Source organism: Tyzzerella sp. An114 (assembly GCF_002161055.1).
Classification (GTDB): Bacteria; Bacillota; Clostridia; order Lachnospirales; family Anaerotignaceae; genus Fimicola; species Fimicola cottocaccae.
In genome coordinates, this window is sequence record NZ_NFLT01000003.1 from 57,672 (window position 1) to 115,342 (window position 57,671).

The window sequence follows — 57,671 nt, forward strand, 5'->3', positions numbered from 1 at the left end:
AGAGTTTTCTGTGGCGATAAAGAAATATCAATAGCTGACCTTGCTGTCAAATCTCAGTGTGGAACAAGAACTGCCCTTGAGGTTACTGTGAGCCATAGTTCTCCTATATCTCCTCCACCATTTATGGTTGGTATGGTAGAGATAGAACTCGACAAAGAAACAGGTCATATTGAAATAATTGATTATGTTGCTGTTGTTGACTGTGGTACTCCTATAAACACAAACCTTGCAAGAGTACAGGTTGAAGGTGGTCTTGGACAGGGTATAGGTATGGCTCTCTTTGAAGATATACAGTACAGCGAAAAGGGAAGAATGTACAATAACTCATTTATGCAGTATAAACTCCCTGCAAGAAATGATGTTGGTACTTTAAGAGTTGAGTTTGAAAGTAGTTATGAGGAAACAGGTCCTTATGGTGCAAAATCAATAGGTGAGATTGTTATAAATACACCTTCTCCAGCTCTTGCCCATGCTGTTTATAATGCAACAGGTGTCTATATCCATGAATTACCTATAACACCAGAGAAAATTGTTATGGGTATGATTAATAATGAAAATTGATATTATACTTATGGCGGCAGGTAATAGCACTCGTTTTGGAGAAAATAAACTTTTGTATAATTTTAAGGGTAAAACTCTTTTTGAAATTGCTCTTGATAATATAATTGAAGGATTTTCAAATTCAGAACATTTGTGGAGTGTTATTGTTGTAACTCAGTATAATGAGATTATTGACATTGTAAGTAAGTATAAAAATAAAAAAAATAATAATATATATGCTGTGTATAGTCCTGAAAGTGTCAATGGAGTGTCATTTACAGTTAAAAATGGTCTTAAAAATGCCTGTGGTGATTTTTATATGTTTGCTGTGTGTGACCAACCTTTTATGAAAAGTAAAAGCTATTTAAGGCTTTTTAATGAGACTTTAAAATCAAAAAAATCAATAGGTACTATGATTTTTGAAGGTCAAGAGGGAAATCCTGTGGTTTTCAAAAATATTTATAGAGATGAACTTTTAAGCCTATCAGGAGATAGAGGAGGAAGAAATGTTTTGAAAAAACATAGAGATGAAGTTTATTTCTGTGAAGCTGAAAACATAGAGGAACTTTTGGACGCTGATACAGTTGAATTTTTTAAGTAAAATAAAAATCCGAAAAGATATTCTTTTCGGATTTTTTTATTTACATATTATTCACTGTTTTTATAAAATTTTCTATTGTGTCAACAGAACCTTTTATTCCTATAATACTACTGTCAATACAAAGGTGATAGTGTTGTGATTTTCCCTATGTTCCACCTGTATATCTCTTATAGTGTTTTGCACGTTCTGTATCAACTTTTTTCATTGTTTCAATAGCTTCTTTTCCTTCTATTTTATATACTTCTTTAACTCTTTTTTCTTTAAACTCTTGTGATGAACCATGAATGAATATATGTATTGCATTTGGAAAGTCTTTTAAAATATAATCTCCACATCTTCCCGCTATAACACAGTTTCCTTTTTTTGCAAGCTCAAGTATTACTTTTGATTCTGCATCAAAAACTCTGTCAAGAGGTGACTCATCTTTTGAAGAATATTCATAAAATTGTGAAAGTATATTGTTTAAAAATTCATTTGGAACAGCCTGTTCATGTTTTTTGACAAATTCCTTTGAGAAACCACTTTCTTCAGAAACCATTGTTATTATGCTGTTGTCATAAAATTTTAATCCAAGTCTTTGGGCAAGTAATTTTCCTATTTCGTGTCCACCACTGCCGTATTCACGACCAATTGTTACTATTATAGAGTTGTCTTTGTTGTTGTTTGAAATATCAGCTGTTTTGACTGTACTGTCAGGTATTAATACAGGTTTTAAAAATTCAAGACGTTTTCCAAAAAATCTAGCTGTAAGTCCAACTATAAGAGCTGATATTACAGTTCCTTCTCTTACTCCTTTGAGAGTGCCGAAAAGTACAAATGATATTATTGCTGCTGAAATTGTCATTGTTCCGTCAAAACAAACCTTTGTTATACCAAAATCAGAATGTATTGTTGATGATAAAGCTTTAACAAAACCTTCTCCCGGAAGCATAACAACATCTGCTAAAACTTCTGTATATACACCAAATCCAAGTATTACACAACCAAAAAGAAGTGATATTAATTTTAATACGTATATTTGAGGATTGAGGAAATAGAGTAAATTCATTGTAAGGTCTATGAAATATCCAAAAAGTATTGATACAGGAATTTGTAAAAGCTGTTCTTTTTGAAATCTTTTTCTTAATATTAATATCTGTAATACTATAAGAAATACACTGAAAAATATTGTGAATTGACCTAATGTGAATTTAAAACCTAAACTTAATGTGTAGGGTATACTTGATATAGGTGATGTTCCAAGATTTGCTTTTGTTATAAAACTTACTCCCAGTGAGTTTATAAAAAGTCCTATTAAAAATATTATGTATCTTCTTAATTTATTCATTTGTTTCACTCCCCTTAAAATTGAGATTTTTATTTATCTTATAAAGTATTGACATAAACTTATCAAAATCTTCTTTTGAGATATCTTTAAAACAGAGTTCTTCATATTTTGTAAACATATATTTAACTTTATCTGCTGTCTCAAAGCCTTTTGGTGTAAGTGAAACATAGTTTGTTTTTTTGTTGCCGTTTCTGTATTCTCTAACTAAAAGTCCGGCTGTTTCCATACGCTGTATTATACCTGTTATTGTGGCAGGCTCAACAAAAAATGCCTTTGCCAACTCTTTTTGTTCACAACCATTGTGATAATATAAATAATCAAGAATTTTCCCTTGTCCCGGTAAAAGACCTAGTTTTGTTGTTTCATTTACTATCTTTTTATGGAAAACATTTTCTGTCACCAATAAAAGATGATGAAAGGAATTATCCATAAATAAAATACATCTCCTTTCTTAAAAAATATTTAGCTTCCTAATAAAATATTTAGCTTCCTAACTATTTTATTACTTGAAAAATAAATTGTCAATAAAAAAAGACATATCATTTTGATATGTCTTTTTAATATTTTTACTGTTTTGTGGTTTTTGTATCTAAGCTGTGGGAAGAACAGGAAGGGCAGGAGGAGCAAGAACTACAACCGCAGCCACAACCACTTTTTCCTGAAGCTTTCATTTTAATGTATTTCTTTATGGAGAAAGAGACAATGACAATCAATATAAGTATAACTATTATATCTGCTATCATATTATCACTCCTTTTTTATACTTACAGAGAAGTTTTCATTTTTAATTATGCCTTTTTCTTTTAAAAATGTATCTATTATACAGTAAAGTTCATCTGAATTTTTTTCAGACAGAGGCATTTCTTCAAGCATAACCTTTCTGAATTGACAGTCTTGCATACAACAATTTTTTACACTGAAACGGTCTTTTGTATCAATTACACCTGTATCTTCAAGCATTGATATGAAACGATAAACTGTTGCAAGACCTATTGTAGGGTCTGTTTTTGATGCCTCATAAAATATCTCTTTACAGCAGGAATATTTTCCAGCCAGTATAATATCAATAAGTATTTCTCTTTGTTTTGTTATGCGAAAGTTTTTTTCTTTAAGTTTTTGAATAATGCTTTTTCTGTTTGAGGTTATGCTGAAACTCATTTATACACCTACTTTTATAACTTTAGAATATAATATTTCCTACAACATTTATTATAAGTGCCACAACATAAGCTGTCACCATTTGGAATGCTACGGCTTTAAGTGTCCATTTCATAGAACCAAACTCACGTCTCATAGCTCCTACTGCTGCGAAACAAGGCATACAGAGAAGGTTAAAAGCCATGTATGAGAAAGCTGAAACTTTTGTGAATACATCACCTATTTCAGGGAGAGACTGTTCTCCTGCCATTATTGCTTCAATAGCTGTTTCATCTGTAACACCGGCGAAAAGCTGTCCGAATGTTGCAACAATGTTTTCTTTTGCAATCCAACCTGTAACTACACCAACAGAAGCTCTCCAATCATTAAATCCTAATGGTGTGAATATCCATGCAATAGCATTTCCTATTGTAGCAAGGAAACTTTCTTCCATATCACACATACCACTCATATTGAAGTTTGATAAGAACCATATAAGTATTGTTGAGAAAAGTATAATTGTACCAGCTTTTATTGCGAAACCTTTTACTTTATCCCATGCGTGTATAGCTACACTCTTTAATGAAGGTATTCTGTATTTTGGAAGTTCCATTATAAATCCTGAGTTTTCACTTTTAAACATAAATTTGTTTAAAATAAGTGATGAAATTATTGCAATAGCCATACCAAGGAAATATATTGAGAATATTATAAGTGTACGGTTACTGTCTGCAAAAAGTGTCGCCACAAACATAAGATATATTGGAAGTTTTGCACCACATGACATAAATGGTGTTACCATCATTGTTATTTTTCTGTCTTTTTCACTTTCAAGAGTTCTTGAAGCTGTGAGGGCAGGCACTGAACAACCAAAGCCCATTAAAAGTGGTATAAATGATTTTCCAGAAAGTCCGAATTTTCTGAAAATTCTGTCCATAACGAAAGCTACACGAGCCATATATCCACTGTCCTCTAAAAATGACATGAGAACGAAAAGCACAAGCACAAGTGGTATAAATCCAAATACTGCACCTATACCGCCCATTATACCGTCAATTACAAGTTGATTTAACCATTCTGAAACGCCTGCTGATGCAAGAACACCTGCAACAGCTTCTGTTGCAGCTCCCCAAGCTGTCTCAACAACTCCTGCAAGCCATACTCCCGGACTTGGAAGACCTTCAATGAAAAGGAAGTTTTCACTGAATGTACAAGCAAAAAGAAGATACATTATTACAGCAAATATAGGAAGGGCAAGAACTCTATTTGTAACTATTTTGTCAATTTTATCTGACTTTGTCAGGTTCTTTTTGTCAGGTTTAAATACTGATTTGTCAACTACTTTATCTATATATTCATAACGCATATCGGCAGCCATAATATCGGCTTCCTCATCATTTTTGCTTTCCTCAATTTTTTTTATTTTGTCATATATTTCATGTTTTATTGGTGCTAAAGATTTTTCTGCTGTATCTCTTGTAACTTCCATAAGTCTGTCAATACCTTTTCCAGAACGAGCTACAATAGGAACAACAGGAACTCCAAGCATTTCTGAAAGTTTTGATGTATTTATGTCAATGCCCATTGTCTCAACTTCGTCCATCATGTTTAAGGCAACAACCATAGGTGTTCCTGTCTGGGCAATCTGCATTGTTAAATAGAGATTTCTCTCAATGCTTGTAGCGTCAACAATGTTTATTACTATATCCGGCTTTGAATTTACTATGTAGTCACGGGCTATGGTTTCTTCGGCAGAGTAGGGTGAAAGTGAATATGTTCCTGGAAGGTCAAGTATATTTATATTATCATTTTTTTTGTATCTTCCTTCCTTTTTCTCAACTGTAACACCAGGCCAGTTTCCTACATGCTGTTTTGCTCCTGTAAGTTCATTGAAAAGTGTTGTTTTTCCGCAGTTTGGATTACCTGCTAATGCTGCTGTAATCAAATTTAATACCTCCCTTTTTGTTAGTTTATACTAACTTAAAAACAAAAAAATAATATTTTTATTCCATAACAATTTTTGCGGCCTCATCTTTTCTTAAGGTAAGGTCATAGCCTCTAAGTTTTATCTCGATAGGGTCTCCTAAAGGTGCTGTCTTTACTTTTGTAAGTACAGTTCCTCTTGTTATGCCCATATCTATGAGTCTTTTTTTCATAGCATATTCTGCATTAATAGAAACAACTTTTTTGCTTTCGCCGTCTTTTAAATCCAATAAATACATAAATCTAACCCCTTTTTTATTCAACAATAATACCCATAGCTAAACCACGGTTTAATGCTATTTTTACACCTTTTATATTAACTATAAGTCCACTTGAAGTGTTTTTTATTACTTCCGCTTTTTCACCGGTGGAGAAGCCGATTTCCATAAGATGTTTTTTTGTTTCTTCATTACATCTTAAATTTTTGATAATCAATGTTTCACCTGTTCTTGCCATAGAAAGTGGCATCATAAATTCTCCCCTTTCGAATATTTCACTAGCTAATGATTTTTACAGCTATATGTTAGCTCAATATAACATATATGTCAATAAAGTTATTGATAAACTTTATCAATAGGAGAAAATTTTGGTAAAAGTATAATAAAAAATACAATAATATTTTTATATTTAAAACATACTTTGATTATCTTTATTAAATTTTTGAAAATCTATATTTTAAAAATTTAATAAAAAACAGCCCTTATAAAAAGGGCTGAGTTAATTTTATTTATGTTATTTATTCTGTTTTAAATTCTTCTGAGCGGTATTTGCCAATGAAATTTTTTGTACCTGGTACTATATGTGCATCATAAAATTCAAGAGTTCCTGAAAATTCATCATTGTTTATTTCTAATTTATCATTTTCAACAACAACAGCTTGTAAAGTATTAAAGTCTTCATATATTTTAAAGTAATAATATCTATTTTCACCTTTTACAAATTTTTCGGTTTCATTGTCAAAAAATTCGTAAATGCTTTCTTGGGTGTCTTTTATTAATTCATCACCCATTACTATAATATTTTCATCATAGTAATGAAGTTCTTCTTCATCAGACTGCTGTGTTTGATTGTCAATATTGGTGTTGTCTTTTTGACAGCCATAAATTGAAAATCCGGATATTATAATAATTAGAAATAGAATTAAATGATATTTTTTAGTTTTCATAAACACCACTCCATAAATATACAATATTTAAAAATCATTCACATATCCAGTAAGAACACCTTTATATATAGCATCCCATCTACCATCAGCAAGTGGTTCTGGATTATCTAAATATAGTGTACCTCTCATAGTGACATCTCTATAATCTGGATGAGTTTCAGTATGGTATATTTCTTTTAAAATATCCTCAAATGCTGCATAATATTTATGTACTGTAACCTCATAGCTTACAACATATCTTGGTGAAATTGTTTGGATTTTTTCCATTGTTGTAGTTTCATTTGACACAGAAGCAAAGACACTTACTGGTGTTAATAATGTTGAACCAATAATAATTAAACTTAATAATTTTTTAAATTTCATAAATATAACCTCCTTATTATATAAATATTTAGAGTCATATTATGTAAAAAATATTATGTTGTAATTATTATATAATAAATATTTGGGAATGTAAATATAAAAATAGAAAAAAATAGTAAAAATGATAAAATTTGATTTTTATGGCTATAATATATTTTATTTTTATATTCTATTGACTTTATTTTTTTATGTGATAAAATTGTTAATGTTAATTTATATTGTAAAGGCTTTGAAGACGTAAAGTAGAGTGTAAATAACCATTAGAGAGTGTATGCCACCGGCTGAAAGCATATGCGGCAATTTTTACGTTTGAAATTTCCCGTCCCAGCTGTTTCTCTGAATTTTTTAATAAAATAGTAGGGGAAAACGTGTTATGTACGTTACACATACAAAAGTGCCTGTGTTTTTACAGGAATTTGGGTGGTACCACGGATATTTTACCTTCGTCCCTTATTTTGGGAACGAAGGTTTTTTTGTTTATTGGGGTACAATTTTTAAAATGAAAGGAGAAGTTTTTTATGAAAGACCAGCTTAAGGCTATTCAGGAGAAAGCTCTTTCTGCTCTTGAGGAAGTAAAAGAGCTTAAAGAACTTGATGATTTAAAAGTAAAATTTTTAGGTAAGAAAGGCGAACTTACTGCTATTTTAAAAGGTATGGGAAAACTTACAGCAGAGGAAAGACCTGTTATAGGTCAGCTTGCCAATGAAGTAAGAGGACTTATTGAAGAAAAAATTGATGAGGCTAAAAAGACTCTCTCTGAGAAAGCTCAGGAGGCTAAACTTAAAGCTGAGACTATTGACGTTACAATGCCTGGAAAACAGTGTTCTTGTGGTCATAAACACCCTATGAGTATTGTTATTGATGAGATAACAGATATATTTATGGGTATGGGTTATGAGATTGCAGAAGGTCCTGAAGTTGAAAAAGATTACTATAACTTTGAGGCTTTAAATATTCCTGCAAATCACCCTGCTAAAGACGAACAGGACACATTCTATGTAAATGGTGATATACTTCTTAGAACTCAGACTTCACCTGTTCAGGTTCGTGTTATGGAAAAAGGAAAACTTCCTGTAAGAGTTGTTTGTCCTGGTGCTGTTTATCGTGCTGACGAGGTTGACGCTACTCACTCACCAATATTCCACCAGTTAGAAGGTCTTGTTATTGATAAAGGAATAACAATGGGTGACCTTAAAGGTGCTTTGGCTGTATTTGCAAAAGAGCTTTTTGGTGAAGATACAAAAGTTAGATTTAGACCACACCATTTCCCATTCACAGAGCCAAGTGCTGAAATGGATGTAACTTGCTTTGCTTGTGGAGGAAAAGGCTGTCGTGTATGTAAGGGAGAAGGATATATTGAGCTTTTAGGCTGTGGTATGGTTCACCCTAAAGTACTTAAAATGTCTGGAATTGACCCTGAAGAATATAGTGGATTTGCTTTCGGTATGGGTCTTGAGCGTGTTGCTATGCAGAGATACGGAATTACAGACTTAAGACTTCTTTTTGAAAATGATGTAAAATTCCTTAAACAGTTCTAATAAACGAAACACAGGAAAGGAGAGATTAAAAAATGGACGTACCTATGTCTTGGTTAAGAGACTACGTTGATGTAGATTGTAGTACAAAAGAATTTATGGATAGAATAACACTTTCAGGCTCAAAAGTTGAGGGTCTTGAAGTGTTGGGAAATATAGAAAAAGTTGTTGTGGGACAGGTTAAAGAGATTGAAAAACACCCTGACGCTGATAAACTTGTTGTTACACAGATTGATATTGGAAAAGATGAACTTTTACAGATTGTAACAGGTGCAAAAAATCTTACAGTTGGTGATTATGTTCCTGTTGCTCTTGACGGTTCACTTCTTGCTGACGGTACAAAAATTAAAAAAGGCAAATTAAGAGGTGTTGCATCAAATGGTATGCTCTGTTCTGTTGAGGAACTTGGCTGTGATGAACACGATTTCCCAGAAGCTCCTGAAAACGGTATTTATGTTTTCCCAGAGCCACAGGCTGAAAATCTTGGAAAAGAAGTTAAAGAGATTATGGATTTAGAAGATGAAGTTGTAGAGTTTGAAATAACATCAAACAGACCAGATTGTTTCAGCGTTCTTGGTATAGCTAGAGAAACTGCTGCAACTTTAGGAAAAGAATTCAAATATCCTGAAATTAAAGTTGAGGCTAAAGCTGGCGGAAATGTTTCTGATATGATTTCTGTTGATATTGAAAATCCAGAGCTTTGTCCTCGTTACGTTGCAAGAGCTATCAAAAATGTAAAAATAGGACCTTCTCCACGTTGGATGAGAAAGAGACTTCGTTCTGCTGGGATTAGACCTATAAACAATATCGTTGACATCACAAACTATGTTATGGTTGAAATGGGTCAGCCAATGCACGCTTTTGATATTGATACAATAAGCGATAGAAAAATTATTGTAAGAAATGCAAAAGAGGGAGAGAAAATAACTACTCTTGACGGTGTTGAAAGAAATCTTGACCCTTCAATGCTTGTTATATCAGACCCTAAAAAAGCTGTTGCCATTGCCGGTGTTATGGGTGGCGAAAACTCAATGATTACAGGTGAGGCTGAGGCTGTTTTATTTGAGTCAGCTTGTTTTGACGGTCCTAATGTAAGAATTACAGCTAAAAAAGTAGGTCTTAGAACTGATGCATCAAGTAAATTTGAAAAAGGTATTGACCCTAATCTTGCCCTTGAAGCTGTAAATAGAGCTGTTCAGCTTGTTGAAATGCTTGGAGCTGGTGAAGTTATTGAAGGCGTTGTTGATTGTTATCCAAATAAGAGAGAAACTTGGAAACTTAACTATTCTCCAGAATGGATTAATGGTCTTTTAGGAACTGATGTATCTGCTGATGAAATGGCTGATATATTTGAAAAAATAGAAATTAAAGTTGACAGAGAAAATTGTGTGGCTGAAATTCCTACATTCCGTCCTGACCTTGAAGCACAGGCTGACCTTGCTGAGGAAGTTGCTCGTTTCTATGGATATGACAAAATCGTTCCAACACTTGCAGCAGGTACTCCAACAGTAGGAAAGAAAACATATGCTCAGACTATAACATCAATGGTTAAAGATGTTATGGTTGCTAATGGTATGTGCGAGTCAATGAACTTTACATTTGAAAGCCCTAAAGTTTTTGATAAATTAAGCATACCTGCTGACAGTGAACTTAGAAAAGCTGTTGTAATTTCAAATCCTCTCGGTGAGGACTTTAGTATAATGAGAACAGTTACTTTAAATGGTATACTTAACTCTCTTTCTACAAACTACAACAGAAGAAATGAAGAAGCTGCTCTCTTTGAGATTGGAAAAGTTTATATTCCACACAGCGTGCCTGTTACAGAACTTCCAGATGAACCTTCTAAACTTACAATCGGTATGTATGGAAAAACTGATTTCTATGCTCTTAAAGGTATAATTGAACATCTTTTTGAGGTTCTTGGAATGAAAGACATTGTTGAATATTCACCTGTAAGTGATATTCCTTTCATGCATCCGGGAAGAACTGCTGATGTAAGTATAAATGGTGTAAGTTTTGGATACTTTGGTGAACTTCATCCAAAAACAGCTTCAAACTATAATATAGGAGCAAGAACATATATTGCTGTTATTGATATGTGGACACTTATTGACAATTCAAACCTTGTAAATATTTATAAACCACTTCCAAAATTCCCAGCAGTAACTCGTGATATTGCTATGCTTGTTAAAGATGAAGTTATTGTTAAGGATATTGAAAGTGTAATCAAGAAAAAAGGCGGAAAACTTCTTGAGAGTATGAACCTTTTCGATGTTTATAAAGGAAGTCAGATTGCTGACGGATATAAATCTGTTGCTTACTCAATAACATTCAGAGCAGCTGATAGAACTCTTGTTGATGATGATGTAAATGCTGTTATGAATAAAATACTTGATGGACTTAAAAATGAGCTTGGAGCAGAGCTTAGAGATAAATAATTAATTTTAATACCATAAAAAGGGCAGATATTTTTTATCTGCCTTTTATTTTTGTCAAAAAAGTAGTATTATATTTTTATTATAGAAAAAGAGGTGGTTTTTTGAAAAAATTATTTAAAGGTATTACATCATTGATACTGTCTTTTATTCTTATAACTCCTGTGAATGTTTCTGCTTATAATGTTCCTGATACAGTGAGAATTGGACTTGAATACAAATATAAAAATGTATCCACAGTTCCTATATCAGAAACAAGTATATCTGTTGGATTAAATAACAATATGGAAGCTGACTTTTCGAGTTCAAATGGAGGTTTTAGTGTAAGTGTTTCATCTGACTATTTTGTAAATGTAGATGAAAGTTTTAAATATTATGAAGATGCTTTAGATGAAGCTTCAGAATATATACGAAAAGGATATACTGCTTTTCCTACATATAAAGGCGAAAAACAATGGGAAATTTATATAGGTGGTTTTTCACAGTATGACACAGCAAATACAATTGCTGAGAAAGTAGGGGGAACTGTTTCATCTCCTGACAGTGATAAAATGGTTTTAAAAGATGGAAGTGCAACTGTGCTTGTTTTTGATGATATTAAACCACAGATAAAATCAAAAACAAGAGACTTTACTCTGTTGAGTGATAGAAGTTATAGAGGTGTAATAGAGCTTGGAAGATATTTAGGTGGAAATATTACAGCTGTCAATGTTGTTCCTCTTGAAGAATATCTTTATAGTGTTGTTGCATCTGAAATGCCTTCAAGTTATAATGAGGAGGCTTTAAAAGCTCAGGCTGTGGCTGCAAGAAGTTATACAATGACAAGAATGACAGCCCATTCATCAACAGGCTATGAACTTTGTGATAGTACCCATTGTCAGGTTTATAAAGGATATGGAGGAGAGTCTGCTAGAACAAATAAAGCTGTTGACGACACAAAGGGAATTATGGCATACTATGGCGGAAGCCCTATAAATGCTGTTTTCCATGCTAGCAGTGGCGGACATACTGATAATTCTGAAAATGTATGGGTTAATTATGTTCCTTATCTTAGAGGTGTTCCGGAGTTAAATGAAATTGATATGAATACATGGAAAAGAACATACACCACATCAGAAATACAGTCCATAGTTTCGGCTAATGGTGACTATGTTGGTGAAGTTACTGATATTGTTATAAGTAATATTTCTGATACAGGTCATATTCTTGAAATTCAGATTGTAGGAACAGCTGGAGTTAAGACTATATCAAAAGAGGCAATACGTTCATATTTTTCATCTAATGGAGGAAGTCTTGAAAGCCGTGTGTTTACTATAAATGGAAAAGGAAGCCACCCTTCAGGTGAAAATGGAAGTTATGTTCCTCCAACTGATGTAAATCCACCTGTTACAGAAACAAGTGTTGATAAATTTGCTGTTCTTGGTAGAGATAATAAATCATCAATTACTTATATTGAAGATGTGTATATATCAGCAGCTAGCGGAAATACTGATAAAGAAAAAAATATGATTATTGTTCAGGGTGAAGGCGGAAACTCAAAAATGTACTATACAAAAGATAGCGGTTATACTGGTGCTGAAAATAGTACATATACAGCTTCATCTCCTTCAGGCGTAGGAAGTACAATGGTTATAACAAATAGTACACCTATAAGTACTGCTGACGGCAGTGGAAAGTTTGTTTTTGAAGGCTGGGGCTGGGGACATGGTGCCGGCATGAGCCAGAAAGGTGCTAATGGTATGGGTCAAATGGGTTATACCTATGACCAGATACTTAAATATTATTATACAGGAATAGAAGTTAAATAAAGATTGGAGAAAAAATGAAGACAAGCGATTTTTATTACGATTTACCAGAGGAGCTTATAGCTCAGGAACCTTTAAAAGATAGGTCATCATCAAGATTATTGGTTCTTGATAATGAAACTGGTGAAATTGAACACAGAATATTTAAAGATATTACAGAGTATCTTCAAGAGGGAGATTGTCTTGTAATAAATGACACAAAGGTTTTACCTGCTCGTCTTATTGGTGAGAGAGTGGGAACAGGAGCAAGAATTGAAATATTACTTCTTGTCAGAAAAAATATTGATACTTGGGAAGTCCTTGTAAAACCAGGTAAAAAAGCTAGACCAGGAGACAAAGTTTCTTTTGGTGGTGGAAAACTTGTAGCTGAAATACTTGAAACAATAGAGGGCGGAAATAGGATTATAAAATTCCATTATGATGGAGTTTTTGAAAATATACTTGAGGAGCTTGGGGAAATGCCTTTACCTCCTTATATAACTCATAAACTTGAGGACAAAAACCGTTACCAGACTGTATACGCAGAACATGACGGCTCAGCTGCTGCTCCAACAGCCGGACTTCACTTTACACCGGAATTGTTGGAAAAAATAAAAAATATGGGTGTTAAAATTGCCCATGTTACATTACACGTTGGTCTTGGAACATTTAGACCTGTTAAAGTTGATGATGTTACAAACCATGAAATGCACTCTGAGTATTATGTAGTTGAAAAATCACAGGCAGATATAATAAATGACACAAAGAAAAATGGTGGACGTGTTATAGCTGTTGGAACAACGAGTACAAGAACTCTTGAGTCTGTTACAGATGAAAACGGTGTTGTCCATGAGGGAAACGGTTGGACAAAGATATTTATATATCCAGGATACAAATTTAAGGCTATTGACTGTCTTATAACAAACTTCCATCTTCCAGAGTCCACTCTCGTTATGCTTGTTTCTGCTTTAGCTGGAAAAGAAAATATATTTAAGGCTTATGAAATTGCTGTTAAAGAAAAATATAGATTTTTTAGTTTTGGTGACGCTATGTTTATAAAGGTCGGGAAAAAATAATTTTTATAATTTTCATTAAAGGTGCAGATTTTTTCTGCACCTTTAAATAACCCCTTAAAAAGGAGTGATTTTATGTATAAAATGGCTGTTATTGATATAGACGGTACGCTTGCAGGAAATTTTGGTACTATATCAAAAGAAAATATAATGGCTATAAAGGAAGCTAGAAAAAAAGGGTATATTGTAACTTTATGTACAGGAAGAAACATAACAAAAACAATACCTGTTGCAAAAAAGACAGACACACAAGTTCCTTTTGCCTGTATAGATGGTACATTACTTTATAATTTGAAACAAAAAAAGATAACAAATGACCTTGCTATAACTCTTGATGAAAAAAATTTTATAATAGAAGCGGCTAAAGATGAACCTCTTATGATAGAAATTTCTGACGGTTATATGTATCATAAATATTTTAAAAGTAAAGAGTATTACAAATATGATGTTTTTAATGAACACAATTTAAAAGGTTTTATAAAAAGCTACATTGGAGGAATACGTTTTTATCATGATTTCAATAAAATATTAAATCTCAAAGAACCTCTTTATCAGGTTGTATTGGGAGGGGAAAAAGAAACTGTTCAGAAAGTTTGTGATAAAATACGTAAAAATGGTATGGAAGACATTGAAATACGTGATAATCTTTGGGATAACTATGCTTTTATACATAGAAAAGGCATAAGAAAAGAGAGAGGTGTTTTGGAGCTTTGCAATTATTTTAATGTATCAATAGATGAGGTTATAGCCATAGGTGATGACATGAATGACATTGATATGTTAAAATCAGCCGGTTTAGGTGTAGCTATGGGAAATGCAAAGGATATTGTAAAAGAAAATGCTGATGAGATTGCTCCTACAAATGTTGAAAATGGTGTTGCCTATATATTAAATAAATATTTTGTCTGATTGGAGGGATTTGTATTGGATTTATTTGAATACAACAGACAAAAAAGTATGGAGAAGGAGTCTCCTTTAGCTTCAAGATTGAGACCTAGAACTCTTGAGGAATTTTGTGGTCAAGAGCATATTGTGGGAAAAGGTTGTCTTTTGTATAGAGCTATAAAAGCTGACAGAATAAGTTCTGTAATATTTTATGGTCCACCAGGGACAGGAAAAACTACTTTGGCAAAAATAATTGCAAACACAACAAAAAGTATATTTACACAGCTTAATGCTACAACGTCAGGAACAAAAGACATTAAAGATGTTGTTGACAGGGCTAAATATGACATGGGAGCAACAGGACAAAGGACAATACTTTTTATTGATGAGATACACCGTTTCAATAAATCTCAACAGGACTCATTGCTTCCTCATGTAGAAGATGGAACAATTATACTTATAGGTGCAACAACTGAAAATCCATATTTTGAAGTTAATAAAGCTTTAGTATCTCGTTCCATTATATTTGAGCTTAAACCTCTTACAAAAAATGATATAAAGACAATAATAAAAAGGGCGTTGTATGACAAAGAAAGAGGAATGGGGATTTATAACTGTGATATAACAGAGGAAGCCTTGGATTTTATGGCTGATGTATCAAATGGAGATGCAAGAACAGCTTTAAATGCCCTTGAATTGGCTGTACTTACAACAGAAAAAAATGATGATGATAAAATTCATATAGATATTAATATTGCACAGGAGTGCATACAGAAAAGGGCATTAAATTATGACAAAGACGGTGACAATCACTATGATACAGTATCAGCTTTTATTAAAAGTATGAGAGGTTCTGACCCTGACGCAGCTATATATTATTTGGCTAAAATGATATATGCAGGAGAAGACCCTAAATTTATTGCAAGACGTATTGTTATATGTGCCTCGGAAGATGTGGGAAATGCTGACCCTCATGCTTTACAGGTGGCTGTATCGGCGGCACAGGCTGTAAATTTTATAGGTATGCCGGAAAGTCGTATAATACTTGCTCAAGCTGTAACTTATATTGCCTGTGCACCAAAAAGCAATGCTTCATATTTGGCAATAGATAAGGCTTTGGAAGATGTTAAAAATGTAAGTATAAAAACTGTTCCACCTCATTTAAAAGATTGTCATTACAGCGGTTCTTCTGAATTAGGTCATATAGGATATAAATATGCCCATGATTATCCGGGACACTATGTAAAACAGCAGTATTTACCTGATGAGCTTTTAGACAAAGTGTATTATGAGCCAACTGAAAATGGTATTGAAAGAAAGATAAAAGAGTCTTTAAAAAGACTTAGAGGAATTTGAAATACATAAACGGATTTATCCGTTTATGTATTTTTTTGAGTAAAAATATAATGTAGGTCGTATATTGTATTGAATATAAAAAATATATCTGTTAAAATATATCGGAATAGATATAGGAGGTGTTTTTTTGAAGTTTCCTTTTATAAAAATGAATATATTACAATATATGTGTTCATATGGAGAGTTGACAGGATACAGTTTTATGAGATATTGCCGTGAGAAGGGTATAAAGGTTTCCAGTGGTACAATATATCCTCATTTAAAGGAGTTGGAGGAGCTTGGTATAATATCTTTTAGACAGGACGGAAAAAGAAAGGTTTATACTATAACTGAAAAAGGTCAAGAATTTATAGAAAAACTATCTACTAATGATACTCCTCAAATGCTTTATAGTTCTGTTACAAGATTTTATAATGTATTGACTATGACTATATGGAATGATATTGAAAGTTTAAAGGAATTAAAAAAATCTGTAAAGATTTTTGAAAATACTCTTGATGAGTATATAGATATAATTGAAAACAAGGAGGAATAAAAATGGATAAACAATCCGTTGATTTGGGAAAGGACAGTGTTGGTAAACTTTTATTAAAACTGTCTGTTCCTGCAATTACAGCACAGATTATAAATGCGCTGTATAATATAGTTGACCGTATGTATATAGGGCATATACCTGAAAATGGTGACCTTGCTCTTACAGGTTTGGGGCTTTGTTTCCCTGTAATAATTATCATTATGGCTTTTGCCTCTCTTATGGCACAGGGAGCTGCTCCAATAGCTGCCATACATATGGGTAAAAACGATAATGATACAGCTGAAAACATAATGGGAAATAGCTTTATAATGCTTATAATAGCGGCTATTGTTATAACAGTAGTTTTTCAAATTTTTAGAGAACCTATATTATATGCTATGGGAGCCAGTAACAACACAATAGTTTATGCATCACAGTATCTTAGAATATATCTTTGGGGAACATTGCCTGTACTTTTAACTCTTGGTATGAATATGTTTGTAAATACTCAAGGATTTTCTAAGGTTGGTATGAAAACTGTTTTGATTGGTGCTATATCAAATATAATACTTGACCCTATATTTATTTATGGTTTTGATATGGGAGTAGAAGGTGCAGCCTATGCCACAATTATTTCTCAAACAATATCTGCTGTTTGGGTTATGGCATTTCTTTTTGGAAAACAGACTAAATTGCGTCTTAAAAAGAAAAATTTCAGACTTAAAAAATCAATACTCATTCCTGCATTATCATTGGGGCTTTCTCCTTTTGTGATGACAGGAACAGAAAGTCTTATAAATATAGTTTTAAACACATCTTTACAGAGAACAGGTGGAGATATTGCTGTTGGTGCTATGACAATAATATCTAGTGTAATGCAGTTTGTATTCCTTCCTTTACAGGGACTTGGACAGGGTGCACAGCCTATTGTAAGTTATAATTTTGGTGCTAAAAACTATTCAAGAGTTAAAGAAACATTTAAACTTTTTATAAAGACAGCTATATGTATGACAGCTGTTGTTTGGGTTGTAACTGTATTTGGTTCTCCTTTAATATCAAAGGTATTTACAAAGAGTGAAGAACTTATAGCTTTTACAGTTCCAGCTATGAGAACATATTTCTTTATGGTTGTTGCTATGGGTGTACAGACATCTTGCCAGCAAACATTCCTTGCAACAGGTCAAGCTAAAGTTTCTCTTTTCCTTGCACTTTTGAGAAAAATTATATTGCTTGCACCTTTAGCTATAACTTTTTCTTATATATGGGGTTCAAAAGGTGTTTTCTTCGCAGAGCCAGTTTCAGACTTAACAGCTGCAACAGTTACATTTATAATGTTTATGAGAAATAGACGTTATATTTTTGAGGGATTAGACAAAAAAAGAATAAATATTGAATAATAATAATAAATAATAAAGGGGCAGAATATATTCTGCCCTTTATTTTATTTAAAAAAGAGATATAAAAACTCCTGCCATTTTACCCAATGCCATGGCTAATATAAAAGCCCATATTCCTTTTAATATTCTTAAACGCCTTCTAAATACAGGCATTACATTTAAAACCTCAGCAAGGGCTATTGCCAAAACTCCAACAAATATTCCTGTTAAAAATGAAAATATGGGAAGTAAAATTTTAAAATTTCCTATATTAATATTTACGAATGTTAATATTGTACCTAAAATTCCCCCTATAACAATAATATCTTCATATAGAGGTATTCTACTTACTGTTTTAGTTTTTTGTGCCATTCTTGGAACAATTCCTATCATTGCTATAAAAGCAAATACACCACCCGATATTACAACTCCTGATGAAAGTCCGAAAAATGCCATTATAATGTTTTTTAAAATATTATTAAAAATACTATTCAGTTTTTCTCTCCTCCTTTTCAAGAGTTGCTATTATACTATCTGTGGTCTCTTTCTCATAGGTTGTCATTTGAACTTCTATTGGTGTTGGGTCTTTTGTGATGTATTTTTTTGAAAAATGATTAAAGAATACTATTATACCAACTCCCAATCCTATTCCGTAGGGTACAGTTATAATAGGATTATTTTCTTTGTACTCTCCTGAAAGCATATAGCTGAAATTTCCAAAAATTTTAGGTATCTCTGCATCAGCATGAAAACTCATTATTGCAGTTATAGAACCAGCAAAAAGTACAGCTGATACAAATAATATTTTTATTGTCTCAATAAATCCACCGGCTTTTCTTGACTTTATTTGATATTCAATTAAAGTATCTATTTCCCCTAAATTTGAAACTGTTGCATTTGGATATTTTAAATTTATAGCTTTTACAATATCCATTACTGATATAACTTTTTCACAGTCTTTTTCAGAGTTTATTGTGGTGACAATTATATTTTCTATATCTTTTGAAACTCCTCCTGATACAAAAATTTCACCTATGTCCTTTAAATATATTGCTTTTTTACCTATTATAAGTATTTTCCTTTTAGGTTTTATATAAATATCCATTAAATACACCTGCCTTTTATGGTATTTTCCTTAAAAAATTACAGTTTTATTCACTTTTGAAATAAAAATATATATTCGTTGACTGTATAAACACACTGTGCTAACATTAAAAATACATAATCATAAAAAAAGAGGGATACTTATATGGACAGCAAAAAACTTAAAATATTTGAGATTATTATAATTGCCGTTGCTCTTTTGGGTAGGGGATATATAGGTTTTGTAGCTTGGATAATATGGGCTTTGGAAATAATTGTTGTTAAATGGATTGATATTAAAAAATCTGATGACCCTGAAGCTCTAAGTAATGTAAAAAAAGAAATTCCACTGTACATAGGTATATTTTTATTTTTCATAGCTGTAAAATTTTTTGTTGGAACATTTTAAGACGGTTTTACCGTCTTTTTTTGTTGACAATATTTATACAGTATGTTATATTTATAATATAAAAGTTAGATTAAGCTAACTTTTTTTAAAAGGAGGTATATAATATGATGAATTCTTTGATTTGGGCTATAAAAGGAACTGGTTTTACATTTTTTATGACAGCCCTTGGTTCAGCAATGGTTTTTATATTTAGAAAAAATTTGAGCATGAATATAAATAGAATATTTTTAGGGTTTGCGGCAGGTGTTATGATAGCGGCTTCTGTATGGTCACTTATAATTCCTTCCATAGAAATGTCTGAAAATTTGGGATATATAGGTTGGGTTCCTGCCACAGGCGGTTTTATATTGGGAGTATTATTTCTTTTAGCACTTGATAATATTTTGCCTCATATACACCCTGATTTGGCAGGAGGAAAAGACACTATTGAAGGTGTATCATCATCTTTTAAGAGAAATACACTTCTTATGTCAGCTGTAACATTACATAATATACCTGAGGGAATGGCTGTTGGTCTTGCTTTTGCATTAGGTGCACAGCAAGGAGGAGAAGGGGCTTTTGCTCCTGCAATAGCTTTAGCTTTGGGAATGGGAATACAAAACTTTCCTGAAGGAGCTGCAATATCATTACCTTTAAGACAGGAAGGTATGTCAACATCAAAATCATTTTTTATGGGAGCTATGTCTGGTTTTGTAGAACCTGTATTTGGAGTATTAACTGTTATAATAGCGGGAAGTGTTACACCTGTTATGCCATGGCTTTTAAGTTTTGCGGCAGGAGCTATGATGTATGTTGTTGTTGAAGAACTTATACCTGAGGCTCATTTGGGAGAACATTCAAATACAGGAACAATGGGAGTTATGATAGGTTTTATTATAATGATGATTTTGGATGTAGCTTTGGGATAATTTTTTAATTAATAAAAAGATACTCTTTTGAGTATCTTTTTTTATTGTAAATAATTTTCTGTATAAAAGTAATTTTTGTATATTTTAAAATATAAGTTGCAAATATAATTTTTTAGTATATTATATTTAGGTAGGTCTTTTTGTTGAATACTATCGTAAAATGACTTTTTTTGAAATATATTATTAAATAATGTTACATAAGTTTTAAAATTTTGTTTTTATGAAACTTTTTATATGTTTTTTACATCTAATAAAAATATGAAGCTTAATTGAAAGATGGTGTTATTATTGAAATTTAAATTGCTTGGTGCTGCTACTTTTGTTATAGTTGCAGTTCTGATTTTTAATATATTTGGAAAAAATGAAAATAATAAGGGAAGTAAACAGGCTGTATCAGAGGGCATTTTTATGTTGGAAACTATGGAGAATGCTGATGCTGATGTTGTTAAAGCTGAAATTGATGAGTTTCAAAATGAACTTTTTGCTCCACCTGCATCAGAAGATTTTTCAAACCTTACATATGGTCAGAGATTTGCTTCATCAGTTATAATAGGAGACTCAATAGCAGAAGGTCTCATTGATTATGGTATACTTTCTAGCTCAAATGTTATTGCACAAAAGGGCATGGTTGTGTCTAAGGCACAGACAGAGGTTAGCAATGCCATATCTAGAAATCCTCAAAATATTTTTATTTCTCTTGGTATGAATGATTTGGAATATTATAGGGGAAATACTGATAAATTTATAGGTTTTTATAAAGAGAGGATAGAAGAAATAAAATCTAATTCTCCTAATACAAAAATATTTGTAAATAATATTATGCCTGTGCAGGAAAAAGCTATTGAAAAAAATGAATATCTTTTACATATAGATGATTATAATGAAGGACTCAAAGCCATGTGTGATGAGATTGGAGCTGTATTTATAGATAATAGCGGTCTTATTGAGGGTATGGAAGATATATATCAAAATGACGGTATACATTTAAAATATGATTTTTACCCTTTATGGCTCGATAATATGGCAAAATATGCGGGAATTTAATTTTTTTTGGAAAGGTTTTTATTATGAAATGGTTTGTTGTTAAATGTGTACTTGTTGTATGGCTTTTTGTTATGATTTCAGGCTTTATTTCTTCTTCCAAGGTTGAAAATGTAAATTTTGATACATTGGTTCAAAATGTTAAAAGTGCAGGAGATACAGAAGGAATGACAGAAGTTGACAGCCTTAAAATAAAAGAGTTTTATGGCATAAACAGAGATGATTATGAAGGCGTTATGCTCCTTAAGGGAGAAGACACAATGGACGTTAGAGAAATTTTAATTGTAAAAGCTTTATCTAAAGAGCAAGCAAATTCTCTTGAGACAGCTGTAAATGATAGAAAAGAAAAGCAATTAAAAAGTTTTGAAGGCTATGGAGTTGAACAGACAAAGCTTTTGAATGATAGTGTTATATCAGTTGAAGGTGTTTATGTGCTGTTTGCTGTGTCTCCTGATAGCCAGAATTTTTATGACGCTTTTTATAATACAATAAAGAAATAAAAGGGGCAGTATTTTAAATGGTATTCAGTAGTATTATATTTATATTTTTATTTCTTCCAGTTCTCTTAGGGGTATATTACATTGTTCCCCAAAAATTTAGAAATATTATAATGCTTATATTCAGCCTTGTGTTTTATGCATGGGGTGAACCTGTATACATAATTCTTATGATATACAGTATAGTGTTTAACTATTTTATGGGATTAAATATAGGAGCACTTAAAGAAAAAGGAAGAAGAGCAAAAAGAACTTTTATTTTTACAGTTATTGTAAATTTATTTATACTTGGATTTTTTAAATATTATGACTTTTTTATAGACAATATAAATTCAATTACAGGTTTAAATATTTCAGGTCATGACCTTCCTTTACCAATAGGACTTTCATTTTATACATTTCAAGCACTTTCATATATAGCTGATGTGTATAAAGGAAAAGTTGCAAGTCAAAAAAATATAGTGTCCTTTGGTGTTTATATAGCCATGTTTCCACAGCTTGTAGCAGGTCCTATTGTTCAGTATAGTGACATTGATTATCAGCTTAAAAATAGAAAAGAGTCCTTTGAAAATTTTGGAACAGGTTCTTTTTATTTTTTATGGGGATTATTTAAAAAAGTGTTATTGGCAAATAGAATGGGTGTTATATTTGAAAGTATTATTCCATTAAGTCAGATGTCATCATTGACAGCTTGGATTGGAGCTTTGGCTTATACATTCCAGATTTATTTTGACTTTAGTGGTTACTCTGATATGGCAATTGGTCTTGGATATATGTTTGGTTTTAAACTTAAGCCGAATTTTAGATATCCTTATTTGTCACAGAGTGTTACAGAGTTTTGGAGAAGATGGCATATATCTTTAGGTAGCTGGTTTAGAGAGTATGTTTATATTCCATTAGGTGGTAACAGAAAGGGTGTTTATAAACATATAAGAAATACTTTTGCTGTATGGCTTTTGACAGGTCTTTGGCATGGTGCCAGTTGGAATTTTGTTGTATGGGGTTTATATTATGGTGTAATACTTATAATAGAAAAATATTTTTTAAAAAATATTATTGATGTATTGCCTAGTATTGTTTTAAGAATATATACTATGATTGTTGTAATTATAGGTTGGGTATTCTTTTTCAGTAAAGACCTTACATCAGCCATAGACTATATTAGAGTTATGTTTGGATTTGATAATATAGCCCTTTGGGATACAACAGGGATATATTATATAATTACAGGAGGAATTTCTCTTATTATATGTGCCATATGTTCTACACCTCTTTTATATGCAATTGTGCAAAAATGTATTGAGAGAAGAAAAAATAAATGTGCTTTTTATATATGCTTTTTACATATAATAATATTTGTTGTTGCAGTGGCATATCTTGTTGGAGATACATATAATCCTTTCTTATACTTTAGATTTTAAGGTGATATTTTATGAATAGAAGAATACAAAAAAAAAGACAGCTTAAAACAGGTGTTTTTATGGGTATTATTTTTATTGTTGCTGTCTTTTTTATTACAATATTAAATTTTGTTGCTCCTGATAGAGAGTTTTCCAATAGAGAAAATAGACTTTTACAGTTAACACCTTCTATATCTGGTGAGACTATTGCTGATGGAACATTTATGAAAAAATTTGAAAGCTATTTATCAGACCAGTTTGCTTTTAGAGATTTTTACATGAGAATACGTTCATTTTCAGAGCTTACTTTGGGAAGTAGAGAGTCTAATGGTGTATATTATGGCAGTAATGGTTATTTATTTGAAAAGACAGCTTCTTTTGGAGTACATGATAATGAAAATAGAGAAGCTGTAAGTAATTTTGCTAAAAAACATGAAGGCATAAATATGTATATGATGATTGTTCCAAATAGTGTATGGGTTATGAGTGAAAAGCTACCTAAATTTGCACCTGTTGAAAATCAAAGAGAACAGATTGAACAGTGGGCAAATTCTGTTACTGATGTAAATTTTATTGATATATGTGATAAAATGCGTGGTCATCAAGATGAGTATATATATTACAGAACAGACCACCATTGGACAACACTTGGGGCAAAATATGCTTTTGAGTCCTTTGCAGAGGTTGCAGAAATAGAGTATTCTCTTGATAATTATAAAGAATATACTGTTAAAACAGATTTTTCAGGTACTCTTGAGTCAAAAAGCGGATATATGGTAGAAGATGACACTATAAATGTTTATATTCCTTCACAGATAGAGAAGGTTATAGTTACAGATAGTGACACAGGAAAAGTTTCACCTTCATTATATGATAGTACAAAACTTTCGAGTAGTGAGCCTTACGCTGTGTTTTTAGGAGGAAACAGCGGAATGAAAGAGATAGAAACAATGTCAGACAGTGGAAGAAATATTCTTATTTTTAAAGATTCCTATGCAAATTGTTTTATTCCTTTCTTGACACCATATTTTTCAAATATATATGTTGTTGACCCAAGATATTATTATGGTGATGTTGAAAAAATAATGACAGATAAAAATATTACAGATGTTCTTTTCCTTTATAATGCAAATACATTGTTTGAGGATAGTTCATTGTATCAGGTTATTTCTTAAATTTTATGAAGGAGATGATATATCATTTCCTTCTTTTATTTTGCCATAATGTGTAATATAATATAATTATAAATGTTTCGGGAGGAATTTGTGATGGATAAAAATATTAAAAAACTTACAGATAATAAGTTTTTAAATCTTTTTCAGATTGACGCTGTTGACAGAAATGGTAAAAATTTTAATTATTACTTTGCCTCAAGAGGTGATGGTGACACTATGAAATATGTCACAAAAGAAAATCACCCTGAAGGTATTATGATATATGCAGTTTTAAAAGATGACCCTTCAAAAATCGTGCTTGTAAAACAGTATAGATACCCTATAAATGACTTTATATATGAAATGCCAGCTGGTCTTGTGGATGCTGGTGAGACTGGTGCTTTTTGTGCTGTAAGAGAGTTTAAAGAGGAAACAGGTATGACTCTTAGCCTTATAAATAATGGCGAAAGTCCTATGAGTAGACCTTTCTACACAAGTGTAGGTCTTACTGATGAGTCTGTAAGCATATATTATGGATATGCAGAGGGTGAACCTTCACAGGAGTGGCTTGAAGCAACAGAGACTATAAACACAAAAATTGTTGACAGAAAAGAGGCTTTGAGAATTCTTAAAGAAGAAAAAGTTGCTATGAAATGTGCTCTCCTTCTTATGCAGTTTATAAACAGTAGTGACGATAATCCTTTTGGTTTTTTGGATTTTTAATAAAAATCTTTTAGATATAAAGCTAAAATAAAGAGAGGAGTGTTTCTAATGAAAGACTATGTACTTGAAAACGAAAAAATCAGAATAAGAGTGAGTTCAAAGGGCGGGGAACTTAAATCACTTAAAACAAAAGACAAAAAAAGCTATCTTTGGAATAGTGACCCTAAATATTGGGGATATTCATCACCAGTACTCTTTCCTTTCGTTGGACGTATGAGAGATAATACTTATACATATAACGGAAAGGAATATAATGTTTTGCAGCATGGTTTTGCGAGAACATCAGAATTTGAACTCCATGACAGCACAGATAAGACCGTTTCATTTATTTTTACAGAGAATGAGGAAACACTTGAAAGATATCCTTTCAAATTTAATCTTATATGTGGTTATAAAATTGAGGACAATAAAGTTATTGTTTCATGGACTGTAAAAAATACTAATGATTGTGATATGCCTTTCTTTATAGGTGCTCACCCTGCTTTTATGTGTCCAAGCAGAGAAAATTCAACAGGTTGTTTCTTAAAATTTGATGGTGTTGATGAAATATCATGTAGAGATTTTAGACCTAGCGGATATGTTGATGAGACATTTACTGTAAGAAAACTTGATGAAGGTACTCTTGAGATAAATGACGATTTACTTGGCGGAAACACTCTTGTACTTGAAAATAGTCAGGTTAAGAGTATATCCCTTCTCACACCGGAAAAAGTACCTTATATAAAAGTTGATTTTGATGCTCCTGTTGTTGGAATATGGTCAAAAGAGAACTCTGATAATACTTTTGTATGTATTGAGCCTTGGTATGGAAGATGTGACAGTGCTATGGCAGACAGAGAAATAACAAATAAACAGTGGGTTAATATTTTAAAACCAGGAGAGAAATTTAAAACTTCATACACAATAGAAGTTTTTTAAAAAAATTTAGTTGATTAATTTAATTTTCTAAAATAAAATAGTTATATCAAAAAGGCTGAAAATTTTTAAATTTTCAGCTTTTTTAAAGTAAATAAATTATTTGTTTGAAAGGTAGGTAAAAAATGAAAAAACTTTTAATGATATTTATGGCTTTGTCTCTTTCTGTGGGAGCAATTTCAGGTTGTAGTAATAGTAGTAATAACAAAAATAATGATAATTCAAGTGCTGTTACAAAAAAAGATGAAGTTTTTATAAATGAAAAATATTCTGCAACAGGAATGAAAACAATAGGTGGAAATGATTTTTCTCCTGAAACAGATAAGACAGCTATTGCAGAGCCTTCTTTTGGTTTTGGTATAAAGCACCCTGATGAGATTTATAGTCTTATAGAGAGTCAAAAAATGGGTGGATATGCCATAGAGCCATATTCTCTTGGTCTTGGATATTTCATAAGTGAAAGTGATGTTTTCTATCTTTCTGGTGTTTGGAGATACGAAAAGAATGCACCAGGTATGGACGAAAATTTTGAAATGTGGAAAGCTCTTTATACAAATGTAGAAGTTATTACAGAAACTGATGATAATATATATTATTGGGGATATAACAACGATATTTCAGCTTTGACACTTACTGATGAACAGAAAAAAGACATTGAGACAGCAATAGGACTTCTTGATGAACTTAAAAATAATGTATGTATATTTACTCCTGAAATTGTTGATATTACAGAGGTTCAAGGAGACCTTTCATCTTTTGAGGTAAAAGACATGGAGGGAAACACTGTTACACAGGATATATTTGCAGATTATGACATAACAATGGTTAATATATGGGCTACATGGTGTGGACCTTGTCTTTCTGAACTTACTGAGATAGGCGAACTTTACAAAGAATTACCTGAAAAGACAAATATAATTTCAATTTGTACTGATGGTGCCAGTGAAACTGATTTTGCAAAAGAGATTTTAAAAGAAAGTGGTTGTGATTTTACAACAATAATTCCTTCTGCTGATATGGAAAACAATTTCTTAAGAAATATATCATCAATACCTTATACTATATTTGTAAATTCAAAGGGTGAAATTGTAGGTAAAGCACAGGTTGGTGTTCCTGCTCCAGAAGGGCAGATAAAAGATGCCTATAAAGATATTATTATGGATAGACTTGAAAGTTTAAGTGGTGGTCAGAGTGAGTAAATATATTAAATATATAATTTTGGTTTTATCAATTTTATTTATATATGTAGGTATACAGAGAGGAGAGGAAGCTCTTGTATTTCAAAAGGCAGTAAAAATATGTCTTGAATGTATAGGAGTTGGTTAAAAAATGGCAGTTAATAAAAAAAGACATATATTTCAAACTTTAGCCACACTATTTACAAATGGATATGTTACAGGATTTATGGCAGGTAAAATATATGACGGTAAACTTAAAACATTCTGTGTTCCTGGTTTAAACTGTTATTCATGCCCCGGTGCTTTAGGTTCCTGTCCCATAGGTGCAATGCAGTCTGTTATAGGTGGAAGAAAACACAGTTTTTCATACTATACAGCCGGCATAATAATGCTTTTTGGAGTTATACTTGGAAGATTTGTTTGTGGGGTTTTATGTCCTTTCGGTTTTATACAGGATTTGCTACATAAAATACCTTCCAAAAAGTTTAAAGTCCCTTATAATATACATAAAATACTTGTAAAATTTAAGTATATTATAGCTTTTTTGATGGTAATAATACTACCAGCTATATTGACAAATAAATTCGGTATTGCATCGCCATATTTCTGTAAATGGATTTGTCCTGTTGGAACTCTTGAAGGTGGTTTGCCTTTAATATCTACAAATGAGACTTTGAGAAATGGACTTGGCTTTCTCTTTGGTTGGAAGGCATTTATACTTATTGTGGTCATATTCCTTTCAATAGTTATGTATAGACCGTTTTGTAAATATCTTTGTCCTTTAGGTGCTTTTTATTCTGTATTTAACCGTTACAGTTTTTATACAATGTCTATTGATGAAGATAAATGTATAAAATGTGGTGTATGTGAAAAAGTATGTGGTATGCAGGTCAAAGTTATGGAAAATATAAATAGCCTTGAATGTATAAGATGTGGAGATTGTAAAGCTTCATGTCCTCATAAGGCTATAAAATCAGGTTTTCAGTTTAAAATAAAGTGATATAAAGTTATAAATATATAAAAATAGGGGGAAAATATTCCTCCTTTTTTTTAATTTTTAAATATTGATATAAATTAAAATAGTGTGTATCATTAAGTAATAGTGGGGAGGTTTTTATAATGAAGATTTCAACAAAAGGCCGATATGCCTTAAGACTTATGCTTGATATAGCTATAAATGATAGTGGAGAACCTGTAAGACTTAAAGATATTGCAAAGCGTCAAGAGATTTCTGTAAAATATCTTGAGAGTATAGCTTCTATACTTTCAAAAGCTGGATTTATAAAAAGTATAAGAGGAGCTCAGGGAGGATACAGACTTACAAAAAGTACAGATAATTACACTGTGGGAAGTATTTTAAGACTTACAGAAGGTAGTATGTCTCCTGTTGATTGTCTTGATGAAGATATGGGATATTGTGACCGTGCAAGTGATTGCACAACATTAAAACTTTGGAGAGAGCTTGACAATGCCATAAAAAGTGTTATTGATAAATACACTCTTAGAGATTTGGTTGATTGGGAAAAAGAAAAGGGATACGATTATTTTATATGAAAGAAGTTATTTGCTTCTTTCATATTTATTATAGAAATAAAAAAAGAATTTCTAAATTTATTAGAAATTCTTTTTAAAACTGCCGGTGGCCGGACTCGAACCGGCACGGATATTCTCCGCTTGATTTTGAGTCAAGTGCGTCTGCCAATTCCGCCACACCGGCAAAATTTAACTGCTTATATATAATAGCACAGTAATTTTGAAATTGCAACATATTTTTTTTAATAAAACAAATTAAAAATGGAACAATTTTCTTTATTTTAACGTCACATTTTAAGTGATGTATTATGATTAGACAGGGGGTTTTTAAAGATGTCTGATGAGAGAACAGATATCCTTATAAAATCGGCTTTAAAAGGAGATATGGCTTCTTTTGAGGAGCTTATACTTTCCTATGAAAAGAAGGTTTATAATGTGGCTTTGAGGGTTTTGAAAAATCCTGAGGACGCAAAGGATATATCTCAAGAGGTTTTTATAAAGATATATAAAAATCTTGATAAATTTGATGGAAAATCATCTTTTTCTACATGGGTTTATAGAATTACAACTAATGCTTGTATTGATGAACTTAGAAAGAAAAAAGGTAAAGAAACTTTTTCTATGGATAGCGAAATTGAGGAGGATGAAGGAAGTTTTAAAAGAGAGTTTGCTGACAATTCTCCTTCTCCTGAGGAGGCTGTTATATCTAAAGAGACAGGAAATGAGATTATAAAATCCGTTGAAAAACTTTCTGATGAGCATAGAACAATAATTGTACTTAGAGATATTCACGGTCTTAGCTATACAGAAATTGCAGATATGACAGGATTGTCTATTGGAACTGTGAAGTCACGAATTTCAAGGGCTAGATTACATCTTAAAAATATTATTATTGGAAATAGGGAACAAAAATTTAATAATATCGTCAATATAAATGAAAGGAGGGCAAGATAAATGGATTGTAGAGATGCTTTTTGTTTGATGAATATGTTTATTGATGGGGAAATTTCAGAAAACGAAAAAATAGAGCTTCTTGAGCATATTGAAAAATGTGAAAATTGTAAAAAAGAATTTGAAGAACTTCAAGAAACTGTAAAAGAGCTTAGAGAGACTCCATTGGAAGAACTTCCTAAAAATTATCATAATGAACTTATGCAGAAACTTGAAAATGAGATAAATCCCAAAGTAATTCCTATACGTAAAAATAAAAAATATAAAACTGTATATAAATTTATAGGGTTTGCAGCAGTATTTGCCCTTTTCATTGTTGGAGGAACTAAAGCAGGGCTTCTTAATATGAAAGATGGTAAATATGAAAATATGCCTTCCTCTGTTTTAGAAAATGAGGATGTTAATATTAATGAAAATACAGAACAAAATAGTACTGATTTAGTTTTGAAAGATAATGATGAAAAATCATCAAAAAATATAGAAGAAAATGATGTTGAAGAAAAATCAAATGAACCTATTGATGAAACATCAGAAGAAACAGTTACACCTAATAATGAAAATATTACACCAAAAGAAAAAAGTAGTGATGTTAAAAATAATGATACAAACGGAATTATAGATAATACAAATAGTTCAAATACTGATAAAAATTTAAGTGAAAATAATGAAAATGTTTCATCAGAGACAGCAGAAGTTTCAGGATATTCAGGAGGAAATATAGGAAAATCAAATACTCCGGATATGCTTATGTCAGAAGGTCTTGATTTGAGAAATATTCCTTCTAATGGTCTTATGACTGTAAATAGTCCAAATTCATATACTGTTTATTCTGCTGATATAAATACAAATAATGAGAGTTATAATACTATTGTTGATTTGGCAAAAACATATAATGGAACAATTTCTCAGGAAGAAAATAAAACTACTGTTGTAATGTCCACAAATGATTATAAAAATTTTGTTGAAGCTTTAAAATCAAAAAATATCTGTACTGTATCTGAAAGTTCAAAGGATTATTCTAAAGAATATAATAATCTTTCAAATGAACTTTCAAATATAAATGAAGACATTAAAAATACAAATGATGAAAACAGTAAAAAAGAACTTGAAAAACAGATTAAAAGTATTGAAAATCAAATAAGTGCTATTGATGAGAATTTAAATCGCTGTGAAATATATATTTATAAAAATTAAACAGCGTAAAATATAAAAGGGGGACTTATTATGAAAAAACTTTTAAGAAAAACTTTGGGCATTGTTTTGGCAGGAGTTATGACCTTTGGAGCTTTAGGAGTTATAGCTTTTGCTGGGGATATTGTTCCAAACACAATTACTGTTTCTGGTACTGGAGTTGTTAAAGTAAAACCTGATACTGCGGATATTTCTTTCTCTGTTGAGACAAAGGGAAAGACAAACAGTGAGGCTCAGGCTGAAAATGCAAAGGTTACTGATAGTGTTAAAAAAGCTCTCAAAAATTTTGGTATAAACGAGGAAAATATAATAACATCAGGCTATTCAGTATACCCAGATTACTATTATGACAGCGATACAAAAGAAGATAAAATTACAGGATATACAGCTTCAAACAGATTTACTGTTACAACAAAACAGATTGATAAAGCCGGAGAAATTATGGAAATTGCTATAAATGCTGGTGCAACAAGAACTAATGGTGTAAACTTCTATGTTGAAGATACTAATAAGTATTATGGTGATGCTCTTAAATCAGCTGTTGTCAATGCTTCAAAAAGTGCTAAGTCCATTGGAGAAGCTCTTGGTGTTTCAATATCTAACCCTGTAAGCGTTACAGAAATACCTAGCTCAAATTCTTATGAGGTTTATGGAAAAAATATGGCTATGGCTGATATGGCTGTTGAAGAAAGTATGGGAGGTTCTGCACCTTCAACAACTATCACTTATGATGATATTGAAATAAAAGCAAATGTAACTGTTGTATATGGATACTGATATAATTTTTTAAAAAAAGAGTAGTATTTTACTACTCTTTTTTATTTAATATTACAAAAATGATTACAAATATAATAAAATATTGAAAATAATCCCTTTTTATGTTATTATTTTTATGGTTAAAGGGGGAGTGTATTTGATAAATTTTAAATTTGTTTTTATTATAACAATGGGATTGTTTTTACAAAGTGATGTAAATATATTTGCAAATAACATTACACAAATTGAAAACTATGAAAATAATAATAGTATTAAAAATAGTATACCTTATAAAGTGTATCCTGGACAAAATTATGTTTTATATGATGATATGCTTTTTGAGATGAATGATGCTCCTTTGTTCAAATATAATACTGTAATTATACCAATAGAGAGCTTTATAAAAACAATTGATGAAGGATATAGTATAAAATGTATTGATGAAAAAAAGAGTATTTATAGAATTTATTATCCTGATAATGGTTTTTCAGATATATGTTTAAATGATAGTATAATAAAATGTGGTTCTGAGATAATTAGTATTAAAAATAAACCAGAAATTATTAATGGAACATTGTATATTCCATATAGTGATGAATATTTTCATAAAATATTAGGTATTTCAAAAGAAAATGTAATTATGTCAGATAATATGCTTGAAATAGAATTGTATTTTTAAAGTCTTTTAATTATAAATTAATTGTAACAAATAAATTTATAAATCATAGAATACTATTAGATAATGAGTTTTTGTACATGCATTATAAAAATATTATGGGGGTATTCTATGATTAAAATTAATGTAAAATATAAAAATCCATATTTTTGGATAGGTCTTTTAGGAGTTATATTTACAGCCATAGATGCAGACATTGAGATGTTCACGAATTGGCAAATTGTTATAGATAGTATAAAAAATGTTTTTAGTAATCCATATATGATTTTAAATATTATTATGGCCATTATAGGAGTTATAAATGACCCAACAAAATAATTAAAAAAGCAGCTATTTTATATAGCTGCTTTTTTATATATTTAAAATTTTAAAATATATATAAAACCTTTATTTTTAAAGCTTTTTTTGTATAAAAATGTGTGTCTAACATTGTGTGGTAAAAATATTACTATGTCTTATATCTATATTGTTTTACTCATTTTTCCTATTAGCTAGGCAATTCTTTATTTGAAATTTTTATCAATAGATTTTAATATATAGCTATCAGTAGATGACCGGTCATTGAAAATAGTATTAGGAGGGTACAAATGAACACATCAAAATTACAAACATCTTTATCAAAATGGCTTATGCCGATAGCCAATAAGGTAGAGCAGCAAAAACATCTTCAGGCTATTAAAGACGGTATGATAGCAATTATCCCAATAATAATTTTAGGTTCAATATGTATATTGCCTATAGCTATTGCAAACCTTCTTGGTAGTGGTCCGGTGTATGATTTCATAACAAACAATATGAGTATTCTTACATATCCGGATAAATTTACAAATGGTTTATTATCACTTTATGCTGCTTTCTTTATTGCAGATTCTTTGGGAAAAAGATATGGACTTAACACAGCACAGCTCGGAATTACAGCAGTAATAGTTCATGCAATATTAAGTGGTGTAATAATTGAAGGCGGTATCGGAAATCAGTATTTCGGTGCTGAAGGTCTTTTCACAAGTATAGTTTCTTCTATATTGACTGTTGAAGTAACTAGATTTATGATTAACAAAAAATTAGTAATAAAACTTCCAGATAGTGTTCCAGTTATGGTAGGAGAGAGTTTTAGTAGTCTTCTCCCATTAATAGTAAACGCTATTATAGCAACAATAATAGTTGCAATTACAGAAAAAGTAGCAGGAAAAGTATTTCCAGAGTTTATAATGAGTATACTTGCACCAGCTATAAAATCAATGGATACATTACCAGCAGTTATGATAGTAATGCTTCTTACACAGCTTTTATGGTTCTTTGGACTTCATGGTCCAGCCATAACATCAGCAGTTTGGGCTCCTTTTGCAATACAGTATGCCGCTGAAAATATTGCAGCCTATACAGCAGGTCAGCCTGTAACACACTTCTTTACATTTGGACTTTATTATAACATGTTACAGGTTACAGGTTCTGGATTAACAATAGGTCTTGTAATACTTATGATTAAATCAAAAGCAAAAAGTTTAAGTGCAGTTGGAAAAGTTGGTATTATACCTTCATGTTTTGGAATTAATGAGCCTATAATATTTGGTGCTCCTATTATTCTTAATCCATTTATGTTTATACCTTTTGTATTTGGACCACTTGTAGTAACAATAATTACATATTTTGCTATGACAAGCGGACTTGTTGGAATGCCAATAGCAAACCCACCAAGTTTCCTTCCACCAGGAGTTGGAGCTTTCATAATGACTCTTGATTGGAAATCAGTTGCACTTGTATTTGTAAACATTATTATTATGACAGTAATATATTATCCATTCTTCAAAGCTATGGAAGCAGATGAGTTGAAAAAAGAACAGGAATATGAATCAGCCATGTGATAAACAGGAGAATGCCTATGTTTACTAAGAGACAATTAAAAATATTAGATTTGGTAGTTAAAAATTCAAACGGTGTTACCGGAACGGCTATTGCTGATATTTTGAATGTATCTTCACGCACAGTAAGAAATGATATATCATCTATAAACAGTATGTTTAAGGATAAAAAGGTCAAAATAAATTCTTCAAATAAAAAGGGATATTTTGTTGACTCTGACCATGTAGAATATATAAAAAACATAATAAATCTTCTCGAAAATAAAAATAATGACTATGTTGAAAGCGATGAAAGAATACTTAAAATTATGGGAAAGGTTTTCTTTCATGGAAAACAAAGCTTTTATGATATATCTGATGAACTTTATTTGTCAGAACAAATGGTTTATAAAGAGTGTAACAAATTAAGAAAATTTTTAAATGAGAACTATGGTTATAATTATATAAAAATTTCAGGAGACTCTATACAAAATGAGTCTTCTGAAGAAATTATAAGACAGCTTTTTTTCAAAATGCTTAAAGACTCTGTATCGTCAAATAAAATGACATATAAAAAAGAACTTGAATATCTTCTGTGTGAAAATTTTATAGATGAGGATTTTGAAAATCTTTATAAAAAAATAAAAAGTTTTTTTGAAGTGCATAAAATAAGTGTTGATGATAAATCAATGGATATGATAGCAGGTTCAATATATATATGTGTTGCAAGAAATAATTGTGGCTTTACAGTAAGTGAAAAAAGTCCTATGAGAAGTTCATCAATAGCTGACTTGTTAATAGACAAACTGGAAAACACTGGCTTTAATCTTACAGAAAACGATAAAGGTTGTCTTTATGATTTCCTCTGGTGTATAAAAATGCCAGATAGCATACTTGATTGTGAAGGGATTTCAAATACAGCTTTCAGTATAGTAAATGAATTCTGTACCAATGTAATGGAGAAATACAGTTTTGACCTTAAAGAGTCTAAAGATGTAATAAATTATCTTTCTGTACATATTGAATATATGTTAAGAAGGCTTGATATGGGTTATGAGCTTAACAATCCTATGATAGATGATATAAAAAAGAAATATCCTCTTGCTTATGAAATTGCTATGCTTATTGTCCACACAATATATAAATATAAGAAAAAATATCCTGCTGATGATGAGATTTCTTATGTTGCAGTATACATAGAGTATTATCTTCAAATGAGTAATACAAAACTAAAAACAGTAATAATAAATGATAACAGTATGGGTGTTAATAATATAATAAGGAACTGGCTTGCAACTAATTTTTCAAATCAAATAGAAATTGTTGGTAATATACATATGCATTATCTTGAAAAGTATATGAAAGATAATGAAATTGACCTTATTGTATCACTTAGAGAAATACCTCAAAATATAACAACACCTTCTTATGTTATAGAAAACATTCCTTATAAAACAGATTACGACCTTTTAAATTCTCTTATACATAAAATTAAAATAAATCATAGATATGAGAATATAACAAGGAGAATGTTCGATAAAAAGTTTATAAAATTCTACAATAATAATGAAAGTTTTGAAGACGTAATAAAAGATATGTCTTTAACTCTTGAAAAGAATAAAAGAATTGAAAGTGCTAAAAAGTTTAGTGACGATGTCATAGAACGTGAAAAAATCTATCCAACAGCTGTTGGAAGATATTTTGCAATACCTCACCCATTGGCTACATTTGCAAAACAAACTACTGTAAGTGTGGCCATGCTTGATAAACCTGTAATATGTGATGGCAGAGAAATGAAGATTATATTTTTACTTGCAATAGAAAATAAAATTGATGATGATGTAAGTACGCTTTTTCAATTCTTTAAACAAATAGCATTAGATAAGAAGCTTTTTAAAAGCCTTCTCGATGTAAAAAACAAAGATGAATTTATGGAGAAAATGATATATATTTCAAAAAATATACAACTTCAATAAAAGATATATAAATTAAAGGGAGATGTCTAATATGAAAATTTTATTAGTTTGTAATGCAGGTATGTCAAGTTCTATATTAGTTAAAAAAATTAAAGAGGCAGGAGAAAAAAGAGGTCTTGACCTTACTGTTGAAGCTAAGTCAAGCAACGGTGTTATGGCTGAGGTTGGAAAATGGGATGTATGTCTTGTAGGACCACAGATTATATATGCTGTTGAAACTATAAAAGCTACTCTTGGAATTCCTGTTCAGGCTGTTGAACCAAGAGTTTATGCTATGGCTGACGGTGACAAAGCTCTTGACCAAGCATTAAAAATGGCTCAGTAATTTTAAAATCTGAGATAAAGAAAGTAGGTAAAAAGGTATGGTGGATATTGAAAAAGTTTCCATGACAGCAATGGAAATAATAACATATGCAGGACTTGCAAAGTCAAATTACCTTATGGCATTAAAAGACTATAAGGCAGGAAAAAAAGATGAGGCTTTCAAAAAAATAGAGGAAGGTTCTGCCGAGTTTGCAAAAGCTCATGAAGTACATAGTAAAGTATTAACTGATGAAATGGAAAAACTTGAACCACAAGTATGTTTGTTGCTTGTTCATGCAGAAGACCAGCTTATGGGAGCTGAAAGCATAAGATTACTTGTTGAAGAATTAATAGAATTATATGGAGAAAGGGAGAAATAAAAATGGAAGTAAAATATAGTTTTTGGTCAGAAGTTAAAACAAGAAATGGATTTGCAGCAGATGAAATTATATCATCTTTACAGAAATCAATAAGAAGAAACATGGTTGAGGAAGCTTGTACATTCGCTTATGAATTATACATATCATCACCACAGCTCTTAGAAAAAATGTGGAGAAGACTTCTTACAATATCTGTTGAAGACATTGGATTTGGAAATCTTGATGCAGCAGTACAGATTAATACATTAAATGAAATGAGAAAGAATTTCCCATATGATGACGGAGACCAGCCAATGTATTTCATTCATGCAATTCGTGTTCTCTGTGCTAGTGATAAAGATAGGTCAAGTGATTACCTTAAAAATATAATTATAAAAGGGTTTGCAATGGGCAAAAAACCTGAAATACTTGACGTTGCTCTCGACAAACATACAAAGAGAGGAAAACTCATGGGTAGAGGTTCAAAACACTTCTTTGAAGAAGGAACAAAAGTTATACCACAGATTGAAGTTGACAACGATTATAGAGAAAGATACGGAAAAATTCTTGAAGTATATAAACCAGAAGATGCTGTTGAAGGTGCATTCCAGTATAGTCAGGACCAGTATTAATTAATTGTTATATATAATATAGAAAATCTTTACTTTAAGTTTAAGACTATAATTTAATAATATTAAATGAACTGCTTTTACATCTAAAGTATTAGTTTTTATAATTTTATAATTGAAAGTGAGGATTTTATTATTATGGACAAAAAATTTTCAGTAGTAATAGCTGGTGGAGGAAGTACATATACACCGGAAATTATATTAATGCTTCTTGACAATCTTAATAGATTGCCACTTAGAAAAATTAAACTTTATGACAACGATGAAGAAAGACAAAACAAAGTTGCAAAAGCTTGTGAAATACTTATTAAAGAAAAAGACCCTTCAATAGAGTATGTTGCTACAACAGACCCAGAAGAAGCTTATACAGACGTAGATTTCTGTCTTGCTCATATAAGAGTTGGAAAACTTAAAATGAGAGAGCTTGACGAAAAAATTCCTTTAAAACATGGTTGTGTTGGTCAGGAAACTTGTGGTCCTGGAGGAATTGCATATGGTATGCGTTCAATAGCTGGTGTTCTTGAAAATATTGACTATATGGAAAAGTACTCACCAAATTGTTGGATGCTTAATTATTCAAATCCTGCTTCAATAGTTGCAGAAGCCACAAGAATATTGAGACCAAATTCAAGAATAATAAATATATGTGATATGCCTATCGGTATGGAACATAGTATTGCAAAAATAGCAGGTATTCCATCAAGAAAAGATATGGACATAAGATATTATGGTTTAAATCATTTCGGTTGGTATACATCAATAAAAGATAAACAGGGAAATGAACTTCTTCCAAAACTTGTTGAGCATATAAAAGAGTATGGCTTTATAAATGGTGAAGAAGGCATGAAAACTGCTAAAAAAGATAGTTGGTTTGAGACAAATCTCTTTACAAGAGAGATTGTAAAAACAGACCCTACAACAATACCAAGCAGTTATTTAAAATATTATCTTTTCCCTGATTATGTTGTAAGTCATTCAAATAAAGAGTATACAAGAGCAAATGAAGTTATTGACGGCAGAGAAAAAGAAGTATTCTCAGCTTGTGCAGAAATCGAAAAGAATGGTAACTCAGAGGGAAGTCCTTTACAGGTTGGTATCCATGCAGAGTTTATAGTAGACCTTGCAACAGCTCTTGCTTATAATACTCATGAAAGAATGTTACTTATTGTTGAAAATAAAGGTGCAATAGAAAATATTCCATATGATGCAATGGTTGAAATACCATGTATAGTTGGAAAAGATGGATATGAACCACTTTCAGTAGGAAAAATACCTACATTCCAAAAAGGTCTTATAGAACAGCAGTTAGCAGTTGAAAAACTTGTTGTTGAGGCTTGGATTGAACATTCATATCAGAAATTATGGCAGGCACTCACATTATCAAAAACTGTTCCAAGTGCAACAGTTGCGAAAGAGCTTCTTGACGACCTTATGGAAGCTAATAAGGAATATTGGCCAGAGCTTAAATGATAATGAGAAAAATTATTCTTAAGTCAATAATAGTTATAGTAGGTTCTTTTATTATGGGAGCTGGGGTTGCCATCGCTGTATGTGGCAGACAGGGTGCCGACCCCCTTGCCGTTGTTTGGGACGGCATGAGTAATGTTTTTACTATAACAGTAGGTCAAGCTAATATTGTATTAAATATAGTTTTATTTATAATAGCATTTTTGCTTGATAAAAAACAACTTAACTTAGGTACTATTTTAAATCCAATATTTTCTGGTATAAGTACAGATTTTGTAATGAGTATAATTACTATTCCTGAAAGTTTATCAATGCAGATTTTACAATCTACATTAGGTGTTTTCATTATTGGTATAGGAATAGGTATGTATACATCAGTTAATTTTGGAAAAAGTGCTTATGACGCTCTTGTTTTTGGAGTTGCATCAAAATATGGACTTAAACTGTTTTTGACAAGAATGATTTTTGATGCTCTCATGCTCATAACTGGATTTTTGTTAGGTGGCACAATAGGTGTCAGTACAATATTTGCTGTTTTGTGTATGGGAAAAATCATAAGTATTGTTTATGAAAAAAGTAGATATTACGAATTAAAATTTTTATATATAGCTTAATAAAGTGTATCCCTAATTTTTTAAAATACCCTTGACTTGTATATATTTTACAGGACAAGGGTATTTTTAACAAATTTTTAAAATATGATAGTGTTATATAATTGATTTATATAGTATAATTCTGTTATAAATTAAATTTGAAGTGGGGGGAACAGAAATGTATGATAGAATACTTAGCGGTATAATGGGTTTATGTATAGGTGATGCTGTTGGTGTTCCTGTGGAGTTTAAGAACAGAAAACTTTTAAAAAATGACCCTGTAACAGATATGCGCTCTTATGGAACCCACAGTCAACCAAAAGGCACATGGTCTGATGACACTACAATGACTTTATGCCTTGCTGATAGTATTGGAGATATAGGTACTATTGATTTAAAAGACATTATGGATAGATTTGTACTTTGGGTAGAAAAAGGGGAATACACTGCTTATGATGAAGTTTTTGATATAGGAGTTGCCACAAGAAATGCAATTTTTAGATATTTAGATGGAAGCTCTCCTATTAATTGTGGTGGTAAAAATGAATATGATAATGGAAATGGAAGTCTTATGAGAATTCTTCCTTTGGCATTTTACATATATAAGAAATATGGAAATGACTTTTTTAAAAACGAATGGGCAGTAAAAGAAATTCACAATGTTTCTTCTTTAACTCATAATCACCCTAGAAGTAAAATTTCATGTGGCATATATATTTCTGTGGCTGTAAGTTTGATAAGTAATAAAAGTATTGATAATATTCAAAATGCTATTAATAATGCTTTTGAATGGTATGAAAATAATGGTCATTTTTCAGATGAACTTGTTCATTTTAAAAGGCTGCATGATTTAGAAAGTTTTAAAAATCTATCTGAAGATAATATATCTAGTAGTGGTTATACAGTACATACTTTAGAAGCTTCATTATGGTGTCTTATGAACAGTAACAGTTATGAGGAAGCTGTTTTAAAGGCTGTAAATTTGGGAGATGATACAGACACAACAGGTGCTGTCACAGGAGGACTTGCAGGAATATTATATGGATATGATACTTTTCCAAAGGATTGGGTTGAAAGTATTCCAAAAAGTCAATGGATTAAAAATATATGTGTTAAATTTAATAATAGCATTATGTATGTTTGATATTTAAAACACACCTTTTTAGGTGTGTTTTATTTTTTTGAATAAAATCATTTTAAAAACAAAATATTAATTGAAAGGAGGTTTTATATATGATAAACAGTGAAAAAGAAAAACAAAAATATAATGATATGGTTGCCAATATGGCTCCTAAAAGTCCCATATTTACAAATTGTTTAAAGGCTTTTGTGTCAGGTGGTCTTATATGTGTATTGGGACAGGCAATAAATAATACAGCAAAATTTTATGGTTTAAACGCTGATAATGCTTCTCTTGTAACATCAATAATATTGATATTTATATCAGCACTACTTACAGGATTAGGTGTTTATGGAAAACTGGGAAAGTTTTGTGGAGCTGGAACAATAGTACCTATAACAGGTTTTGCAAACTCTGTTGTATCTCCTGCAATAGAATTTAAAAAAGAAGGTATGATTTTTGGTTTAGGCTCAAAAATGTTTGTTATTGCAGGTCCTGTAATTATATATGGGGTTCTTGCGTCAATGGTAGTTGGAATTTTTTATTATTTATTTGGGCAGGTGAATTTATTATGATGCATTTGACTAAACAGATTGGAAAACAGACAATAAAATTTCAAAATCCCCCTATAATAACAGCAACATCATCAATGGCAGGACCAAAGGAGGGAGAAGGTCCTCTTAAAGATTATTTTGATATTATATGTGATGATATATTGAATGGTTGTGAAAGCTGGGAGAAAGCTGAAAGTCAATATGTACATGATAATATTAAAAATTTATGTGAAAAAACAAAAACAAAGTTTGAAGATGTTGATTATATAATATCAGGAGACCTTTTAAATCAAGATACAGCTACAATATTTGGTATACGTGATTTTGGTATACCTTATATGGGTGTTTTCGGTGCTTGTTCAACAATGGGAGAGTCTATTGGTCTAGGCTCTATACTTGTAGACGGAGGTTTTGCTAAAAAAGTAATAGCTTCAGCATCAAGTCATTTCTGTTCTGCTGAAAAGCAATTTAGATTTCCTTTGGATTTGGGAACACAGAGACCGCCAACATCAACATGGACTGTAACAGGAGATGGTGCTGTTATAATAGAAAAAGAGGGAAAAGGCCCTAAAGTAACATTTTTGACAACAGGGAAAATTATTGATATGGGAGTGAAAGATGCTAATAATATGGGTGCTGTAATGGCTCCTGCGGCAGTTGAAACAATGACAGCTCATTTTAGAGATACAGGAAGAAGTCCTGATTATTATGATGTTATTGCAACAGGTGATTTAGGATATTTGGGAAAAGATATTGTATTGGAACTTATGGCGTATAGAGGCTACAATATTAAAAATAATTATACAGATTGTGGAATTGAAATATTTGACAGAGAAAAACAAGACACCCATTGTGGTGGAAGTGGATGTGCCTGTTCAGCAGTAACATTTTGTGGTTATTACTATAAAAAACTTATTAATAAAGAAATAAATAAAATGCTTTTTATACCAACAGGTGCTCTTATGAGTACAACATCATCACAGCAAGGGGAGAGTATACCAGCAATAGCCCATGCTGTGGCAATAGAGAATATGGAGTGATTTATTTATGGAATATTTAAAAGCTTTTATTGTTGGAGGAATTATATGTGTTATAGGTCAAATTTTGATTGATAGAACAAAACTTATGTCAGGAAGAATACTTGTAATGTTTGTAATTTTAGGTTGTATATTGGGAGGACTTGGAATTTATGAATATATTGCAGATTTTGGAGGAGCAGGGGCAACTGTGCCTTTAACAGGTTTTGGATATAATCTTTCAAAAGGTGTTATTAAGGAAATTGACCAAAATGGTTTTCTTGGAATATTTACAGGAGGGCTTAAAGCCTCAGCGGGAGGAATAAGTGCGGCTTTACTTTTTGCATTCTTAGCATCTTTAGTTTTTGAGCCTAAAGAAAAATAATATTATTTAGTTGTTGACAATCATTCTTATTTATGATATAGTAATATCAACAAATAAATAAAAACTATATTATATAAAGGAGGATTTACAATGAAAGAATTAAAAGGCACAAAAACAGAGGCTAACCTTATGGCAGCATTTGCTGGGGAATCACAGGCAAGAAATAAATATACTTATTATGCTTCAAAAGCAAGAAAAGAAGGATATGTTCAGATTGCTCAGCTTTTTGAAGAAACTGCAAACAATGAAAAAGAACACGCTAAAATATGGTTTAAACTCCTTCATGATGGTATAGGAACTACTCTTGAAAATCTTGAAGATGCAGCAGCTGGCGAAAATTACGAGTGGACAGATATGTATGCTACTTTTGCAAAAGAAGCTAAAGAAGAAGGCTTTGACAAGATTGCTTATCTTTTTGAGGCAGTTGGAGAAATCGAGAAAGAGCATGAAGCAAGATATAGAAAATTAGCTGGAAATATTGAAGAAGGTATTGTATTCTCAAGAGAAGGAGATACAATTTGGCAGTGCTCAAACTGTGGACATATTCATATAGGTAAAAAAGCTCCTGAAGTTTGTCCTGTATGTGACCACCCACAGGCTTACTTCCTCATTAAATCAGAAAACTATTAATTATAAATATTTAAGGTGCGGTTAAATCCGCACCTTTTTGTTTTTAAAAATATGGTGAAAAATATTTAAAGAGATAGTATAATATATGATAATATTAAAATAAAAAGGTGGAAATATAATATATGGATAAAAAAACAGTAGTTGTAGGTATGTCTGGCGGTGTTGATAGTTCTGTTGCTGCATATTTACTTAAAGAACAAGGCTATAACGTTATTGGTGTAACAATGCAGATATGGCAGGATGAAAACAGATGTGACATAGAAGAAAACGGTGGATGTTGTGGACTTTCTGCTGTTGATGATGCAAGAAGAATTGCTTTTAAACTTGATATACCTTATTATGTAATGAATTTTAAGAGAGAGTTTAAAGAAAATGTTATAGATTATTTTGTTGACGAGTATAAAAGAGGTCACACTCCAAATCCTTGTATAGCTTGTAACAGATATGTTAAATGGGAGTCTCTTTTAAGACGTTCAAAGGAGATTGGAGCAGACTATATTGCAACAGGTCATTATGCAAGAATTGAAAAACACCCTGTTACTGGAAGATATGCATTAAAACTTTCTGCAACTTCACAAAAAGACCAAACATATGCCCTTTATAATCTCACTCAAGAACAGCTTAAATCAACTCTTATGCCTGTTGGGGAATACACAAAAGATGAAATAAGAGAGATTGCATCAAAAATAGATAATTTTGTGTCTAAGAAAAAAGATAGTCAGGAGATATGTTTCATACCTGATAATGATTACGGAAACTTTATTGAAAAAGAATATGGTTTCAAAGCTAAAAAAGGAAATTTTGTTGACACAGATGGAAATATACTTGGAAAACATAGAGGCATAATATATTATACAGTAGGTCAGAGAAAAGGACTTGGTGTATCTTTTGGAAAACCTATGTATGTATATGAAATAAGACCAGAGACAAACGAAGTTGTTCTCTGTGAAAATGACGCTCTTTTCCATAAAAGACTTTATGCTGATAATATAAATCTTATGGCAGTTCCTGAAATCAAAGGAGATATGCGTTTTATGGCAAAAATAAGATATAGCCATAAAAAAGCACCTTGTACAGTTAGAATGATAGATGAAAATGTTATGGAATGTGTATTTGATGAGCCACAAAGAGCCATAACTCCGGGACAGGCTGTTGTTTTATATGATGGTGATTATGTTGCTGGTGGTGGTACAATAATTTCTTCAAAAGAATAAATATTGTTGATAAAATTTATTATAGGTGATACAATATTATTGTATTTTTTATTAAACAATAATTTGATTGTTTTAACACTTGCATTTTTGCAAGTGTTTTTATTTGTCTTAAATATAATATATGTTATGGAATTTTATATATAAAATCAAATACTTAATTTTAAATATGATATATAATATTTTAAAAGTAAATATTATAATTGTATAAATTTTATATTTAATAATTGTATATTAATCCAAAAATATAATAAAGTTATAAAATCCATTGACATTTTAACGTAGCAGATATATATTATAGATACATCCTACGTTGAATGTTTAACGTAGACTGAAACGATTTATAAATTAATTTAGGAGGTATAGTGATGAAGAAAAAAATTATGTCAATATTGGTAATTGCAACATTGGCAATATCTGCATTTACAGGATGCGGAAGCAGTTCTTCAAATGAAACAAGTAGCAATTCAGAGTATCAAAAGATTGAGCTTATAATGGCTGTAAACGGAACAGATATTCAGATTGATACTCTTGTAGGAGAGAAATTTGCAGAGCTTGTTAGTGAAGCATCAGGAGGAAATGTTGAGATTGTAGTATTTCCAAATGACCAGCTTGCTGGAGGAAATGCGACAAAGGGTATAGAAATGATTTCGGATGGTTCTGTTGACCTTGCAGCTTATGCAAGTAGTGTTATGTCTGTACTTGATGAAAACCTTCTTATAGGTACTATACCTTGGTCTTATAACAATTATGAGGAAGCAAAATATGCCATAGATAATGGCGGTGGAGATTATTACGCAAAACTTCTTGAAAATCACAATATTACATATTTAGGTTCATTCCATAATGGATTTAGACAGCTTACAAACAGTAAACATGCTGTAAAAACTCCTGAAGATGTTAAGGGACTTAAAATAAGAGTTCCAGGAGGAGAAGTTTACAGAGGAGTATTTAATGCTTTTGGTGCTGACCCAGTAGCTATGAGCTGGAGTGAAGTTTTCACAGCTATACAGCAGGGAACACTTGACGGACAGGAAAATGGTGTAAGTATCACAAACACAGCTAAAATGTATGAAGTGCAAGATTATATGACAATGTGGAATTATACATACGAAAATGACCTTCTTGTAGCAAATACAACAGTTTGGAACGCTCTTGAACCAAAGACACAGGAACTTCTTCAAGAAAAAGCTCTTGAGGCTTGTGAATGGGGTAGAAATCACCTTGAGGAAGAAGAAGAAATGACTCTTGATAAATTTGAAGAACTTGGAATGCAGGTTACAAGACTTTCTGATGAAGAACTTGTTCCTTTCAAAGAAACAGTTGCAGATTTAAGAAAAGAGCTCATGGCTAAATATGGAGAGGAAGCTTGTGAGGCGTTCAAGATTAAATAAATAAAAAAGAAGGGGTGTGTAGTACATTGAAAAAGATTTTAGATAATATCGAAGAAGTTTTATGTGCTATTTGTTTGAGCATTATGACAATAATAACATTTATAAATGTTATTGCAAGATACGTTTTAAGTGCTTCTTTATCATTTACAGATGAGATTACAACATATTTATTTGTACTTTTAAGTCTTCTTGGTTCTGCAATCGCTGCAAAAAGAGGAGCTCACTTAGGACTTACAGTTATTCTTGACGTTGTAAATCCTTTTGTACAAAAAGTTTTAAAAATAATAGGATATGTATTTGCTGTTATATTCAGTGGTACAGTTTGTTATTACGGAATATTTATGGTACAGAGACAGTTTGCAAGAGGTCAGGTTACAGCCGGTATGCAGTGGCCTGAATGGATATTCGGAGCATTTGTACCTATTGGAGCATTTTTCCTTACAGTAAGATTTATTCAGGTTTTAATTAAAGAAATAAAGAGTAACGGGGAAGAAGATAAGAAGGAGGTATTATAATTTATGGTTTCTGCATTTTTGTTCATATCCTTTGCGGTACTGCTCTTAATAGGAACTCCTATTGCAATATGTCTTGGTATTTCCAGTATGGGTGCTATGATTATTCAGGGAACTGGTAGACCAATAAGTATTATACTTGGTGCTTTACCACAGCTTGTTTCAGCATCAACAAGTAAATTCGTTCTCTTGGCAATACCTTTCTTTATACTTGGCGGTAATATAATGGAAAAAGCCGGAATATCACAAAAACTTATAGACCTTGCTCAGGCTTGTGTTGGTCATCTTAAAGGTGGCGTTGCTATGGTTTGTGTTATCGTTGCTTGTTTCTTCGCTGCTATATCAGGTTCAGGTCCTGCAACAGTTGCAGCTTTAGGACTTATACTTATACCAGCTATGGTTAAGGTAGGATATTCTCCAGCATTCTCAGCAGCTCTTATGTCAGCAGCAGGAGCTATCGGAGTTATCATCCCTCCTTCAATAACATTCGTTGTTTATGGTTCAATATCAGATACATCAATCGGTACACTCTTTATTGCAGGTGTTCTTCCTGGTCTTTTAATGGGTCTTGCCCTTGTAATAACAGCTTTATATGTTGGAGGAAAGAGTGACCTTAAATTACTTCCTAAAGCATCAGGAAAACAGAGATGGAAAGCATTTAAAGATGCATTTTGGGGACTTTTAATGCCAGTAATAATACTTGGTGGTATATATGGTGGTATATTCACACCAACAGAAGCAGCTGCAGTTTCAGCAGTATATGGATTATTTGTAGGTGTATTTATATATAAAACAGTTAAAATAAAAGAATTTTATGATATCCTTGTTGATTCGGCATCAACAACTGCAACAGTTATGCTCATAACAGCTGCTGCCAGTGTTTTTGCATATATACTTACAAGAGCGAGAATTGACGTGGCGATAAATGAAGCGTTAATAAATGTAACCGGCGGAAGTACAATATTATTCTTCATAATAGTAAATGTAATACTTCTTATCGCAGGCTGTTTCCTTGATTCAACATCAGCGCTTTATATATTTGTTCCGCTCTTCGTTCCGGTTGCACAGAGTCTTGGAATAGACCTTGTTCACCTTGGAGTTGTAATGATAGTAAACCTTGCTATCGGCCTTGTAACTCCTCCTGTTGGAGTTAACCTTTATGTTGCCTGCGGTATAGCTAAGTGTAGCTTGAAGGAGATTTCTGTCGCTGTTGTTCCCCTTATTATAGCATCACTGATAGTGCTCCTTCTCGTTACATACATCCCAGCAATATCATTAATATTTGTGTAAAAATTTATTGTTAATTATATATTTAATGAGGTGAATTTATATGAAAAACATTAGTGTAAACGAATTGAAAAACATTGCAACAGATTTAAGAAAAAAAGCAGTAACAATGATTTATGAAGCTCAGTCAGGTCATCCGGGCGGTTCATTATCAGCAGCAGATTTCGTTACAGCTTGTTATTTTAGAGAAATGAACATTGACCCTAAAAATCCTAAATGGGAAGACAGAGACAGATTTGTTTTATCAAAAGGTCATGTTTGCCCAATACAGTATGCAGCTCTTGCAACATTAGGATATTTCCCACTTGATGTTCTTCATACTCTTAGACAGGAAGGCTCAATATTACAGGGACATCCTGATATGAAAAAATGCCCTGGTATTGATATTTCAACAGGTTCTTTAGGACAGGGACTTGCTTGTGCAGTAGGTATGGCAATATGTGCTAAAACTGATGAAAAAGATTACAGAACATTTGTAGTTGTTGGAGACGGTGAAGCTCAGGAAGGTGAAATTTGGGAAGCTGCTCAGACAGCAAACAAATATAAACTTGATAACCTTATAGTTTTTGTTGACAATAACAATCTTCAGATTGACGGAACTTGTGATGAAGTTATGCCAAATATCGACCTTGGAAAGAAATTTGAAGCTTTCGGCTTTGAAAATTATGAAATTGATGGAAATGATATGCAGCAGATAGTTGATACTCTTGACAAAATAAGAGAAGCTAAAAACGGAAAACCAAAATGTATATTTGCCCACACAATCAAAGGTAAAGGCGTTTCATACATGGAAAATGTTTGTTCATGGCATGGTGTTGCACCAAACAAAGATGAGTATGAACAGGCAATGAAAGAGCTTGACGCACAGATGATTTAATCATTTTTTGATATAGAATAGGAGGATATGAATATGAGCGAAATAAAAAAAGCTACTAGAGACGGTTTTGGCGAGGAAATAGTTACATTAGGAAAAAGAAATAAAGATATATTTGTAGTTGATATTGATATCGGAAAATCTTGTAAAACAACAAACTTTGCAAAAGAACTTCCAAAACAGCATATTAATGTAGGTATTGCAGAGCAAAATGGTGCAGGTGTTGCAGCTGGTATGGCAACTTGTGGAAAAATTCCTTTTGTAGTAACTTATGCAGTATTTGGTTCATTAAGAATGTGTGAAATGATAAGACAGGAAATTTGTTATCCTAATCTTAATGTAAAAATAGCTTGTTCTCATGGTGGTGTTACACCTGCAAATGACGGTGCAAGTCATCAGAGTATTGAGGACATGGGTGTTTTAAGAACAATCCCTAACATGACAGTTATTATGCCAGCTGACTATGTTGCAGCTAAAAAACTTACAGCAGCAGCTGCTGAAATGTATGGACCATGCTACCTCAGATTTACAAGAGATGCTATACCTGTAATTTATGATGAAGATGCTGAATTTATTATTGGAAAAGCAAACACATTAAAAGAAGGAAAAGACATTGCTATTATAGCAAATGGTGACACTGTTGTTATAGCTTTAAAAGCTGCTGAAGAACTTGCAAAAGAAGGTATTGCAGCAACAGTTATTGATATGCATACAATCAAACCTCTTGATACAGATATAGTAAATAAATGTATTGACGAAATTGGAAAGATTATAACAATTGAAGACCACAATATATTAAATGGTCTTGGAAGTGCAGTAAGTGAAGTTGTAGCAGAAAGAGGAAAAGGTATTGTAAGACGTATCGGTATCCAGGATCAGTTTGGACAGTCTGCACCATATGAAAGACTTCTTGCAATGAATGGTGTAACAGTTGAGGATGTTGTAAAAACAGCTAAAGAACTTATTTAATGACAAAATACATCCTATGTAATGCAGTTTATATAAAATATAATATGTAGAATGTATAATATAATATATATGTTTAAGGAGGAAATATAATTATGTTAGATTTTAATGGACAGGTAATCATTGTAACAGGTAGTGGCTCACCAAAAGGAATTGGTAAAACAATAGCAAAAACATTTGCAAAACAGGGTGGAACAGTTATTATCGCTGATATGAACACAGAAGGTGTAAAAAATACAGTTGCTGAAATCGAGAGTGAAGGCGGAAAAGCTTTTGGTATCGAACTTAATGTAACAGATAAAGAGTCTGTTGATAACATGGTTAAAACAGTTATGGACAAATATGGAAGAATTGACGTTCTTGTAAACAATGCAGGTATTTCACAGAAAGTAACTGTTGAAGACATGACACTTGATGATATGAAGAGAATATTCAATGTAAATATGTTTGGATTATTCCTTTGTACACAGGCTTGTATGAAACCTATGAGAGAAGCAAAATATGGTAGAATTGTAAACCTTTCATCTGTATCAGGTAAGAGAGGTGGCGGAGTATTTGGTGGAGCACATTACTCAGCATCAAAAGCTGCTGTACTTGCATTCTCAAAGAACCTTTCAAGAGAAATCTCAGCTGACGGTGTTACAATAAACAGCGTTTGTCCTGGATTAATTAACACAGAAATTTGGAAATCAATGGCAAAAGAGGATGCAGATAAAGTTATCGATGGTATCCCAATGGGACGTCCTGGAGAAACACAGGAAGTTGCAAACGCAATTGTATTCCTTGCATCAAAAGAAGCAAGCTATATAACAGGTGAAGAAATCGACATCAACGGTGGTTCACACATGGATTAATCCTTATAAACAAAAATTAAACCTTAATTTTATATAAACCTCAAAATCCTGCAAATATTTTAAATACCATTAAATAACCCTTTACCTATTCTGAGAAATTCATATAAAAAGCCTCAAATATTTGCAGGATATATTTTTTATGGAGGAAATGTAATGAAAACCATAGGAATATTGACAAGTGGCGGAGATGCACCAGGAATGAATTCCGCTATAAGGTCGGCGGCAAGGACAGCAATCAACAATGGTATGCGTGTTATAGGTATAAATAGAGGATACAATGGTTTGCTTAAGGGTGATGTTGTTGAAATAAATAGCAACTTTGTATCTGATATTATACAAAAAGGAGGAACAGTACTTTATACAGCTAGATGTAAAGAATTTTTTCAGCCGGAAGGTATAAAGAAAGCTGTTGAAAAAGCAAAAGAAATTGGAATTGAAGGACTTATTGTAATAGGAGGAGACGGTTCTTTTAATGGAGCTATAAAACTTTGTAATGAAGGTCTTCCAACAGTAGGTATACCGGGAACAATTGATAATGATATAAAATGTACTGATTATACAATTGGCTTTGACACAGCTTGTAATATTGCTGTTGAAGCCATAGATAGACTTAGGGACACTGCCAGAAGTCATGAAAAATGTAGTATAATAGAAGTAATGGGGAGAGAAGCAGGTTTTCTCGCTCTTGATGTAGGTCTTGCAGTTGGTGCGGCTGATGTTCTTGTTCCGGAGATGAAATTTGATGTGGAAAAGGATGTTTGTGAAAATATAATAGCAAGAAAAAAACAGGGAAAAACTCATCATATAATAGTTGTATCAGAAGGTTGTAACATTGATGTTAAAACTATTGCTGATATAATTGAGAAAAAAACAGGAATTGAGTCAAGAATAACTGTTTTAGGTCATATACAAAGGGGCGGTTCTCCAACAATGCTTGACAGAGTTTATGCAGCAAAAATGGGACATTATGCTGTTGAGCTTTTAATGAATGGTAAATGTAACAGAGTTGTAGCTATACAAAGAGATAAGGTAGTTGATTTTGATATAAAAGAAGCTCTTTCAATGAAAAAAACAATAGATTTTGACGCATTGAAGCTATGTAAATCAATATCAAAATAACCAATATTTATAAAGTTTGTTGTATGACTTATTTTTTGTATTGAGAACATGGTAAAATAATATTATAATATTATTATAATATTATTAAACAAAAACGTCATGTTAAAAAGGTAGGTTGGATTGTTTATGACAAGAAAAGAAAAAGATGTACTTTTAAAACCTATTAACAAAGAATCAGTTGTGCAGCAAGTTATAGACAGGTTAACAGAAGCTATGCTTTCAGGTGCTTTAAAACCAGGAGATAAAATACCAACTGAAGTTGAAATGTCAGAGACTTTTGGCGTTGGAAGAAATTCTATACGTGAAGCTATAAAAATTCTTGTTTATCTTGGAGTTTTGGAAATAAAACGAGCTGATGGTACATTTGTTAGAAGTGGTTTTACAGAGTCAATGATAGACCCTATGATATATGGCATAATATTAGGCGATGATGATTCTTATGTAGAGCTTAAAGAACTTAGAGAAGTTATGGAACAAGATATTATGCGGTCAGCCGTTGTAAAGAGTACTGAAAAAGATATTGAATTTTTAAAATCTAAATATAATGAGCTTGAAGAAGTTCTTATTACTGATGATGTTGACATAGACAAAGTTTTTAAATTAGATAACGAATTTCATGATGCCATATCAGATATGGTTCATAACTCTCTTATTAAAAAAATAAATTCTGTTGTAAGAACTCTCACTTACAGTTTAAGACTTCAGACGGTAACATCAATGATTAAAAACGGTCACAAAGAAGAACTTTTAAAAGCCCATAAAAATATTTATGAGATATTAGAAAATAAAGATTATGAAAAAATTGAAGAAATACTTCATAATAGTTATTTCTATGATAAGATATAATAAACTTCATGTTAATAATGTTAAAAAAGCAAATTCTTTTTTGAATTTGCTTTTTTGTGTTTGTACTTAAAATATATATTATGGTATAATTTTTATGCAAAAAATAATATTATAGAAGGAAATGATGATTTTGAAATATATTGTTGATATACACACCCATACTGTATCAAGTGGTCACGCTTACAGTACCCTTGATGAAAATGCCAGATATGCAAAATCAATAGGCATGGAACTTATAGCCATGACAGACCATGCACCAAGTATGCTTGGAGCTCCTCAAAAATTCCATTTTAATAATCTTAAAATTTTACCTAAAAAACTTCATGATGTTGAAATATTAAAAGGTGCAGAGCTTAATATTATTGACTATGATGGAAATATTGACCTTGAAGAATATTCACTTAAAAAACTTGATATTGCAATAGCAAGCCTTCATATACCTTGCATAAAACCGGGAAATATGGAGGAGAATACAAACGCATATATTAAAGCCTGTGAAAATAAATATATTGATATTTTAGGACATCCAGGAGACCCAAGATATCCTTTTTGTGTAAAAGATGTTGTTGATGCTTGTGAGAGAACAGGAACACTTATAGAGATAAATAACGCTTCTTTAAGACCTGACGGTTCAAGAAAGGGAAGTGATATTATTATGAAAGAAATAGCTCTTATGTGTAAGAAAAAATCTATGCCAATAGTTATGGGTACAGACTCACATTTTTATCTTGAAATAGGTGACTTTTCACTTTGTGAAAAATTCCTTAATGAAATAGATTTCCCAGAGGAACTTATACTTAATACTTCTGTTGAAAAATTCAAAAATTCATTCAGAAAATTAAAATAATTTTATTTCGATACTTCTTTACTTTAACACTTTATAATGTTAATATATAAATATCAATAGAGTGTAAGGTGGTAAATATGAATAGCAAAATAAAAAATGAACTTACAGATAAACTGTTTGAATGTATATTAAGTATGAATACATTGGATGAATGTTATCGTCTTTTTGAGGACCTCTGTACTGTCCATGAAATTCAGGCAATAGCCCAGAGAATGGAAGTTGCTCAAATGCTCGACGCAAAAAAAACATATATAGAGATTGCAGAGAAAACAGGTGCTTCAACTGCCACAATAAGTAGAGTAAACAGAGCATTAAATTATGGTACTGATGGCTATCGTCTTGCCATAGAGAGAGTTAAAAAACAGAAAGAAAATAACAACGAACAGTTATAATTTAAAAACGAAATAGAATAAGAATAATAAGGAAGTATTGATATGAATCAAACTTCCTATTTATTTGTAAAAAATTTTAATGGGAGATAAAATATGATAGGTTTTGATAGATTAAATCCAATGCAGCAGAAAGCTGTTTTAAAAACAGAAGGTCCTGTTCTTGTTCTTGCTGGTGCTGGTTCAGGTAAAACAGGTGCTTTGACTGTAAGAATTGCTCATCTTATAGAAAATGGTGTTAAACCTTGGAATATACTTGCTATAACATTTACAAATAAAGCGGCAAAAGAAATGCGTGAACGTGTAAATGGTCTTATAGGTGATAAGGATCAAGATATATGGGTTAGTACATTCCATTCAACTTGTGTAAGAATTTTGAGACGAGATATTGACAAAATAGATTACAGCAGAGATTTTTCAATATATGACACAGATGACCAAGAAAAAATGATGAAAGAAGTTTTTAAACGTCTTAACTTTAGCATTATGGATAAGACATTTAGCATAAAAATGGCTCTTGCTGAGATAAGCAAACAGAAAGAGGAGCTTGTTTCTTGGGAAGATTACGAGAAAAAAACTGATAAAGATATAAGAAAAGTTCGTTTTGCAAAGGCTTATAGAATATATCAGAAACTTTTAAAAGAGAATAACGCCCTTGACTTTGACGACCTTATATATAAAACTGTACAATTATTTAGAACAAATCCTGATGTTCTTGAATATTATCAGGATAAATTTAAGTATATAATGGTTGATGAGTATCAGGATACAAACACTTCACAGTATGAGCTTGTTAGAATGTTGTCTGAAAAATATAAAAATATATGTGTTGTAGGTGATGACGACCAGAGTATATATGGTTGGAGAGGTGCAAACATAAGAAATATACTTGAGTTTGAAAAAGATTTCCAAAATACAGAAGTTATAAAACTTGAACAGAATTATCGTTCAACAAAAACTATACTTGACGCTGCAAACTCTGTTATACACAACAACACAAAGAGAAAAGATAAAACTCTTTGGACTGAAAATGACAAGGGAAGTATAATTCATGTTAAAAAAGCTGACAATGAGTATGATGAAGCAAGATTTGTTGCTGATAAAATAAATGAGCTTGCTGTTAAAGGCGAGAGAAAATATAAAGATTTTGCAGTTTTATATCGTGCTAATGCCCAGTCAAGAGCTTTGGAAGATTGTTTTGTTAAAAAGAGTATACCATATAGACTTTTTGGCGGTGTACGTTTCTATGAGAGAAAAGAGATTAAAGATATACTCTCATATTTAAAAGTTATAGCAAATCCTGCTGACACAATAGCATTAAAGAGAATTATAAATGTACCTAAAAGAGGACTTGGAGAAGCTTCTATTGATAAAGTTGAAGTTTTTGCCTCTGAAAATAATATAAGTCTTTATGAAGCTATGTCTCATATTGATGAAATAACAGACCTTAAAACGAGAGCTAAGAAATTTAAAGAATTTTATGAAGTTATGAAATCAATTGAGGAGGACGCTGAAAACTTATCAGTTCCAGAGCTTATAGACTCTGTTATAACAAAAACAGGATACGTTCAAATTCTTGAAGATGAAGGAACAGATGAGGCTTTAGCTAGAATTGAAAATATAGATGAATTTGTCTCAAAGGCTTCAGAGTATGAAAAAAATGCTGATGAACCTTCTTTAAGAGGATTTTTGGAAGATATAGCCCTTGTTGCTGATATAGATAATTATAATGAAGATGACGATTGTGTTTCTTTAATGACAATGCATAGTGCAAAAGGTCTTGAATTTCCTTATGTGTTTATAGTAGGTATGGAAGAAGGAATGTTCCCTAGCTATCGTGTAATGATGTATGGAACAAATGACGATATGGAGGAGGAAAGACGTCTTTGTTATGTAGGTATAACAAGAGCTAAAGAAGAACTTTTCCTTGTTCATGCAAAAAGTAGAATGCAACATGGAATAACACAGTATAATGCTATTTCAAGATTTTTAAAAGAAATACCTATGGAACTTGTTGAAATGCCTATAAAAGCTCAGTCTTCAGAGGTTAGTGATTATATAAGAAAATCAGAAATGAAAATAAAACCTACATTTACAAGACCAACACCTTATGGAGGCTTATCTGGTATACAAAAGAAACCTGTTTCAAATTCTATGCCTTCACCTAAAAATGTTACTCTTGAATATGAAGTGGGAGATAAAGTAAGAGCTCCTAAATATGGCATAGGAACAGTTAAAAGTATAACTCCTGGTGGTGCTGATTTTGAAGTTGAAGTAAGTTTTGGAGATAAGGGAGTTAAAAAATTTATGGCTGGTCTTTCAAAACTTAAAAAAGTGTCTGAATAATGACAAATAAAAAAGGAGAGCTCTTTTATGGAAAGAATGAAAGAACTTATAAATATATTGAATAATGCTTCACGTTCATATTATCAGAAAAACGAAAGCCTTGTGTCTGACTTTGAATATGATAAACTTTATGATGAACTTATGAAAATTGAAAAAGATACAGGCGTTATTCTTGCAAACAGTCCTACTCAAAATGTGGGATACACTGTTTTAAGTAATCTTACAAAGGTTAAACATGATGAAAAAATATTATCTCTCGATAAGACAAAAGAGCCTGAAAAATTAAAATCATGGCTTGAAAATCAAGAGGGTGTTTTGTCATGGAAACTTGACGGTTTGACCATTGTATTAAAATATAATAATGGTGAACTTGTTCAAGCTATAACAAGGGGAAATGGTGAAGTTGGAGAAGATATAACCCACAATGCAAAGGTTTTTAAAAATATACCTCTTAAAATATCATATAAAGATGAGCTTATTGTAAGAGGTGAGGGCATTATATCTTATTCAGATTTCGAGAGAATAAATGAAGAACTTGATGAAAATGAAAGCTATAAAAACCCTAGAAATCTTTGTAGTGGAACAGTAAGACAGCTTAATAGTGAAATAACATCTAAAAGAAATGTTATGTTTTATGCTTTCACTGTATTTAAGGCTTTTGGAGTTGATTTTGATGATAAGAAATCAAATCAACTTTTATGGCTTAAAACTTTGGGATTTGATGTAGTTTATAATAAAATTGTAAACAGTGATAATATAATTGATAGTGTTTATGAGTTTGAAAACAAAATACCTGAAAATGATTTCGCATCAGATGGACTTGTTTTGACATATAACAGTATATCTTATAGTAGCTCTCTTGGAACTACTGCAAAATTCCCTAAAGACTCAATAGCTTTTAAATGGAAAGATGAAACAGCCGAAACGATTTTAAGAGAAATAGAATGGAATACATCAAGAACAGGACTTATAAATCCTATTGCTGTTTTTGACTCTGTTGAATTGGAAGGAACAACAGTAAACCGTGCCAGTGTTCACAATGTAAGTATTTTGGAGGATTTAAAACTTGGTATAGGTGATACAATAAAAGTTTATAAGGCAAATATGATAATACCACAGATTGCAGAGAATATCACTAAAAGTGGTAATTGTGAAATACCTAAAAATTGCCCTGTATGTAACGGAGAGACGGAAATAAGAAGTATACGTGACGGAAAAGCTTTATACTGTACAAATCCAAACTGTTCCGCCCAAAGAATACGCTCTTTATCCCATTTCGTTTCAAGGGACGCTATGAATATTGAGGGGCTTTCAGAGGAAACTATCAAAAAGTTTGTTGAAAAGGGCTTTATATCTGATTACACAGATATATATTCTCTTTATAAATATGCTGATGATATTAAAAATATGGAAGGTTTTGGAGAGAAATCTTATAATAATCTTATAGAGTCCATAGAAAAATCAAAAAATACCGAACTTCCTAATTTTATATATGCCCTGGGCATAAATCATGTAGGACTTAGCAATGCTAAGCTTTTATGCAAAAACATAAATTATGATATAAATAAAATTTTTGAAGTTTCTCAAGATGAACTTATAAATATAGATGGTTTTGGGGATATAATAGCTCATAGCATAGTTTCATATTTTGCTGATAATAAAAATAG

63 protein-coding genes, 1 tRNA gene and 1 other annotated feature (2 of these 65 cut by a window edge) are annotated in these 57,671 nt (G+C 31.5%); of the genes, 52 read left to right on the top strand and 12 right to left on the bottom strand.

Annotated features, from left to right (window positions below):
• Nucleotides 1-561 carry the end of a xanthine dehydrogenase family protein molybdopterin-binding subunit gene (locus B5E58_RS03500; RefSeq protein ID WP_088108307.1) on the top strand. Its footprint begins 1,722 nt before the window's first position, so 561 of the gene's 2,283 nt are visible here — the last part of the coding sequence; the start codon falls outside the window, past its left edge; the stop codon is at nucleotides 559-561.
• Nucleotides 551-1,141 carry a nucleotidyltransferase family protein gene (locus B5E58_RS03505; protein WP_088108308.1) on the top strand — a complete coding sequence of 197 codons (591 nt, stop codon included), beginning with the start codon at nucleotides 551-553 and terminating at the stop codon, nucleotides 1,139-1,141. Before B5E58_RS03500 ends, B5E58_RS03505 begins: the two co-directional genes overlap by 11 nt.
• A gap of 145 nt (nucleotides 1,142-1,286) precedes the next feature.
• On the opposite strand, the gene B5E58_RS03510 is transcribed toward B5E58_RS03505, so the two are convergent.
• From B5E58_RS03510 to B5E58_RS03550, 9 genes are all read right to left on the bottom strand, one after another.
• Nucleotides 1,287-2,468: a cytidylate kinase family protein gene (locus B5E58_RS03510; RefSeq protein ID WP_206608546.1), complete on the bottom strand. Its 1,182-nt coding sequence runs from the start codon at nucleotides 2,466-2,468 to the stop codon at nucleotides 1,287-1,289.
• Entirely contained in the window at nucleotides 2,461-2,898 is a 438-nt protein-coding gene (locus B5E58_RS03515; protein WP_088108309.1) for a MarR family winged helix-turn-helix transcriptional regulator, read from the bottom strand. The genes B5E58_RS03510 and B5E58_RS03515 overlap by 8 nt, the downstream gene beginning before the upstream one ends.
• Before the next feature lie 136 nt (nucleotides 2,899-3,034).
• Nucleotides 3,035-3,211: a FeoB-associated Cys-rich membrane protein gene (locus tag B5E58_RS03520; protein WP_088108310.1), complete on the bottom strand. Its 177-nt coding sequence runs from the start codon at nucleotides 3,209-3,211 to the stop codon at nucleotides 3,035-3,037.
• 4 nt (nucleotides 3,212-3,215) lie between these two features.
• Nucleotides 3,216-3,626, bottom strand: coding sequence for a transcriptional repressor (locus B5E58_RS03525; protein ID WP_088108311.1), 411 nt, complete (start codon nucleotides 3,624-3,626; stop codon nucleotides 3,216-3,218).
• A 22-nt stretch (nucleotides 3,627-3,648) separates the two neighbouring features.
• The gene (gene feoB, locus B5E58_RS03530; RefSeq protein WP_088108312.1) at nucleotides 3,649-5,550 is read right to left on the bottom strand and encodes a ferrous iron transport protein B; all 1,902 of its coding nucleotides are present in this window, start codon (nucleotides 5,548-5,550) and stop codon (nucleotides 3,649-3,651) included.
• A gap of 58 nt (nucleotides 5,551-5,608) precedes the next feature.
• The gene (locus B5E58_RS03535) at nucleotides 5,609-5,827 is read right to left on the bottom strand and encodes a FeoA family protein (protein WP_088108313.1); all 219 of its coding nucleotides are present in this window, start codon (nucleotides 5,825-5,827) and stop codon (nucleotides 5,609-5,611) included.
• 16 nt (nucleotides 5,828-5,843) lie between these two features.
• Complete coding sequence (locus tag B5E58_RS03540) at nucleotides 5,844-6,059, bottom strand: FeoA family protein (RefSeq protein WP_242956587.1); 216 nt, start codon at nucleotides 6,057-6,059, stop codon at nucleotides 5,844-5,846.
• Nucleotides 6,060-6,324: 265 nt separating this feature from the next.
• Nucleotides 6,325-6,753 carry a hypothetical protein gene (locus B5E58_RS03545; RefSeq protein ID WP_088108314.1) on the bottom strand — a complete coding sequence of 143 codons (429 nt, stop codon included), beginning with the start codon at nucleotides 6,751-6,753 and terminating at the stop codon, nucleotides 6,325-6,327.
• A 27-nt stretch (nucleotides 6,754-6,780) separates the two neighbouring features.
• Complete coding sequence (locus B5E58_RS03550) at nucleotides 6,781-7,116, bottom strand: hypothetical protein (RefSeq protein WP_088108315.1); 336 nt, start codon at nucleotides 7,114-7,116, stop codon at nucleotides 6,781-6,783.
• Nucleotides 7,117-7,336: 220 nt separating this feature from the next.
• Nucleotides 7,337-7,570: a binding site (T-box leader), on the top strand.
• A 64-nt stretch (nucleotides 7,571-7,634) separates the two neighbouring features.
• Here B5E58_RS03550 and B5E58_RS03555 point away from each other — a divergent pair.
• The 8 genes from B5E58_RS03555 to B5E58_RS03590 all read left to right on the top strand — a co-directional run bounded on the left by B5E58_RS03555 (nucleotide 7,635) and on the right by B5E58_RS03590 (nucleotide 18,095).
• Nucleotides 7,635-8,654, top strand: a complete 1,020-nt coding sequence (locus B5E58_RS03555) for a phenylalanine--tRNA ligase subunit alpha (protein WP_088108316.1) — start codon at nucleotides 7,635-7,637, stop codon at nucleotides 8,652-8,654.
• Nucleotides 8,655-8,686: 32 nt separating this feature from the next.
• Nucleotides 8,687-11,089: a phenylalanine--tRNA ligase subunit beta gene (gene pheT, locus B5E58_RS03560; protein ID WP_088108317.1), complete on the top strand. Its 2,403-nt coding sequence runs from the start codon at nucleotides 8,687-8,689 to the stop codon at nucleotides 11,087-11,089.
• A 101-nt stretch (nucleotides 11,090-11,190) separates the two neighbouring features.
• Nucleotides 11,191-12,894 carry a SpoIID/LytB domain-containing protein gene (locus tag B5E58_RS03565; protein WP_088108318.1) on the top strand — a complete coding sequence of 568 codons (1,704 nt, stop codon included), beginning with the start codon at nucleotides 11,191-11,193 and terminating at the stop codon, nucleotides 12,892-12,894.
• Nucleotides 12,895-12,908: 14 nt separating this feature from the next.
• Complete coding sequence (gene queA / locus B5E58_RS03570; protein WP_088108319.1) at nucleotides 12,909-13,946, top strand: tRNA preQ1(34) S-adenosylmethionine ribosyltransferase-isomerase QueA; 1,038 nt, start codon at nucleotides 12,909-12,911, stop codon at nucleotides 13,944-13,946.
• A 72-nt stretch (nucleotides 13,947-14,018) separates the two neighbouring features.
• On the top strand, nucleotides 14,019-14,852 hold the full coding sequence (locus B5E58_RS03575) for an HAD family hydrolase (RefSeq protein WP_088108320.1): 834 nt from the start codon (nucleotides 14,019-14,021) through the stop codon (nucleotides 14,850-14,852).
• A gap of 15 nt (nucleotides 14,853-14,867) precedes the next feature.
• On the top strand, nucleotides 14,868-16,184 hold the full coding sequence (locus tag B5E58_RS03580) for a replication-associated recombination protein A (RefSeq protein WP_088108321.1): 1,317 nt from the start codon (nucleotides 14,868-14,870) through the stop codon (nucleotides 16,182-16,184).
• Between the two features lie 127 nt (nucleotides 16,185-16,311).
• Nucleotides 16,312-16,719, top strand: a complete 408-nt coding sequence (locus tag B5E58_RS03585; protein WP_088108322.1) for a PadR family transcriptional regulator — start codon at nucleotides 16,312-16,314, stop codon at nucleotides 16,717-16,719.
• Nucleotides 16,720-16,721: 2 nt separating this feature from the next.
• Complete coding sequence (locus tag B5E58_RS03590) at nucleotides 16,722-18,095, top strand: MATE family efflux transporter (protein WP_088108323.1); 1,374 nt, start codon at nucleotides 16,722-16,724, stop codon at nucleotides 18,093-18,095.
• Nucleotides 18,096-18,143: 48 nt separating this feature from the next.
• Here the strand turns inward: B5E58_RS03590 and B5E58_RS03595 are convergent, their stop codons facing one another.
• A complete protein-coding gene (locus B5E58_RS03595) occupies nucleotides 18,144-18,530 on the bottom strand; it encodes a stage V sporulation protein AB (protein ID WP_088108324.1) in 387 nt (128 codons plus the stop codon).
• A gap of 31 nt (nucleotides 18,531-18,561) precedes the next feature.
• Nucleotides 18,562-19,179 (bottom strand): stage V sporulation protein AA, encoded by a 618-nt coding sequence (locus B5E58_RS03600; RefSeq protein WP_088108325.1) that lies wholly within the window; start codon nucleotides 19,177-19,179, stop codon nucleotides 18,562-18,564.
• 144 nt (nucleotides 19,180-19,323) lie between these two features.
• Between B5E58_RS03600 and B5E58_RS03605 the strand changes: the two genes are divergently transcribed.
• The 12 genes from B5E58_RS03605 to B5E58_RS03655 all read left to right on the top strand — a co-directional run bounded on the left by B5E58_RS03605 (nucleotide 19,324) and on the right by B5E58_RS03655 (nucleotide 28,936).
• The gene (locus B5E58_RS03605; RefSeq protein WP_088108326.1) at nucleotides 19,324-19,566 is read left to right on the top strand and encodes a hypothetical protein; all 243 of its coding nucleotides are present in this window, start codon (nucleotides 19,324-19,326) and stop codon (nucleotides 19,564-19,566) included.
• A gap of 104 nt (nucleotides 19,567-19,670) precedes the next feature.
• A complete protein-coding gene (locus B5E58_RS03610) occupies nucleotides 19,671-20,474 on the top strand; it encodes a ZIP family metal transporter (protein ID WP_088108327.1) in 804 nt (267 codons plus the stop codon).
• Between the two features lie 288 nt (nucleotides 20,475-20,762).
• Nucleotides 20,763-21,518: a GDSL-type esterase/lipase family protein gene (locus B5E58_RS03615; RefSeq protein WP_158097656.1), complete on the top strand. Its 756-nt coding sequence runs from the start codon at nucleotides 20,763-20,765 to the stop codon at nucleotides 21,516-21,518.
• Nucleotides 21,519-21,541: 23 nt separating this feature from the next.
• A complete protein-coding gene (locus B5E58_RS03620) occupies nucleotides 21,542-22,015 on the top strand; it encodes a DUF4358 domain-containing protein (RefSeq protein WP_088108329.1) in 474 nt (157 codons plus the stop codon).
• A gap of 17 nt (nucleotides 22,016-22,032) precedes the next feature.
• Nucleotides 22,033-23,433 carry an MBOAT family O-acyltransferase gene (locus B5E58_RS03625; RefSeq protein WP_088108330.1) on the top strand — a complete coding sequence of 467 codons (1,401 nt, stop codon included), beginning with the start codon at nucleotides 22,033-22,035 and terminating at the stop codon, nucleotides 23,431-23,433.
• A gap of 11 nt (nucleotides 23,434-23,444) precedes the next feature.
• The gene (locus B5E58_RS03630) at nucleotides 23,445-24,587 is read left to right on the top strand and encodes a DHHW family protein (protein WP_088108331.1); all 1,143 of its coding nucleotides are present in this window, start codon (nucleotides 23,445-23,447) and stop codon (nucleotides 24,585-24,587) included.
• A gap of 93 nt (nucleotides 24,588-24,680) precedes the next feature.
• Nucleotides 24,681-25,289, top strand: coding sequence for an NUDIX hydrolase (locus B5E58_RS03635; protein WP_088108332.1), 609 nt, complete (start codon nucleotides 24,681-24,683; stop codon nucleotides 25,287-25,289).
• 48 nt (nucleotides 25,290-25,337) lie between these two features.
• Nucleotides 25,338-26,207, top strand: coding sequence for an aldose 1-epimerase family protein (locus B5E58_RS03640; protein ID WP_088108333.1), 870 nt, complete (start codon nucleotides 25,338-25,340; stop codon nucleotides 26,205-26,207).
• 122 nt (nucleotides 26,208-26,329) lie between these two features.
• A complete protein-coding gene (locus B5E58_RS03645; protein ID WP_088108334.1) occupies nucleotides 26,330-27,403 on the top strand; it encodes a TlpA family protein disulfide reductase in 1,074 nt (357 codons plus the stop codon).
• Nucleotides 27,396-27,530 carry a CD1871A family CXXC motif-containing protein gene (locus tag B5E58_RS13870; protein ID WP_275532714.1) on the top strand — a complete coding sequence of 45 codons (135 nt, stop codon included), beginning with the start codon at nucleotides 27,396-27,398 and terminating at the stop codon, nucleotides 27,528-27,530. Before B5E58_RS03645 ends, B5E58_RS13870 begins: the two co-directional genes overlap by 8 nt.
• A gap of 3 nt (nucleotides 27,531-27,533) precedes the next feature.
• Nucleotides 27,534-28,382 carry a 4Fe-4S binding protein gene (locus B5E58_RS03650; protein WP_088108335.1) on the top strand — a complete coding sequence of 283 codons (849 nt, stop codon included), beginning with the start codon at nucleotides 27,534-27,536 and terminating at the stop codon, nucleotides 28,380-28,382.
• Between the two features lie 119 nt (nucleotides 28,383-28,501).
• Nucleotides 28,502-28,936, top strand: coding sequence for an RrF2 family transcriptional regulator (locus B5E58_RS03655; RefSeq protein ID WP_088108336.1), 435 nt, complete (start codon nucleotides 28,502-28,504; stop codon nucleotides 28,934-28,936).
• An 80-nt stretch (nucleotides 28,937-29,016) separates the two neighbouring features.
• On the opposite strand, the gene B5E58_RS03660 is transcribed toward B5E58_RS03655, so the two are convergent.
• A tRNA-Leu gene (locus B5E58_RS03660) sits at nucleotides 29,017-29,099 on the bottom strand.
• A gap of 149 nt (nucleotides 29,100-29,248) precedes the next feature.
• Between B5E58_RS03660 and B5E58_RS03665 the strand changes: the two genes are divergently transcribed.
• From B5E58_RS03665 to ligA, 30 genes are all read left to right on the top strand, one after another.
• The gene (locus B5E58_RS03665) at nucleotides 29,249-29,869 is read left to right on the top strand and encodes an RNA polymerase sigma factor (protein ID WP_088108337.1); all 621 of its coding nucleotides are present in this window, start codon (nucleotides 29,249-29,251) and stop codon (nucleotides 29,867-29,869) included.
• Nucleotides 29,870-31,060, top strand: coding sequence for an anti-sigma factor family protein (locus B5E58_RS03670; RefSeq protein ID WP_088108338.1), 1,191 nt, complete (start codon nucleotides 29,870-29,872; stop codon nucleotides 31,058-31,060).
• A 30-nt stretch (nucleotides 31,061-31,090) separates the two neighbouring features.
• On the top strand, nucleotides 31,091-31,834 hold the full coding sequence (locus B5E58_RS03675; RefSeq protein WP_088108339.1) for an SIMPL domain-containing protein: 744 nt from the start codon (nucleotides 31,091-31,093) through the stop codon (nucleotides 31,832-31,834).
• A 136-nt stretch (nucleotides 31,835-31,970) separates the two neighbouring features.
• Nucleotides 31,971-32,492, top strand: a complete 522-nt coding sequence (locus B5E58_RS03680) for a hypothetical protein (protein ID WP_088108340.1) — start codon at nucleotides 31,971-31,973, stop codon at nucleotides 32,490-32,492.
• 108 nt (nucleotides 32,493-32,600) lie between these two features.
• Nucleotides 32,601-32,807 (top strand): phage holin, encoded by a 207-nt coding sequence (locus tag B5E58_RS03685; protein WP_088108341.1) that lies wholly within the window; start codon nucleotides 32,601-32,603, stop codon nucleotides 32,805-32,807.
• A 269-nt stretch (nucleotides 32,808-33,076) separates the two neighbouring features.
• Nucleotides 33,077-34,351, top strand: a complete 1,275-nt coding sequence (locus tag B5E58_RS03690) for a PTS sugar transporter subunit IIC (protein WP_088108342.1) — start codon at nucleotides 33,077-33,079, stop codon at nucleotides 34,349-34,351.
• A gap of 17 nt (nucleotides 34,352-34,368) precedes the next feature.
• Nucleotides 34,369-36,303 (top strand): BglG family transcription antiterminator, encoded by a 1,935-nt coding sequence (locus tag B5E58_RS03695; protein WP_158097657.1) that lies wholly within the window; start codon nucleotides 34,369-34,371, stop codon nucleotides 36,301-36,303.
• A gap of 31 nt (nucleotides 36,304-36,334) precedes the next feature.
• A complete protein-coding gene (locus B5E58_RS03700) occupies nucleotides 36,335-36,628 on the top strand; it encodes a PTS sugar transporter subunit IIB (RefSeq protein WP_088108344.1) in 294 nt (97 codons plus the stop codon).
• A gap of 37 nt (nucleotides 36,629-36,665) precedes the next feature.
• Nucleotides 36,666-36,986, top strand: a complete 321-nt coding sequence (locus B5E58_RS03705; RefSeq protein ID WP_088108345.1) for a PTS lactose/cellobiose transporter subunit IIA — start codon at nucleotides 36,666-36,668, stop codon at nucleotides 36,984-36,986.
• A gap of 2 nt (nucleotides 36,987-36,988) precedes the next feature.
• Nucleotides 36,989-37,597 (top strand): hypothetical protein, encoded by a 609-nt coding sequence (locus B5E58_RS03710; protein WP_088108346.1) that lies wholly within the window; start codon nucleotides 36,989-36,991, stop codon nucleotides 37,595-37,597.
• Between the two features lie 135 nt (nucleotides 37,598-37,732).
• Nucleotides 37,733-39,064, top strand: a complete 1,332-nt coding sequence (locus tag B5E58_RS03715; protein WP_088108347.1) for a 6-phospho-alpha-glucosidase — start codon at nucleotides 37,733-37,735, stop codon at nucleotides 39,062-39,064.
• Between the two features lie 2 nt (nucleotides 39,065-39,066).
• Nucleotides 39,067-39,675, top strand: coding sequence for a YczE/YyaS/YitT family protein (locus tag B5E58_RS03720; RefSeq protein WP_158097658.1), 609 nt, complete (start codon nucleotides 39,067-39,069; stop codon nucleotides 39,673-39,675).
• A gap of 157 nt (nucleotides 39,676-39,832) precedes the next feature.
• A complete protein-coding gene (locus tag B5E58_RS03725; RefSeq protein ID WP_088108349.1) occupies nucleotides 39,833-40,798 on the top strand; it encodes an ADP-ribosylglycohydrolase family protein in 966 nt (321 codons plus the stop codon).
• Between the two features lie 89 nt (nucleotides 40,799-40,887).
• Nucleotides 40,888-41,349 carry a stage V sporulation protein AC gene (gene spoVAC / locus B5E58_RS03730; RefSeq protein ID WP_088108350.1) on the top strand — a complete coding sequence of 154 codons (462 nt, stop codon included), beginning with the start codon at nucleotides 40,888-40,890 and terminating at the stop codon, nucleotides 41,347-41,349.
• Nucleotides 41,346-42,368 carry a stage V sporulation protein AD gene (spoVAD, locus tag B5E58_RS03735; RefSeq protein WP_088108351.1) on the top strand — a complete coding sequence of 341 codons (1,023 nt, stop codon included), beginning with the start codon at nucleotides 41,346-41,348 and terminating at the stop codon, nucleotides 42,366-42,368. Before spoVAC ends, spoVAD begins: the two co-directional genes overlap by 4 nt.
• Nucleotides 42,369-42,375: 7 nt before the next feature.
• On the top strand, nucleotides 42,376-42,729 hold the full coding sequence (gene spoVAE, locus B5E58_RS03740) for a stage V sporulation protein AE (protein ID WP_088108352.1): 354 nt from the start codon (nucleotides 42,376-42,378) through the stop codon (nucleotides 42,727-42,729).
• A gap of 90 nt (nucleotides 42,730-42,819) precedes the next feature.
• Nucleotides 42,820-43,359: a rubrerythrin gene (gene rbr / locus B5E58_RS03745; protein WP_088108353.1), complete on the top strand. Its 540-nt coding sequence runs from the start codon at nucleotides 42,820-42,822 to the stop codon at nucleotides 43,357-43,359.
• Between the two features lie 122 nt (nucleotides 43,360-43,481).
• Nucleotides 43,482-44,573 carry a tRNA 2-thiouridine(34) synthase MnmA gene (mnmA, locus tag B5E58_RS03750; protein WP_088108354.1) on the top strand — a complete coding sequence of 364 codons (1,092 nt, stop codon included), beginning with the start codon at nucleotides 43,482-43,484 and terminating at the stop codon, nucleotides 44,571-44,573.
• A gap of 365 nt (nucleotides 44,574-44,938) precedes the next feature.
• Nucleotides 44,939-45,964, top strand: a complete 1,026-nt coding sequence (locus B5E58_RS03755) for a DctP family TRAP transporter solute-binding subunit (RefSeq protein WP_088108355.1) — start codon at nucleotides 44,939-44,941, stop codon at nucleotides 45,962-45,964.
• Nucleotides 45,965-45,990: 26 nt separating this feature from the next.
• Nucleotides 45,991-46,479, top strand: coding sequence for a TRAP transporter small permease (locus tag B5E58_RS03760; RefSeq protein WP_242956588.1), 489 nt, complete (start codon nucleotides 45,991-45,993; stop codon nucleotides 46,477-46,479).
• Nucleotides 46,480-46,482: 3 nt separating this feature from the next.
• Complete coding sequence (locus B5E58_RS03765) at nucleotides 46,483-47,766, top strand: TRAP transporter large permease (protein ID WP_088108356.1); 1,284 nt, start codon at nucleotides 46,483-46,485, stop codon at nucleotides 47,764-47,766.
• Nucleotides 47,767-47,806: 40 nt separating this feature from the next.
• Entirely contained in the window at nucleotides 47,807-48,640 is an 834-nt protein-coding gene (locus tag B5E58_RS03770; protein ID WP_088108357.1) for a transketolase, read from the top strand.
• 33 nt (nucleotides 48,641-48,673) lie between these two features.
• Nucleotides 48,674-49,606, top strand: a complete 933-nt coding sequence (locus tag B5E58_RS03775) for a transketolase family protein (protein ID WP_206608547.1) — start codon at nucleotides 48,674-48,676, stop codon at nucleotides 49,604-49,606.
• Between the two features lie 92 nt (nucleotides 49,607-49,698).
• Nucleotides 49,699-50,457, top strand: a complete 759-nt coding sequence (locus tag B5E58_RS03780) for an SDR family NAD(P)-dependent oxidoreductase (RefSeq protein ID WP_088108359.1) — start codon at nucleotides 49,699-49,701, stop codon at nucleotides 50,455-50,457.
• Between the two features lie 153 nt (nucleotides 50,458-50,610).
• Nucleotides 50,611-51,576 (top strand): 6-phosphofructokinase, encoded by a 966-nt coding sequence (gene pfkA, locus B5E58_RS03785; protein ID WP_088108360.1) that lies wholly within the window; start codon nucleotides 50,611-50,613, stop codon nucleotides 51,574-51,576.
• Nucleotides 51,577-51,702: 126 nt separating this feature from the next.
• Nucleotides 51,703-52,422 carry a FadR/GntR family transcriptional regulator gene (locus B5E58_RS03790; RefSeq protein WP_088108361.1) on the top strand — a complete coding sequence of 240 codons (720 nt, stop codon included), beginning with the start codon at nucleotides 51,703-51,705 and terminating at the stop codon, nucleotides 52,420-52,422.
• A gap of 130 nt (nucleotides 52,423-52,552) precedes the next feature.
• The gene (locus B5E58_RS03795) at nucleotides 52,553-53,269 is read left to right on the top strand and encodes a phosphatase (protein WP_088108500.1); all 717 of its coding nucleotides are present in this window, start codon (nucleotides 52,553-52,555) and stop codon (nucleotides 53,267-53,269) included.
• Between the two features lie 77 nt (nucleotides 53,270-53,346).
• On the top strand, nucleotides 53,347-53,661 hold the full coding sequence (locus B5E58_RS03800) for a YerC/YecD family TrpR-related protein (protein ID WP_088108362.1): 315 nt from the start codon (nucleotides 53,347-53,349) through the stop codon (nucleotides 53,659-53,661).
• A 93-nt stretch (nucleotides 53,662-53,754) separates the two neighbouring features.
• Nucleotides 53,755-56,004 carry a DNA helicase PcrA gene (gene pcrA, locus B5E58_RS03805; protein WP_088108363.1) on the top strand — a complete coding sequence of 750 codons (2,250 nt, stop codon included), beginning with the start codon at nucleotides 53,755-53,757 and terminating at the stop codon, nucleotides 56,002-56,004.
• Nucleotides 56,005-56,040: 36 nt separating this feature from the next.
• Nucleotides 56,041-57,671: the 5' portion of an NAD-dependent DNA ligase LigA gene (gene ligA, locus B5E58_RS03810; RefSeq protein WP_334293185.1), read on the top strand. 313 nt of this gene lie beyond the right edge of the window; the window shows 1,631 of its 1,944 coding nt (coding positions 1-1,631); the start codon lies at nucleotides 56,041-56,043; its stop codon lies beyond the right edge, outside the window.

Excerpts from the sequence above, each read along its gene's own strand:
- B5E58_RS03505 (WP_088108308.1), top strand. The coding sequence starts at position 551 with ATGAAAATTGATATTATACTTATGGCGGCAGGTAATAGCACTCGTTTT.
- B5E58_RS03510 (WP_206608546.1), bottom strand. The coding sequence starts at position 2,468 with ATGAATAAATTAAGAAGATACATAATATTTTTAATAGGACTTTTTATA.
- B5E58_RS03515 (WP_088108309.1), bottom strand. The coding sequence starts at position 2,898 with ATGGATAATTCCTTTCATCATCTTTTATTGGTGACAGAAAATGTTTTC.
- B5E58_RS03520 (WP_088108310.1), bottom strand. The coding sequence starts at position 3,211 with ATGATAGCAGATATAATAGTTATACTTATATTGATTGTCATTGTCTCT.
- B5E58_RS03525 (WP_088108311.1), bottom strand. The coding sequence starts at position 3,626 with ATGAGTTTCAGCATAACCTCAAACAGAAAAAGCATTATTCAAAAACTT.
- B5E58_RS03535 (WP_088108313.1), bottom strand. The coding sequence starts at position 5,827 with ATGTATTTATTGGATTTAAAAGACGGCGAAAGCAAAAAAGTTGTTTCT.
- B5E58_RS03540 (WP_242956587.1), bottom strand. The coding sequence starts at position 6,059 with ATGATGCCACTTTCTATGGCAAGAACAGGTGAAACATTGATTATCAAA.
- B5E58_RS03545 (WP_088108314.1), bottom strand. The coding sequence starts at position 6,753 with ATGAAAACTAAAAAATATCATTTAATTCTATTTCTAATTATTATAATA.
- B5E58_RS03550 (WP_088108315.1), bottom strand. The coding sequence starts at position 7,116 with ATGAAATTTAAAAAATTATTAAGTTTAATTATTATTGGTTCAACATTA.
- B5E58_RS03555 (WP_088108316.1), top strand. The coding sequence starts at position 7,635 with ATGAAAGACCAGCTTAAGGCTATTCAGGAGAAAGCTCTTTCTGCTCTT.
- pheT (WP_088108317.1), top strand. The coding sequence starts at position 8,687 with ATGGACGTACCTATGTCTTGGTTAAGAGACTACGTTGATGTAGATTGT.
- queA (WP_088108319.1), top strand. The coding sequence starts at position 12,909 with ATGAAGACAAGCGATTTTTATTACGATTTACCAGAGGAGCTTATAGCT.
- B5E58_RS03575 (WP_088108320.1), top strand. The coding sequence starts at position 14,019 with ATGTATAAAATGGCTGTTATTGATATAGACGGTACGCTTGCAGGAAAT.
- B5E58_RS03590 (WP_088108323.1), top strand. The coding sequence starts at position 16,722 with ATGGATAAACAATCCGTTGATTTGGGAAAGGACAGTGTTGGTAAACTT.
- B5E58_RS03595 (WP_088108324.1), bottom strand. The coding sequence starts at position 18,530 with ATGGCATTTTTCGGACTTTCATCAGGAGTTGTAATATCGGGTGGTGTA.
- B5E58_RS03600 (WP_088108325.1), bottom strand. The coding sequence starts at position 19,179 with ATGGATATTTATATAAAACCTAAAAGGAAAATACTTATAATAGGTAAA.
- B5E58_RS03605 (WP_088108326.1), top strand. The coding sequence starts at position 19,324 with ATGGACAGCAAAAAACTTAAAATATTTGAGATTATTATAATTGCCGTT.
- B5E58_RS03610 (WP_088108327.1), top strand. The coding sequence starts at position 19,671 with ATGATGAATTCTTTGATTTGGGCTATAAAAGGAACTGGTTTTACATTT.
- B5E58_RS03620 (WP_088108329.1), top strand. The coding sequence starts at position 21,542 with ATGAAATGGTTTGTTGTTAAATGTGTACTTGTTGTATGGCTTTTTGTT.
- B5E58_RS03625 (WP_088108330.1), top strand. The coding sequence starts at position 22,033 with ATGGTATTCAGTAGTATTATATTTATATTTTTATTTCTTCCAGTTCTC.
- B5E58_RS03630 (WP_088108331.1), top strand. The coding sequence starts at position 23,445 with ATGAATAGAAGAATACAAAAAAAAAGACAGCTTAAAACAGGTGTTTTT.
- B5E58_RS03635 (WP_088108332.1), top strand. The coding sequence starts at position 24,681 with ATGGATAAAAATATTAAAAAACTTACAGATAATAAGTTTTTAAATCTT.
- B5E58_RS03640 (WP_088108333.1), top strand. The coding sequence starts at position 25,338 with ATGAAAGACTATGTACTTGAAAACGAAAAAATCAGAATAAGAGTGAGT.
- B5E58_RS03645 (WP_088108334.1), top strand. The coding sequence starts at position 26,330 with ATGAAAAAACTTTTAATGATATTTATGGCTTTGTCTCTTTCTGTGGGA.
- B5E58_RS03650 (WP_088108335.1), top strand. The coding sequence starts at position 27,534 with ATGGCAGTTAATAAAAAAAGACATATATTTCAAACTTTAGCCACACTA.
- B5E58_RS03655 (WP_088108336.1), top strand. The coding sequence starts at position 28,502 with ATGAAGATTTCAACAAAAGGCCGATATGCCTTAAGACTTATGCTTGAT.
- B5E58_RS03665 (WP_088108337.1), top strand. The coding sequence starts at position 29,249 with ATGTCTGATGAGAGAACAGATATCCTTATAAAATCGGCTTTAAAAGGA.
- B5E58_RS03670 (WP_088108338.1), top strand. The coding sequence starts at position 29,870 with ATGGATTGTAGAGATGCTTTTTGTTTGATGAATATGTTTATTGATGGG.
- B5E58_RS03675 (WP_088108339.1), top strand. The coding sequence starts at position 31,091 with ATGAAAAAACTTTTAAGAAAAACTTTGGGCATTGTTTTGGCAGGAGTT.
- B5E58_RS03685 (WP_088108341.1), top strand. The coding sequence starts at position 32,601 with ATGATTAAAATTAATGTAAAATATAAAAATCCATATTTTTGGATAGGT.
- B5E58_RS03690 (WP_088108342.1), top strand. The coding sequence starts at position 33,077 with ATGAACACATCAAAATTACAAACATCTTTATCAAAATGGCTTATGCCG.
- B5E58_RS03695 (WP_158097657.1), top strand. The coding sequence starts at position 34,369 with ATGTTTACTAAGAGACAATTAAAAATATTAGATTTGGTAGTTAAAAAT.
- B5E58_RS03700 (WP_088108344.1), top strand. The coding sequence starts at position 36,335 with ATGAAAATTTTATTAGTTTGTAATGCAGGTATGTCAAGTTCTATATTA.
- B5E58_RS03705 (WP_088108345.1), top strand. The coding sequence starts at position 36,666 with ATGGTGGATATTGAAAAAGTTTCCATGACAGCAATGGAAATAATAACA.
- B5E58_RS03710 (WP_088108346.1), top strand. The coding sequence starts at position 36,989 with ATGGAAGTAAAATATAGTTTTTGGTCAGAAGTTAAAACAAGAAATGGA.
- B5E58_RS03715 (WP_088108347.1), top strand. The coding sequence starts at position 37,733 with ATGGACAAAAAATTTTCAGTAGTAATAGCTGGTGGAGGAAGTACATAT.
- B5E58_RS03720 (WP_158097658.1), top strand. The coding sequence starts at position 39,067 with ATGAGAAAAATTATTCTTAAGTCAATAATAGTTATAGTAGGTTCTTTT.
- B5E58_RS03725 (WP_088108349.1), top strand. The coding sequence starts at position 39,833 with ATGTATGATAGAATACTTAGCGGTATAATGGGTTTATGTATAGGTGAT.
- spoVAC (WP_088108350.1), top strand. The coding sequence starts at position 40,888 with ATGATAAACAGTGAAAAAGAAAAACAAAAATATAATGATATGGTTGCC.
- spoVAD (WP_088108351.1), top strand. The coding sequence starts at position 41,346 with ATGATGCATTTGACTAAACAGATTGGAAAACAGACAATAAAATTTCAA.
- spoVAE (WP_088108352.1), top strand. The coding sequence starts at position 42,376 with ATGGAATATTTAAAAGCTTTTATTGTTGGAGGAATTATATGTGTTATA.
- rbr (WP_088108353.1), top strand. The coding sequence starts at position 42,820 with ATGAAAGAATTAAAAGGCACAAAAACAGAGGCTAACCTTATGGCAGCA.
- mnmA (WP_088108354.1), top strand. The coding sequence starts at position 43,482 with ATGGATAAAAAAACAGTAGTTGTAGGTATGTCTGGCGGTGTTGATAGT.
- B5E58_RS03755 (WP_088108355.1), top strand. The coding sequence starts at position 44,939 with ATGAAGAAAAAAATTATGTCAATATTGGTAATTGCAACATTGGCAATA.
- B5E58_RS03765 (WP_088108356.1), top strand. The coding sequence starts at position 46,483 with ATGGTTTCTGCATTTTTGTTCATATCCTTTGCGGTACTGCTCTTAATA.
- B5E58_RS03770 (WP_088108357.1), top strand. The coding sequence starts at position 47,807 with ATGAAAAACATTAGTGTAAACGAATTGAAAAACATTGCAACAGATTTA.
- B5E58_RS03775 (WP_206608547.1), top strand. The coding sequence starts at position 48,674 with ATGAGCGAAATAAAAAAAGCTACTAGAGACGGTTTTGGCGAGGAAATA.
- B5E58_RS03780 (WP_088108359.1), top strand. The coding sequence starts at position 49,699 with ATGTTAGATTTTAATGGACAGGTAATCATTGTAACAGGTAGTGGCTCA.
- pfkA (WP_088108360.1), top strand. The coding sequence starts at position 50,611 with ATGAAAACCATAGGAATATTGACAAGTGGCGGAGATGCACCAGGAATG.
- B5E58_RS03790 (WP_088108361.1), top strand. The coding sequence starts at position 51,703 with ATGACAAGAAAAGAAAAAGATGTACTTTTAAAACCTATTAACAAAGAA.
- B5E58_RS03800 (WP_088108362.1), top strand. The coding sequence starts at position 53,347 with ATGAATAGCAAAATAAAAAATGAACTTACAGATAAACTGTTTGAATGT.
- pcrA (WP_088108363.1), top strand. The coding sequence starts at position 53,755 with ATGATAGGTTTTGATAGATTAAATCCAATGCAGCAGAAAGCTGTTTTA.